52 protein-coding genes (2 of these 52 cut by a window edge) are annotated in these 57,109 nt (G+C 60.9%); 33 read left to right on the forward strand and 19 right to left on the reverse strand.

Annotated elements, in window-relative coordinates; genetic code table 11:
• The 5 genes from rlmF to AC3WRD_RS06490 all read right to left on the reverse strand — a co-directional run.
• A protein-coding gene (gene rlmF, locus AC3WRD_RS06470; protein ID WP_102619516.1) for a 23S rRNA (adenine(1618)-N(6))-methyltransferase RlmF crosses the window boundary here: on the reverse strand, nt 1-21 show its start. The gene continues 1,002 nt to the left of window position 1, outside the view; only the first 21 of its 1,023 coding nucleotides appear in the window; the start codon lies at nt 19-21; its stop codon lies beyond the left edge, outside the window.
• 131 nt (nt 22-152) lie between these two features.
• Nucleotides 153-2,999: a valine--tRNA ligase gene (locus AC3WRD_RS06475; protein ID WP_102619517.1), complete on the reverse strand. Its 2,847-nt coding sequence runs from the start codon at nt 2,997-2,999 to the stop codon at nt 153-155.
• A 134-nt stretch (nt 3,000-3,133) separates the two neighbouring features.
• Entirely contained in the window at nt 3,134-3,529 is a 396-nt protein-coding gene (locus AC3WRD_RS06480; protein ID WP_102619518.1) for a DNA polymerase III subunit chi, read from the reverse strand.
• Nucleotides 3,530-3,537: 8 nt separating this feature from the next.
• Nucleotides 3,538-3,966 (reverse strand): DNA polymerase III subunit chi, encoded by a 429-nt coding sequence (locus tag AC3WRD_RS06485; protein WP_096819206.1) that lies wholly within the window; start codon nt 3,964-3,966, stop codon nt 3,538-3,540.
• Between the two features lie 60 nt (nt 3,967-4,026).
• Nucleotides 4,027-5,517 carry a leucyl aminopeptidase gene (locus tag AC3WRD_RS06490; protein WP_096819207.1) on the reverse strand — a complete coding sequence of 497 codons (1,491 nt, stop codon included), beginning with the start codon at nt 5,515-5,517 and terminating at the stop codon, nt 4,027-4,029.
• 308 nt (nt 5,518-5,825) lie between these two features.
• Here AC3WRD_RS06490 and lptF point away from each other — a divergent pair, with 308 nt between their 5' ends.
• The 8 genes from lptF (at nt 5,826) to pdxJ (ending at nt 14,400) form a co-directional block, all read left to right on the forward strand.
• Nucleotides 5,826-6,947 (forward strand): LPS export ABC transporter permease LptF, encoded by a 1,122-nt coding sequence (lptF, locus tag AC3WRD_RS06495; protein WP_096819209.1) that lies wholly within the window; start codon nt 5,826-5,828, stop codon nt 6,945-6,947.
• Nucleotides 6,940-8,001, forward strand: a complete 1,062-nt coding sequence (lptG, locus tag AC3WRD_RS06500; RefSeq protein ID WP_096819211.1) for an LPS export ABC transporter permease LptG — start codon at nt 6,940-6,942, stop codon at nt 7,999-8,001. Before lptF ends, lptG begins: the two co-directional genes overlap by 8 nt.
• A gap of 172 nt (nt 8,002-8,173) precedes the next feature.
• Nucleotides 8,174-9,970 carry a translation elongation factor 4 gene (gene lepA, locus AC3WRD_RS06505; protein ID WP_085608162.1) on the forward strand — a complete coding sequence of 599 codons (1,797 nt, stop codon included), beginning with the start codon at nt 8,174-8,176 and terminating at the stop codon, nt 9,968-9,970.
• Nucleotides 9,971-9,979: 9 nt separating this feature from the next.
• On the forward strand, nt 9,980-10,834 hold the full coding sequence (gene lepB, locus AC3WRD_RS06510) for a signal peptidase I (RefSeq protein WP_096819213.1): 855 nt from the start codon (nt 9,980-9,982) through the stop codon (nt 10,832-10,834).
• 182 nt (nt 10,835-11,016) lie between these two features.
• Complete coding sequence (rnc, locus tag AC3WRD_RS06515) at nt 11,017-11,706, forward strand: ribonuclease III (RefSeq protein WP_096819215.1); 690 nt, start codon at nt 11,017-11,019, stop codon at nt 11,704-11,706.
• Nucleotides 11,699-12,601, forward strand: coding sequence for a GTPase Era (era, locus tag AC3WRD_RS06520; protein ID WP_003221935.1), 903 nt, complete (start codon nt 11,699-11,701; stop codon nt 12,599-12,601). The genes rnc and era overlap by 8 nt, the downstream gene beginning before the upstream one ends.
• Nucleotides 12,602-12,764: 163 nt before the next feature.
• Nucleotides 12,765-13,451: a DNA repair protein RecO gene (gene recO, locus AC3WRD_RS06525; RefSeq protein WP_085729730.1), complete on the forward strand. Its 687-nt coding sequence runs from the start codon at nt 12,765-12,767 to the stop codon at nt 13,449-13,451.
• 205 nt (nt 13,452-13,656) lie between these two features.
• Nucleotides 13,657-14,400, forward strand: a complete 744-nt coding sequence (gene pdxJ, locus AC3WRD_RS06530) for a pyridoxine 5'-phosphate synthase (protein WP_007957371.1) — start codon at nt 13,657-13,659, stop codon at nt 14,398-14,400.
• 43 nt (nt 14,401-14,443) lie between these two features.
• Here the strand turns inward: pdxJ and mltF are convergent, their stop codons facing one another.
• The gene (mltF, locus tag AC3WRD_RS06535) at nt 14,444-15,904 is read right to left on the reverse strand and encodes a membrane-bound lytic murein transglycosylase MltF (RefSeq protein WP_096819217.1); all 1,461 of its coding nucleotides are present in this window, start codon (nt 15,902-15,904) and stop codon (nt 14,444-14,446) included.
• A 285-nt stretch (nt 15,905-16,189) separates the two neighbouring features.
• Between mltF and purL the strand changes: the two genes are divergently transcribed.
• Both purL and AC3WRD_RS06545 read left to right on the forward strand, forming a co-directional pair.
• Nucleotides 16,190-20,086: a phosphoribosylformylglycinamidine synthase gene (gene purL, locus AC3WRD_RS06540; RefSeq protein WP_102619519.1), complete on the forward strand. Its 3,897-nt coding sequence runs from the start codon at nt 16,190-16,192 to the stop codon at nt 20,084-20,086.
• A gap of 5 nt (nt 20,087-20,091) precedes the next feature.
• Nucleotides 20,092-20,403: a YqfO family protein gene (locus AC3WRD_RS06545; RefSeq protein ID WP_102619520.1), complete on the forward strand. Its 312-nt coding sequence runs from the start codon at nt 20,092-20,094 to the stop codon at nt 20,401-20,403.
• A gap of 655 nt (nt 20,404-21,058) precedes the next feature.
• Here AC3WRD_RS06545 and nagE read toward each other — a convergent pair.
• From nagE to AC3WRD_RS06580, 7 genes are all read right to left on the reverse strand, one after another.
• The gene (gene nagE / locus AC3WRD_RS06550) at nt 21,059-22,774 is read right to left on the reverse strand and encodes an N-acetylglucosamine-specific PTS transporter subunit IIBC (protein WP_102619521.1); all 1,716 of its coding nucleotides are present in this window, start codon (nt 22,772-22,774) and stop codon (nt 21,059-21,061) included.
• Between the two features lie 23 nt (nt 22,775-22,797).
• Nucleotides 22,798-25,311, reverse strand: coding sequence for a phosphoenolpyruvate--protein phosphotransferase (gene ptsP / locus AC3WRD_RS06555; protein WP_102619522.1), 2,514 nt, complete (start codon nt 25,309-25,311; stop codon nt 22,798-22,800).
• Nucleotides 25,312-25,346: 35 nt separating this feature from the next.
• A complete protein-coding gene (locus tag AC3WRD_RS06560) occupies nt 25,347-26,357 on the reverse strand; it encodes an SIS domain-containing protein (RefSeq protein WP_102619523.1) in 1,011 nt (336 codons plus the stop codon).
• Nucleotides 26,350-27,456: an N-acetylglucosamine-6-phosphate deacetylase gene (gene nagA / locus AC3WRD_RS06565; RefSeq protein ID WP_102619524.1), complete on the reverse strand. Its 1,107-nt coding sequence runs from the start codon at nt 27,454-27,456 to the stop codon at nt 26,350-26,352. The genes AC3WRD_RS06560 and nagA overlap by 8 nt, the downstream gene beginning before the upstream one ends.
• A 30-nt stretch (nt 27,457-27,486) precedes the next feature.
• On the reverse strand, nt 27,487-28,218 hold the full coding sequence (locus tag AC3WRD_RS06570; protein WP_007954613.1) for a GntR family transcriptional regulator: 732 nt from the start codon (nt 28,216-28,218) through the stop codon (nt 27,487-27,489).
• A 329-nt stretch (nt 28,219-28,547) separates the two neighbouring features.
• Nucleotides 28,548-29,063 (reverse strand): L,D-transpeptidase family protein, encoded by a 516-nt coding sequence (locus AC3WRD_RS06575; protein ID WP_096819231.1) that lies wholly within the window; start codon nt 29,061-29,063, stop codon nt 28,548-28,550.
• Nucleotides 29,064-29,166: 103 nt separating this feature from the next.
• Complete coding sequence (locus AC3WRD_RS06580; protein WP_096819233.1) at nt 29,167-29,718, reverse strand: NUDIX hydrolase; 552 nt, start codon at nt 29,716-29,718, stop codon at nt 29,167-29,169.
• 147 nt (nt 29,719-29,865) lie between these two features.
• Between AC3WRD_RS06580 and AC3WRD_RS06585 the strand changes: the two genes are divergently transcribed.
• From AC3WRD_RS06585 to purT, 5 genes are all read left to right on the forward strand, one after another.
• The gene (locus tag AC3WRD_RS06585; RefSeq protein ID WP_085711654.1) at nt 29,866-30,465 is read left to right on the forward strand and encodes a CoA pyrophosphatase; all 600 of its coding nucleotides are present in this window, start codon (nt 29,866-29,868) and stop codon (nt 30,463-30,465) included.
• Nucleotides 30,466-30,512: 47 nt separating this feature from the next.
• Nucleotides 30,513-31,037: a gamma carbonic anhydrase family protein gene (locus AC3WRD_RS06590; protein ID WP_011332606.1), complete on the forward strand. Its 525-nt coding sequence runs from the start codon at nt 30,513-30,515 to the stop codon at nt 31,035-31,037.
• Complete coding sequence (locus tag AC3WRD_RS06595) at nt 31,034-31,249, forward strand: DUF1289 domain-containing protein (protein WP_096819234.1); 216 nt, start codon at nt 31,034-31,036, stop codon at nt 31,247-31,249. The genes AC3WRD_RS06590 and AC3WRD_RS06595 overlap by 4 nt, the downstream gene beginning before the upstream one ends.
• A gap of 64 nt (nt 31,250-31,313) precedes the next feature.
• Nucleotides 31,314-31,781 carry a preQ0 transporter gene (locus AC3WRD_RS06600; RefSeq protein ID WP_096819236.1) on the forward strand — a complete coding sequence of 156 codons (468 nt, stop codon included), beginning with the start codon at nt 31,314-31,316 and terminating at the stop codon, nt 31,779-31,781.
• Between the two features lie 100 nt (nt 31,782-31,881).
• Complete coding sequence (gene purT, locus AC3WRD_RS06605; RefSeq protein ID WP_102619525.1) at nt 31,882-33,063, forward strand: formate-dependent phosphoribosylglycinamide formyltransferase; 1,182 nt, start codon at nt 31,882-31,884, stop codon at nt 33,061-33,063.
• A gap of 46 nt (nt 33,064-33,109) precedes the next feature.
• Here the strand turns inward: purT and AC3WRD_RS06610 are convergent, their stop codons facing one another.
• The 3 genes from AC3WRD_RS06610 to AC3WRD_RS06620 form a co-directional block, all read right to left on the reverse strand.
• The gene (locus AC3WRD_RS06610; protein ID WP_102619526.1) at nt 33,110-34,426 is read right to left on the reverse strand and encodes an MFS transporter; all 1,317 of its coding nucleotides are present in this window, start codon (nt 34,424-34,426) and stop codon (nt 33,110-33,112) included.
• Nucleotides 34,427-34,661: 235 nt separating this feature from the next.
• A complete protein-coding gene (locus AC3WRD_RS06615) occupies nt 34,662-35,903 on the reverse strand; it encodes a transporter associated domain-containing protein (RefSeq protein ID WP_102619528.1) in 1,242 nt (413 codons plus the stop codon).
• Between the two features lie 12 nt (nt 35,904-35,915).
• Nucleotides 35,916-36,728: a cytochrome C assembly family protein gene (locus tag AC3WRD_RS06620; RefSeq protein ID WP_096819244.1), complete on the reverse strand. Its 813-nt coding sequence runs from the start codon at nt 36,726-36,728 to the stop codon at nt 35,916-35,918.
• A 209-nt stretch (nt 36,729-36,937) separates the two neighbouring features.
• Here AC3WRD_RS06620 and ffh point away from each other — a divergent pair, with 209 nt between their 5' ends.
• The 13 genes from ffh to AC3WRD_RS06685 all read left to right on the forward strand — a co-directional run bounded on the left by ffh (nt 36,938) and on the right by AC3WRD_RS06685 (nt 48,227).
• Nucleotides 36,938-38,314: a signal recognition particle protein gene (gene ffh, locus AC3WRD_RS06625; protein ID WP_102619529.1), complete on the forward strand. Its 1,377-nt coding sequence runs from the start codon at nt 36,938-36,940 to the stop codon at nt 38,312-38,314.
• Between the two features lie 251 nt (nt 38,315-38,565).
• Nucleotides 38,566-38,817 (forward strand): 30S ribosomal protein S16, encoded by a 252-nt coding sequence (rpsP, locus tag AC3WRD_RS06630; RefSeq protein ID WP_003185073.1) that lies wholly within the window; start codon nt 38,566-38,568, stop codon nt 38,815-38,817.
• Between the two features lie 5 nt (nt 38,818-38,822).
• Nucleotides 38,823-39,359 (forward strand): ribosome maturation factor RimM, encoded by a 537-nt coding sequence (gene rimM / locus AC3WRD_RS06635; RefSeq protein ID WP_102619530.1) that lies wholly within the window; start codon nt 38,823-38,825, stop codon nt 39,357-39,359.
• A gap of 2 nt (nt 39,360-39,361) precedes the next feature.
• A complete protein-coding gene (trmD, locus tag AC3WRD_RS06640) occupies nt 39,362-40,114 on the forward strand; it encodes a tRNA (guanosine(37)-N1)-methyltransferase TrmD (RefSeq protein WP_096819250.1) in 753 nt (250 codons plus the stop codon).
• A gap of 45 nt (nt 40,115-40,159) precedes the next feature.
• Entirely contained in the window at nt 40,160-40,510 is a 351-nt protein-coding gene (gene rplS, locus AC3WRD_RS06645) for a 50S ribosomal protein L19 (RefSeq protein WP_003175895.1), read from the forward strand.
• Nucleotides 40,511-40,601: 91 nt separating this feature from the next.
• On the forward strand, nt 40,602-41,015 hold the full coding sequence (locus tag AC3WRD_RS06650; protein ID WP_102619531.1) for an acyl-CoA thioesterase: 414 nt from the start codon (nt 40,602-40,604) through the stop codon (nt 41,013-41,015).
• Nucleotides 41,016-41,077: 62 nt separating this feature from the next.
• The gene (gene xerD, locus AC3WRD_RS06655; RefSeq protein ID WP_096819254.1) at nt 41,078-41,974 is read left to right on the forward strand and encodes a site-specific tyrosine recombinase XerD; all 897 of its coding nucleotides are present in this window, start codon (nt 41,078-41,080) and stop codon (nt 41,972-41,974) included.
• Between the two features lie 143 nt (nt 41,975-42,117).
• Nucleotides 42,118-42,849, forward strand: coding sequence for a bifunctional protein-disulfide isomerase/oxidoreductase DsbC (dsbC, locus tag AC3WRD_RS06660; protein ID WP_007954633.1), 732 nt, complete (start codon nt 42,118-42,120; stop codon nt 42,847-42,849).
• A 132-nt stretch (nt 42,850-42,981) separates the two neighbouring features.
• On the forward strand, nt 42,982-44,286 hold the full coding sequence (locus AC3WRD_RS06665; RefSeq protein WP_018926703.1) for a homoserine dehydrogenase: 1,305 nt from the start codon (nt 42,982-42,984) through the stop codon (nt 44,284-44,286).
• A gap of 66 nt (nt 44,287-44,352) precedes the next feature.
• Nucleotides 44,353-45,762 (forward strand): threonine synthase, encoded by a 1,410-nt coding sequence (gene thrC, locus AC3WRD_RS06670; protein ID WP_096819256.1) that lies wholly within the window; start codon nt 44,353-44,355, stop codon nt 45,760-45,762.
• 119 nt (nt 45,763-45,881) lie between these two features.
• The gene (locus AC3WRD_RS06675) at nt 45,882-47,255 is read left to right on the forward strand and encodes a transporter substrate-binding domain-containing protein (RefSeq protein ID WP_102619532.1); all 1,374 of its coding nucleotides are present in this window, start codon (nt 45,882-45,884) and stop codon (nt 47,253-47,255) included.
• Between the two features lie 118 nt (nt 47,256-47,373).
• On the forward strand, nt 47,374-47,781 hold the full coding sequence (locus AC3WRD_RS06680) for a response regulator (protein WP_102619533.1): 408 nt from the start codon (nt 47,374-47,376) through the stop codon (nt 47,779-47,781).
• 164 nt (nt 47,782-47,945) lie between these two features.
• The gene (locus AC3WRD_RS06685; RefSeq protein WP_085729753.1) at nt 47,946-48,227 is read left to right on the forward strand and encodes a DUF3509 domain-containing protein; all 282 of its coding nucleotides are present in this window, start codon (nt 47,946-47,948) and stop codon (nt 48,225-48,227) included.
• A gap of 173 nt (nt 48,228-48,400) precedes the next feature.
• Here the strand turns inward: AC3WRD_RS06685 and AC3WRD_RS06690 are convergent, their stop codons facing one another.
• Together AC3WRD_RS06690 and AC3WRD_RS06695 are read right to left on the reverse strand one after the other, a co-directional pair.
• Nucleotides 48,401-49,381 carry a TIGR02285 family protein gene (locus AC3WRD_RS06690; RefSeq protein WP_173861389.1) on the reverse strand — a complete coding sequence of 327 codons (981 nt, stop codon included), beginning with the start codon at nt 49,379-49,381 and terminating at the stop codon, nt 48,401-48,403.
• Complete coding sequence (locus tag AC3WRD_RS06695; protein WP_102619535.1) at nt 49,308-50,507, reverse strand: CaiB/BaiF CoA transferase family protein; 1,200 nt, start codon at nt 50,505-50,507, stop codon at nt 49,308-49,310. Before AC3WRD_RS06695 ends, AC3WRD_RS06690 begins: the two co-directional genes overlap by 74 nt.
• A gap of 146 nt (nt 50,508-50,653) precedes the next feature.
• Between AC3WRD_RS06695 and AC3WRD_RS06700 the strand changes: the two genes are divergently transcribed.
• From AC3WRD_RS06700 to AC3WRD_RS06715, 4 genes are all read left to right on the forward strand, one after another.
• A complete protein-coding gene (locus tag AC3WRD_RS06700) occupies nt 50,654-51,196 on the forward strand; it encodes a YaeQ family protein (RefSeq protein ID WP_096819266.1) in 543 nt (180 codons plus the stop codon).
• 54 nt (nt 51,197-51,250) lie between these two features.
• Nucleotides 51,251-52,960: a single-stranded-DNA-specific exonuclease RecJ gene (gene recJ / locus AC3WRD_RS06705; RefSeq protein WP_102619536.1), complete on the forward strand. Its 1,710-nt coding sequence runs from the start codon at nt 51,251-51,253 to the stop codon at nt 52,958-52,960.
• Between the two features lie 231 nt (nt 52,961-53,191).
• Entirely contained in the window at nt 53,192-54,298 is a 1,107-nt protein-coding gene (locus tag AC3WRD_RS06710; RefSeq protein ID WP_102619537.1) for an NADH:flavin oxidoreductase/NADH oxidase, read from the forward strand.
• Nucleotides 54,299-54,389: 91 nt separating this feature from the next.
• Entirely contained in the window at nt 54,390-54,923 is a 534-nt protein-coding gene (locus AC3WRD_RS06715) for a GNAT family N-acetyltransferase (protein ID WP_102619538.1), read from the forward strand.
• A gap of 12 nt (nt 54,924-54,935) precedes the next feature.
• On the opposite strand, the gene AC3WRD_RS06720 is transcribed toward AC3WRD_RS06715, so the two are convergent.
• Complete coding sequence (locus AC3WRD_RS06720; protein WP_102619539.1) at nt 54,936-56,564, reverse strand: glucan biosynthesis protein D; 1,629 nt, start codon at nt 56,562-56,564, stop codon at nt 54,936-54,938.
• Between the two features lie 403 nt (nt 56,565-56,967).
• Between AC3WRD_RS06720 and AC3WRD_RS06725 the strand changes: the two genes are divergently transcribed.
• On the forward strand, nt 56,968-57,109 hold the 5' portion of the coding sequence (locus AC3WRD_RS06725) for a hypothetical protein (RefSeq protein ID WP_096819275.1). It continues 41 nt past the right edge of the window; the window shows 142 of its 183 coding nt (coding positions 1-142); it begins with the start codon at nt 56,968-56,970; its stop codon lies beyond the right edge, outside the window.

Below are 57,109 nucleotides of genomic sequence, written 5' to 3' on the forward strand. Positions count from 1 at the left end.
AGGTGTGCGGGGGGCGTTCATGGGCGTGGTCGATTCGGGTATGGCTGAAAGTGGCGGCTATTGTCCCACAGGGAACCGGGTTGTAGGCCGGAAAAGTGCCAGGCACAAAAAAGGGAGGCCGCACGGCCTCCCTTTTTCAGTGCGATTTGCCGTTACAGGCTGGCAATCCGCGCGTGCTGCTCGGCCAGTTTGCCCAGGGCTTGTTCGGCCTCGGCCAGCTTGGCGCGTTCCTTCTCGATGACTTCGGCCGGAGCCTTGTCAACGAAACCGGCGTTGGACAGCTTGCCGCCGACACGCTGGACTTCGCCCTGCAGACGCAGGATTTCCTTGTCCAGACGCGCCAGTTCGGCGTTCTTGTCGATCAGACCGGCCATCGGCACCAGCACTTCCATCTCGCCAACCAGTGCGGTGGCGGACAGTGGCGCTTCTTCGCCGGCCGCCAGTACGGTGATCGATTCCAGACGCGCCAGCTTCTTCAGCAGCGCTTCATTCTCGGTCAGGCGGCGCTGGTCTTCATCGGTGACGTTTTTCAGGTAGATCGGCAGCGGTTTGCCCGGGCCGATGTTCATTTCGCCACGGATGTTCCGTGTGCCGAGCATCAGGCCCTTGAGCCATTCGATGTCGTCTTCGGCTGCCGGATCGATGCGCTCTTCGTTGGCCACCGGCCAGGCTTGCAGCATGATCGTCTTGCCCTGAATGCCGGCCAGCGGCGCGATGCGCTGCCAGATTTCTTCAGTGATGAACGGCATGAACGGATGCGCCAGGCGCAGCGCCACTTCCAGTACGCGAACCAGCGTGCGGCGAGTGCCGCGCTGACGCTCGACAGGCGCGTTTTCGTCCCACAGCACAGGCTTGGACAATTCCAGGTACCAGTCGCAGTACTGGTTCCAGATGAACTCGTACAGCGCTTGTGCCGCCAGGTCGAAACGGAACTGATCCAGTTGGCGGGTCACTTCGGCTTCGGTGCGTTGCAGTTGCGAGATGATCCAGCGATCCGCCAGCGACAGCTCGTAGGCTTCGCCGTTCTGGCCGCAGTCTTCGCCCTTGTCCAGAACATAACGTGCAGCGTTCCAGATCTTGTTGCAGAAGTTGCGATAGCCTTCGACGCGGCCCATGTCGAACTTGATGTCGCGACCGGTGGACGCCAGCGAGCAGAACGTGAAGCGCAGGGCGTCGGTGCCGTAGCTGGCGATGCCGTCGGCGAACTCGTCGCGGGTCTGCTTCTCGATCTTCTTCGCCAGTTTCGGCTGCATCAGACCGGAGGTGCGTTTCTGCACCAGGGTTTCGAGCTCGATACCGTCGATGATGTCCAGCGGGTCCAGGACGTTGCCCTTGGACTTGGACATCTTCTGGCCCTGACCATCACGCACCAGACCGTGCACGTAAACGGTCTTGAACGGAACCTGCGGCGTGCCGTCCTCGTTCTTGATCAGGTGCATGGTCAGCATGATCATCCGGGCGACCCAGAAGAAAATGATGTCGAAACCGGTGACCAGAACGTCGGTGGAGTGGAATTTCTTCAGGAACTCGGTCTTTTCCGGCCAGCCCAGGGTGGAGAAGGTCCACAGGCCCGAACTGAACCAGGTGTCGAGAACGTCGTTGTCCTGTTGCAGCGCAACGTCCGGGCCGAGGTTGTGCTTGGCACGTACTTCGGCTTCGTCACGGCCGACGTAGACCTTGCCCGACTCGTCGTACCAGGCCGGAATCCGGTGGCCCCACCACAGCTGACGGCTGATGCACCAGTCCTGGATGTCGCGCATCCACGAGAAGTACATGTTTTCGTACTGCTTCGGCACGAACTGGATACGGCCGTCTTCAACGGCAGCAATCGCAGGCTCGGCCAGCGGCTTGGTGGACACGTACCACTGGTCGGTCAGCCACGGCTCGATGACGGTGCCGGAGCGGTCTCCTTTCGGCACTTTCAGGTTGTGGTCGTCGACGCTGACCAGCAGGCCGGCGGCGTCGAACGCAGCCACGATCTGCTTGCGCGCTTCGAAACGCTCGAGACCGGTGTACTCGGCCGGAATCTTGCCGTCGATGCTGTCGTTCAGCGTGCCGTCGAGGTTGAACACCTGTGCTGCCGGCAGCACGTTGGCGTTCTTGTCGAAGATGTTCAGCAGCGGCAGGTTGTGGCGCTTGCCGACTTCGTAGTCGTTGAAATCGTGGGCCGGGGTGATTTTCACGCAGCCGGTGCCGAATTCAGGGTCGCAGTAATCGTCGGCGATGATCGGGATGCGGCGGCCGACCAGCGGCAGCTCGACAAATTTGCCGATCAGGGCTTTGTAGCGCTCGTCGTTCGGGTTTACCGCGACGGCGGAGTCGCCGAGCATGGTTTCCGGACGGGTGGTCGCGACGATCAGGAAAACGTTGCCTTCAGCGGTTTTCGCACCGTCGGCCAGCGGGTATTTCAGGTTCCACAGGAAACCTTTCTCGTCGTGGTTTTCCACTTCGAGGTCGGAAATCGCTGTGTGCAGCTTGGTGTCCCAGTTGACCAGGCGCTTGCCGCGATAGATCAGACCGTCTTCGTGCAGGCGCACGAACGCTTCTTTAACGGCTTCCGAGAGGCCGTCGTCCATGGTGAAGCGCTCGCGGCTCCAGTCCACGGACGAGCCGAGGCGGCGAATCTGACGGCTGATGTTGCCGCCGGACTGTTCCTTCCACTCCCAGACTTTCTCGAGGAATTTTTCGCGGCCCAGATCGTGGCGATTCTGGCCCTGGGCTTCGAGTTGACGCTCCACCAGCATCTGCGTGGCGATACCGGCGTGGTCGGTGCCCGGTTGCCACAGGGTGTTGCGACCCTGCATGCGGCGGAAACGGATCAGGGCGTCCATGATCGCGTTGTTGAAACCGTGACCCATGTGCAGGCTGCCGGTGACGTTCGGCGGCGGGATCATGATGGTGTAGGAGTCGCCCGCGCCTTGCGGGGCGAAGTAGTTCTCGGACTCCCAGGTGTTGTACCAGGAAGTTTCAATGGCGTGCGGCTGGTAGGTCTTATCCATGCGCGGCGGGACCCTATTGGCATTTATTCAGGAAAAGCCGGGAAGTATAGCGGGGCATGGGGCGCAGGGCGAGCGGGGCGGGCCGGGTGGGGATCTAAAAGTGGGAGCAACCGTGCGACGGCTCCCACCGTCGATTATTCGTACTGGCTCAGAAGCCGTTCCATCCGTGCCTCGAGGCGACGTTTGATTTCGGTTTCGATGTGCGGGGCGAAGTCATCGATCACGTCTTGCATGATCAGTTGCGCAGCGGCGCGCAGTTCGCTGTCCAGGTGCAGCAGCGCGTCGGGGCCTTTGTCCACAGGTGCGACGGGCGCGGTGGCGGGTTTCTCGACGGTAGCGGGTGGCGGTTCGACGGCGGGTGGCTCAGTGGCGACCGAGTCGAACAGCATCGGAATCTGTTCCTGTTCACCATCATCGACCGTATCGGTCAAAAGCGGCGGTTGCAGGTTGTCATCGCCCAGCAACTGGCGGATCGACTCGAGGTCATCCAGCAAGTGCGCGGGTTTTTGCAGCGGTTTTGGAGTGTCCATCGGCGTACTCAGAGTCGCTGTAAACGGTGGTCTTGCAGAGGATAGCCCTGTTCCCGGTAGAAACGGAAACTCTCCCGCGCAGCCGCACGGATCGCCGGATCTTCCACCACCACTTCCGCCACTCGGGCGAACTTGTTGGCGAAGGCCGGGACCTTCAGGTCGAGGTTGACGAGCAAGTCCTGATGCTGGCCGCAGTCATCGCCCAATCCAAGCACGATCAAACCTTCCGGTTCGCTCTCGGCCGGGCCATGGGGCACGAAGGTTTCGCCCTTGAACGCCCACAGTCGCGCATCGAGGTCTTCGCGTTGGGCGGCATCGCTGCAATGCAGGTAGATGCGGTGGCCCATGCGCCAGGCTTTCTCGGTGAGCTTGCAGGCAAAATCCAGACGCGCCGAAGGATCGGCACTGGGCAGGATGTAGAAGTCGACTTTGGTCATTGCGGTTCCTGAGCTGAAAGCGGCGTCCCTCTTAAGAGACGCCGCTCGCAGTCATCGGTTTCAGGCTTTGGCGCGATCCAGCAGGTACTGGGTCAGCAGTGGAACCGGACGGCCGGTGGCGCCCTTGTCCTTGCCGCCGCTGGTCCACGCGGTGCCTGCGATGTCCAGGTGCGCCCAGTTCAGGTTCTTGGTGAAGCGCGACAGGAAGCACGCGGCGGTGATGGTGCCGGCCTTCGGCCCGCCAATGTTGGCGATGTCGGCGAACGGGCTGTCCAGTTGCTCCTGGTACTCATCGAACAGCGGCAGTTGCCAGGCGCGGTCGTCGGCAGCCTTGCCGGCGCTCAGCAGTTGGCCGATCAGTTCGTCGTTATTGCCCAGCAGGCCGGAGGTGTGCGCACCCAGGGCAACCACGCAGGCACCGGTCAGGGTGGCGATGTCGATCACCGCTTGCGGCTTGAAGCGCTCGGAGTAGGTCAGTGCGTCGCACAGCACCAGACGGCCTTCGGCGTCGGTGTTGAGGATTTCCACGGTCTGGCCGCTCATGGTGGTCACGATGTCGCCCGGACGCGAAGCGGTGCCGCTCGGCATGTTCTCGGCGCAGGCCAGGATGCACACCAGGTTGATCGGCAACTTCAGTTCCAGCACGGCGCGCAGGGTACCGAACACGCTGGCGGCGCCGCCCATGTCGTACTTCATTTCGTCCATGCCGGCGCCCGGTTTCAGGCTGATGCCGCCGGTGTCGAAGGTGATGCCTTTACCGACCAGTGCGTACGGCTTCTCGGATTTCTTGCCGCCGTTGTATTGCATGACGATCAGACGCGGTGGCTGGGCGCTGCCCTGACCGACGGCGTAGAACGAACCCATGCCCAGGGATTTGATTTTCTTCTCGTCGAGCACTTCGACTTTCAGATCCTTGAACTCTTTGCCCAGGTCCTTGGCTTGCTCGCCGAGGAAGGTCGGGTGGCAGATGTTCGGCGGCAGGTTGCCCAGGTTGCGGGTGAACGCCATGCCGTTGGCGATCGCGGTGGCGTGATTCACGGCGCGTTGCACTTCGGCTTGAGCGGCCTTGATGGTCAGCAGGGTGATTTTCTTCAGAGCGCGCGGCTCGGCTTTCTGGCTCTTGAACTGGTCGAAGGTGTATTCGCCGTCGACCAGGGTTTCGGCCAACAGGCGAGTCTTGCCGTAGCTGTCACGGCCCTTGACGATGATTTCATCCAGCGCCAGCACGGCATCGCTGCCGCCCAGGCCCTTGAGGGTGTTGAGGATGCCGGCAACGATCTTGCGGAACGGGCGGTCGCCCAGTTCTTCATCCTTGCCCACGCCGACCAGCAGCACGCGCTCGGCTTTCAGGTTCGGCAGGCTGTGCAGCAACAGGCTCTGCCCGACTTTGCCGGCCAGGTCGCCACGCTTGAGGACAGCGCTGATGGCGCCGCCGCTCAGTTCGTCGACCTGCTTGGCGGCGACGCCGAGTTTGCGGCCTTCACCGACGGCAACCACCAGGGTGGCGGTTTTCAACGTTTCTGGGCTAACGCTTTTTACAACCAGTTCCATGTCCGGATCCCTGAATGAATGGTCAACACGCAGGCGTTCGGCGGTGTCCGCAGTCGCCTGCTTATAGAGAGAAAAGGCGCAGGCCAGCGCCTGCGACAAGGGCCGCAGTTTGAACCTCGCTCCCTGCGCCTGACAACCCTCCTCGGAACGATCTTCAACCGATTGCACGCTTGCGTGAGTGTGCGCAGTGACAGGCGCGCTCAATCACAGGATAATGCCGCATCTTTTTTCGACGGCTCTGCCTGGCGGGCCTGTCGATACGTTTGCTTGTTTGGCCGCCTTAGCCTGACAACCCTGGAGTGTCTGGTTTGATCGTCTTCCGTTATCTGTCCCGCGAAGTCCTGTTGACCCTGAGTGCGGTGAGTGCCGTGCTGCTGGTCATCATCATGAGCGGTCGCTTCATCAAATACCTTGCCCAGGCCGCTGCGGGCCAGCTCGATCCGGGATCGCTGTTCCTGATCATGGGCTACCGTCTGCCGGGCTTCATGCAGTTGATTCTGCCGCTGGGTCTGTTCCTCGGGATCCTGCTGGCGTACGGCCGGTTGTATCTGGAAAGCGAAATGACCGTGCTGTCGGCCACTGGCATGAGCCAGCAGCGCCTGTTCCGCATGACCCTGTTCCCGGCCACGCTGGTGGCACTGGTGGTGGCATGGCTGAGCCTGAGTCTGGCCCCGCAAGGTGCCAACCAGTTCCAGCTGCTGCTGAACAAGCAGGACGCCCTGACCGAATTCGACACCCTTGAGCCGGGCCGCTTCCAGGCGTTGCGCGATGGCACGCGGGTGACCTACACCGAAAACCTGAGCGACGACCGGGTCAACCTGGGCAGCGTGTTCATCTCGCAGAAAAACCTCGGTGCCAACCAGGCGGATCGCGGGATTTCCGTGCTGGTGGCCGAGAAAGGCCGGCAGGAAGTCCGTCCTGACGGCAACCGTTACCTGATCCTGCACAACGGCTACCGCTACGACGGCAGCCCGGGACTGGCCAACTACCGCGCCATCCACTACGAAACCTATGGTGTTCTGCTGCCCAAGCCCGATGTCAGCGAGGAAGTCACCGACCGTGACGCCATGCCGACGTCGACCCTGATGGCCAGTGATGACATCCGCGCCAAGACCGAACTGCAATGGCGCCTGTCGCTGCCGCTGCTGGTATTTATCGTGACTCTGATGGCGGTGCCGCTGTCGCGGGTCAATCCGCGCCAGGGGCGCTTCCTCAAGTTGCTGCCGGCGATTCTTCTTTATATGGCTTACCTGACCATCCTGATTGCCGCTCGCGGCGCCCTCGAAAAAGGCAAGATCCCGGCGAGCCTGGGTCTGTGGTGGGTACACGGGATCTTCCTGGTCATCGGTATCGGCCTGCTGTACTGGGAACCGCTGCGCCTGAAAATGGCCAGCCGTCGCAGCGCTGCGCTGGAGGTGGCTCGTGGTTAAACTCGACCGCTACATCGGCAGCAGCGTGTTCATGGCGATCATCGCCGTGCTGGCGATCATCCTTGGCCTGGCGACATTGTTTGCCTTCATCGACGAGATGAGCGACGTCAGCGATACCTACACCTTGGCTGATGTGTTGAGTTTTGTACTGCTGACCGCACCGCGCCGGCTCTATGACATGTTGCCGATGGCAGCACTGATCGGCTGTCTGATCGGCCTCGGCAGTCTGGCGAGCAGCAGTGAGCTGACGGTGATGCGTGCGGCGGGTGTGTCCATCGGGCGCATCGTCTGGGCGGTCATGAAGCCGATGCTGGTGCTGATGCTGGCCGGCGTGCTGATCGGCGAGTACGTTGCGCCGGCTACCGAGAGCATGGCTCAGGCCAATCGTTCGCTGGCTCAAGGCAGTGGCGACGCGCAAAGCGCCAAGCACGGTATGTGGCACCGTCAGGGCGAGGAATTCATCCATATCAACGCCGTGCAACCCGATGGCCTGTTGTATGGTGTGACCCGCTATCACTTCGACAAGGAACGCCACCTGCTGAGCTCGAGCTTCGCCAAGCGCGCCGAGTTCGATGGCACTCGCTGGCAGCTTACCGACGTGACCACCACGTTGTTCCATGAGCGCAGCACCGAAGTCGTCAACAAGCCGACCGAAGACTGGGATGTGTCCATCAGCCCGCAACTGCTGAACACCGTGGTCATGGCACCGGAAGCGCTGTCGATTACCGGGCTGTGGGGTTACATCCACTACCTGGCCGATCAAGGTCTGAGCAACGGCCGTTACTGGCTGGCCTTTTGGGTCAAGGTGTTGCAGCCGCTGGTGACTGCCGCGCTGGTGCTGATGGCGATCTCCTTCATTTTCGGCCCGCTGCGCTCGGTAACCCTCGGTCAGCGGGTGTTTACCGGTGTGCTGGTGGGGTTCACCTTCCGCATCGTCCAGGATCTGCTCGGTCCGTCCAGTCTGGTATTCGGCTTCTCGCCGCTGTTCGCAGTGCTGGTGCCGGCAGGCGTCTGTGCCCTGGCGGGTGTCTGGTTGCTGCGTCGAGCCGGTTGATGAACAAGGTTTCACCCTTGCTCCAGCCTTGAAAACGCCCCGGTCGCAAGACCGGGGCGTTTTTGCATGCAATCCGGGTGACAGGCGAACGTGACGCTTGCGCCGTGTATCAGGTACAATTCCCGGCTATTTTTCGGCGGGCCAAGCCTGCAGCCTTTTTGAGTGTTGATCCGTGAGTGATTTGAGTCATATCCGCAATTTCTCCATCATCGCCCACATTGACCATGGCAAGTCGACGCTGGCTGACCGTTTCATCCAGATGTGCGGTGGCCTGGCCGAGCGTGAAATGGAAGCCCAGGTACTGGATTCCATGGATCTGGAGCGCGAACGCGGGATCACCATCAAGGCCCACAGCGTTACCCTCTATTACAAAGCCAAAGACGGCGTCACCTACCAGCTGAACTTCATTGACACCCCGGGCCACGTCGACTTCACCTACGAAGTCAGCCGTTCCCTGGCCGCGTGTGAAGGTGCCTTGCTGGTGGTCGACGCGGGTCAGGGTGTTGAAGCCCAGTCCGTGGCCAACTGCTACACCGCCATCGAGCAGGGCCTCGAGGTCATGCCGGTACTGAACAAGATCGACCTGCCGCAGGCCGAGCCCGACCGTGTCAAGGACGAGATCGAGAAGATCATCGGCATCGACGCCACCGACGCCGTCACCTGCAGCGCCAAGACCGGCCTGGGTGTCGACGAAGTGCTCGAGCGTCTGGTCGCGACCATTCCTGCGCCGACCGGCAACATCGAAGATCCGCTGCAAGCGTTGATCATCGACTCCTGGTTCGACAACTACCTGGGCGTTGTCTCCCTGGTGCGCGTGCGTCATGGCCGCGTGAAGAAGGGCGACAAGATCCTGGTGAAGTCCACCGGCAAGGTCCACCTGGTCGACAGCGTCGGTGTTTTCAACCCGAAACACACCGCCACCGCTGACCTGAAGGCCGGCGAAGTGGGCTTCATCATCGCCAGCATCAAGGACATTCACGGTGCACCGGTCGGTGACACCCTGACCTTGAGCTCGACGCCGGATGTTCCGGTACTGCCGGGTTTCAAACGCATTCAGCCACAGGTTTACGCCGGTCTGTTCCCGGTCAGCTCCGACGACTTCGAGGACTTCCGCGAAGCGCTGCAGAAACTGACCCTGAACGACTCGTCGCTGCAGTACACCCCGGAAAGCTCCGACGCCCTGGGCTTCGGCTTCCGTTGCGGCTTCCTCGGCATGCTGCACATGGAGATCATCCAGGAGCGCCTGGAGCGCGAATACGACCTGGACCTGATCACCACGGCACCGACCGTAATCTTCGAACTGGTGCTGAAAACCGGTGAAACGATTTACGTCGACAACCCGTCGAAGCTGCCGGACGTGTCCGCGATCGAAGACATGCGCGAGCCAATCGTGCGTGCCAACATCCTGGTACCGCAGGAGCACCTGGGCAACGTCATCACCCTGTGCATCGAAAAACGCGGTGTTCAGGTCGACATGCTGTTCCTCGGCAACCAGGTCCAGGTGACCTACGACCTGCCGATGAACGAAGTGGTCCTGGACTTCTTCGACCGTCTGAAATCCACCAGCCGCGGCTATGCTTCGCTGGACTACCATTTCGATCGTTACCAATCGGCTAATCTGGTGAAACTGGACGTGCTGATCAACGGCGACAAGGTCGACGCCCTGGCGCTGATCGTGCACCGTGACAATTCGCACTTCAAAGGTCGCCAGTTGACCGAGAAGATGAAAGAACTGATTCCTCGTCAGATGTTCGACGTGGCCATCCAGGCTGCCATTGGCGGTCAGATCGTCGCCCGGACAACCGTCAAGGCACTCAGAAAGAACGTATTGGCCAAATGCTACGGCGGTGACGTCAGCCGTAAGAAGAAACTGCTCGAGAAGCAAAAGGCCGGTAAGAAACGCATGAAGCAGGTCGGCAACGTGGAAATTCCACAAGAAGCCTTCCTTGCCGTGCTCAGGTTGGAATAGTCAGGTCCTATGTCACTAAATTTCCCGCTGTTGCTGGTTATCGCCGTGTTCGTCTGCGGCCTGTTGGCGTTGCTCGATCTGTTGATCCTGGCACCGCGTCGGCGCGCCGCCATCACTTCCTATCAGGGCAGCGTCAGCCAGCCTGACGTAGTGGTGGTCGAGAAGCTGAACAAGGAACCGCTGCTGGTCGAATACGGCAAGTCGTTCTTCCCGGTGCTGTTCATCGTGCTGGTGCTGCGTTCGTTCCTGGTGGAGCCGTTCCAGATTCCGTCCGGTTCGATGAAGCCGACCCTGGACGTTGGCGACTTCATTCTGGTGAACAAGTTTTCTTACGGGATCCGCCTGCCGGTGATCGACAAGAAAGTCATCGAAGTCGGTGATCCGCAACGCGGTGATGTGATGGTGTTCCGCTACCCGAGCGACCCGAACGTCAACTACATCAAGCGTGTGGTGGGTCTGCCGGGTGACACGGTGCGTTACACCGCCGACAAGCGTCTGTTCGTCAATGGCGAGTCGATTGCCGAGCAACTGGTCGGTTCCGAACCGGGCACCCTTGGCAGCGCTGAGCTCTACAAGGAAAAACTCGGCGCCGCCGAGCACCTGATCCGCAAGGAAATGAGCCGCTACCGCGCCACGCCGGACCATACCTGGACCGTGCCGGCCGGGCACTACTTCATGATGGGCGACAACCGCGACAACTCGAACGACAGTCGCTACTGGGATGATCCGAACATTCCCAAGGATCTGCTGGGCATGGTTCCCGACCAGAACATCGTCGGCAAGGCCTTCGCGGTCTGGATGAGCTGGCCGGAACCGAAACTCAGCCACCTGCCGAATTTCTCGCGGGTCGGCCTGATCAAGTAAACAATCACGGCGCTGTTGACCACAGCGCCGAATGCATTTCTGGCGTCGGCACAACCGGCTCCGGGGCATGAAGCCACGATATTCAGGACGTCATTTTTGAACACAGCGTTAATTGTCCCAGGCCTGCGCCGTATCCCGGCGATGGCAGTGGAATCCAGCCACGAACTCAGCGTGGGTAAACCGTGAGCGTTTCTCTAAGCCGTCTCGAGCGTCAGCTCGGTTACACCTTCAAGGACCAGGAACTGATGGTCCTGGCCCTCACGCACCGCAGCTTTGCCGGACGCAACAACGAACGTCTGGAATTCCTCGGCGATGCAATCCTCAACTTCGTCGCCGGCGAGGCACTCTTCGACCGCTTCCCGCTGGCCCGCGAAGGCCAGTTGTCGCGTTTGCGTGCACGTCTGGTGAAAGGTGAGACCCTGGCGGTATTGGCCCGTGGTTTCGATCTGGGCGAATACCTGCGCCTGGGTTCCGGTGAGCTGAAAAGCGGCGGTTTCCGTCGCGAATCGATTCTGGCCGATGCCCTCGAAGCGCTGATCGGCGCGATCTACCTCGACGCCGGCATGGAAGTCGCCCGCGAGCGCGTTCTGGCCTGGCTGGCCGGCGAGTTCGAGGGGCTGACGCTGGTCGACACCAACAAGGATCCGAAGACCCGCCTGCAGGAATTCCTGCAATCGCGCGGTTGCGACCTGCCACGCTATGAAGTGGTGGATATCCAGGGTGAGCCGCACTGCCGTACGTTCTTCGTCGAGTGCGAAGTTGTCCTATTGAATGAAAAAAGCCGGGGTCAGGGCGTGAGCCGTCGCATTGCCGAACAGGTAGCGGCCGCTGCAGCACTGATTGCCCTGGGTGTGGAGAATGGCAATGACTGATACAAACGCAACTCGCTGTGGCTATGTTGCCATCGTCGGCCGTCCCAACGTGGGCAAGTCCACGCTGCTGAACCACATCCTCGGCCAGAAGCTCGCGATCACCTCGCGCAAGCCGCAGACCACTCGCCACAACATGCTCGGGATCAAGACCGAGGGCGACGTGCAGGCGATCTACGTCGATACCCCGGGCATGCACAAGGGTGGCGAAAAGGCCCTGAACCGTTACATGAACAAGACCGCTTCGGCGGCGTTGAAAGACGTCGACGTGGTGATCTTCGTGGTCGACCGCACCAAGTGGACCGAAGAAGACCAGATGGTCCTGGAGCGTGTGCAGTACGTGACCGGCCCGCTGATCGTCGCGCTGAACAAGACCGACCGCATCGAGGACAAGGCCGAGCTGATGCCGCACCTGTCCTGGTTGCAGGAGCAGCTGCCGAATGCGCAGATCATTCCGATTTCGGCGCAGCACGGGCACAACCTTGATGCGCTGGAAAAGGTCATCGCTGACCATCTGCCGGAGAACGATCACTTCTTCCCGGAAGACCAGATCACCGACCGCAGCAGCCGTTTCCTCGCCGCCGAACTGGTGCGCGAGAAAATCATGCGCCAGATGGGCGCCGAGCTGCCGTACCAGATCACCGTGGAAATCGAAGAGTTCAAGCAACAGGGCAAGACTCTGCACATCCACGCGCTGATCCTCGTCGAGCGTGACGGCCAGAAGAAAATCATCATTGGCGACAAGGGCGAGCGCATCAAGCGCATCGGCACCGAAGCGCGCAAGGACATGGAGCTGCTGTTCGACTCCAAGATCATGCTCAACCTGTGGGTGAAGGTGAAGGGCGGCTGGTCCGACGACGAGCGTGCGCTGCGTTCGCTGGGTTACGGCGACCTGTAAAGCGTCTGGCATTACATCGATCCATTGTGGGAGCGAGCGTGCTCGCGAAGACGATGTAACATTCAGCATTGATGTTGATTGTTGCACCGCTTTCGCGAGCAAGCTCGCTCCCACATTGGTTTTGGGTGATGAGTAAAACCGCGTTTCCCTCAACGAGAAATCCATGTCTCAAACGCCTCCCGCCCAACCCGCCTACGTCCTGCACTCCCGCGCCTATCGCGAAACCAGCGCGTTGGTGGACTTCCTCACGCCGCAAGGTCGGCTGCGGGCGGTGTTGCGCAGCGCGCGGGGCAAGGCCGGGACGCTGGCGCGTCCGTTCGTGCCGCTGGAAGTGGAATTCCGTGGCAAGGGTGAGTTGAAGAATGTCGGGCGAATGGAAAGCGCCGGCAATGCGACGTGGATGGTCGGCGAGGCACTGTTCAGCGGCCTCTATCTCAACGAGTTGCTGATCCGCCTGCTGCCAGCCGAAGACCCGCACCCCGCGGTGTTCGATCATTACGCGGCCACCTTGCTGGCCTTGGCTGAAGGCCGGCCACTGGAACCGTTGCTGCGTTCCTTCGAATGGCGCCTGCTTGACGACCTCGGTTACGGCTTTTCCCTGAACACCGACATCAATGACGAACCCATCGCTCCGGACGGCCTCTATCGCTTGCAGGTGGATGCCGGACTTGAGCGGGTCTACCTGCTGCAACCCGGTCTGTTCAACGGCACCGAGCTGCTGGCCATGGCCGAAGCGGACTGGTCTGCGCCCGGCGCATTGTCCGCTGCCAAACGCTTGATGCGTCAGGCACTTGCAGTTCATCTTGGCGGTCGTCCCTTGGTCAGTCGCGAGCTGTTTCGCAAGCCCTAAGGGTCTGTTGACGTCTGGGCACGGCACGACGGGCGCTCACTGCGCCCAGGGCTGCGTTGCTCGGAACTCATTTGGGGAAACCAAACTTCGTTCCTCGCGCCTTGCCCTGTGTTCAGTGAGCATCCCGTCGCCGCCGCGCCCAGACGTCAACAGACCCTTCACCGTGTATGCTGTGCGCCGAATCTTTCCATTCAGGAGCGCATCCGTGACCACCAGCAATCGCATTCTTCTTGGCGTGAACATTGACCACGTCGCCACCCTGCGTCAGGCTCGGGGCACGCGCTATCCGGATCCGGTCAAGGCCGCGCTGGACGCGGAAGAGGCGGGCGCCGACGGCATCACCGTGCACCTGCGCGAGGACCGTCGCCACATTCAGGAGCGCGACGTACTGTTGCTCAAGGATGTGCTGCAAACCCGCATGAACTTCGAAATGGGCGTCACCGAAGAAATGATGGCGTTCGCCGAGCGCATCCGTCCGGCCCACATCTGTCTGGTGCCGGAGACGCGTCAGGAACTGACCACCGAAGGCGGTCTGGACGTGGCGGGGCAGGAAGAGCGCATCAGGGCAGCGGTGGAGCGTCTGTCGAAGATCGGCAGCGAAGTGTCGCTGTTCATCGACGCTGACGAGCGGCAGATCGCTGCTTCGAAACGAGTCGGCGCACCGGCCATCGAGCTGCACACCGGGCGCTACGCCGATGCCGAAACACCGACCGAAGTGGCTGAAGAGCTCAAGCGTGTGGCGGACGGCGTGGCATTCGGTCTGGCCCAGGGCCTGATCGTCAATGCCGGTCACGGTCTGCACTACCACAACGTTGAAGCTGTGGCGGCGATCAAGGGCATCAACGAACTGAACATTGGTCATGCGCTGGTGGCGCATGCGTTGTTCGTCGGCTTCAAGTCGGCAGTGTCGGAGATGAAGGCGCTGATCCTGGCGGCTGCAAAGGCCTAAGCGTCAGCGCAGATCCTGTGGGGGCTCGCTCCCACAGTATTTATCAGAGCGGCGGGTTTTCCTGCGCCGGCTTGGATTTGTCGATCCCCGGCACATGCAGATTGCCTTCGGCGACCTGATCGCCCTCGAGTTGCGGCTGGGTCACCCAGGTCAGGATGTCGTAGTAGCGACGGATGTTGGCCACGAAATGCACCGGTTCGCCGCCACGGGCGTAGCCATAGCGGGTCTTGCTGTACCACTGCTTCTGCGACAGGCGCGGCAGCATCTTCTTCACATCCAGCCACTTGTCCGGGTTCAGGCCTTCCCGGGACGCCAGTTTGCGCGCGTCATCCAGGTGGCCGCTGCCAACGTTGTAGGCGGCCAGTGCAAACCACGTACGATCCGGCTCCTGGATCGAGTCGTCGAGTTGATCCTTCATGTAAGCCAGGTACTTCGCGCCGCCCATGATGCTCTGCTTCGGATCGAGGCGGTTGGACACGCCCATGGCCTGGGCGGTGTTCTGGGTCAGCATCATCAGGCCGCGCACGCCGGTCTTCGAGGTGACGGCCGGTTGCCACAGCGATTCCTGATAACCGATGGCCGCGAGCAGGCGCCAGTCGACTTTCTCTTTCTTGGCGTAAGTCTTGAAGTGCTGTTCGTATTTGGGCAACCGCTGCTGCAAATGCTGGGCGAAGGTGGTGGCGCCCATGTAGCCGAGGACGTCGACGTGGCCGTAGTAGCGGTCTTTCAGGCGTTGCAGGGTGCCGTTCTTCTGCACCTTGTCCAGATAACTGTTGATCTCGTTGAGCAGGCTGTTGTCTTCACCGGCGGCCACTGCCCAGCTCTGGCTGCGCGCATCGCCGAGGTCGAAGGCCACGCGGATATTGGTGAAGTACACCTGGTTCATCGCCACTTCGTTGGAGTCGACCAGGGTCAGGTCGATCTGGCCTTCATCGACCATGCGCAGCAGGTCGACTACTTCAACGGCGTCGGATTCTTCGTATTCGATCCCGGGATATTTCTGTTTCAGCTCGGCGAGTTGCTCGGCGTGGGTGCTGCCCTTGAGCACCATGATCTTCTTGCCGACCAGTTCACTGGCGTCGGTCGGGCGGGACTGACCGTTGCGATAGATGATCTGCGGGGTGACTTCGAGATAGGCGTGGGAGAACCGAACCTGCTTCTTGCGCTGATCGCTGCTGACCAGGCCGGCGGCGGCCAGTACCGGACCGTTGGGTTTGCCGACCTGGTCGAACAGGTCGTCGAGGTTGTCGGCGGTCTCGATCTTCAGCTCCACCCCCAAATCGTCGGCGAAGCGCTTCACCAGCTCGTATTCGAAGCCGGTTTCGCCGCTGCGATCCTGAAAGTAGGTGGCGGGGCTGTTACGGGTGATCACCCGCAGCACACCATCCTCCTTTACGCGCTCGAGGGTGTTGGGTTTATCAACACAGCCACTGAGCATCAGGAAGAGTCCGGTTGCGATCAGCCATTTGGCGTACCGCGGACGCAAAGCCGTTGGGGAAAACATGTGCGCAGTATACGCAAAGGACAACGGGCGCCATATCTCGACAGTCGAGGGCTTGTCTGCTAGGGATCACAAAACCGCTCGAAACCCCGCAGGAATGGGCCCGAAAGGCATTTTGTGACAGAAAAAATAACCCGCGTTCCAACACCCGATAAATTTGACCTTCGAGGCAAGAACACCACTCGACATCCGGGTGCAACCGTGCGTAGCGTTTCGGGTGATGTTGAGGGCGGTTTAGGCTAGAATGCACGGCCTCAAAGCACACCCCTTCCCGAGGCTGTCCCGAAGATGTTGATCCTGCGCGGCGCTCCTGCCCTTTCTGCCTTTCGCCACAGCAAACTCCTTGAGCAACTGAGCCAGAAGGTTTCGGCTGTCAGTGGCTTGTATGCTGAATTCGCTCACTTCGCCGAAGTCACCGGCGTCCTGACCGGCGACGAACAGCAGGTGCTTGCGCGCCTTCTGAAGTACGGTCCAAGCGTTCCGGTTCAAGAGCCGACCGGTCGTCTGTTCCTGGTGTTGCCGCGTTTCGGCACCATCTCGCCATGGTCGAGCAAGGCCAGCGACATCGCCCGCAACTGCGGCCTGAGCAAGATCCAGCGCCTGGAGCGCGGCATCGCGTTCTACGTGGCCGGTCAGTTCAGCGAAGCCGAAGCACAGCAGATTGCCGATGTACTGCATGACCGCATGACGCAGATCGTTCTGGCCAACCTCGAGCAGGCCGCCGGTCTGTTCAGTCACGCCGAACCGAAGCCGCTGACCGCCATCGACATCCTCGGCGGTGGTCGCGCCGCGCTGGAAAAGGCCAACGTCGAGCTGGGCCTGGCCCTGGCCGAAGACGAGATCGATTACCTGGTCAACGCCTTCAACGGTCTCAAGCGCAACCCGCACGACATCGAACTGATGATGTTCGCCCAAGCCAACTCCGAGCACTGCCGCCACAAGATCTTCAACGCCAGTTGGGATATTGACGGCGAGAGCCAGGAAAAAAGCCTGTTCGGCATGATCAAGAACACCTATCAGATGCACAGCGAAGGCGTGCTGTCCGCTTATAAGGACAACGCTTCGGTGATCGTCGGCAACGTCGCCGGCCGCTTCTTCCCGGATCCGGAAACCCGCCAGTACGGCGCGGTGCAGGAGCCGGTGCACATCCTGATGAAGGTTGAAACCCACAACCACCCGACCGCGATCGCACCGTTCCCGGGCGCATCTACCGGTTCCGGTGGCGAGATCCGCGACGAAGGCGCGACCGGCCGTGGCGCCAAGCCGAAGGCCGGCCTGACCGGTTTCACCGTGTCGAACCTGCAGATCCCGGGCTTCGAACAGCCGTGGGAAGTGCCGTACGGCAAGCCTGAGCGCATCGTCACCGCGCTGGACATCATGATCGAAGGCCCGCTGGGCGGCGCTGCGTTCAACAACGAATTCGGTCGTCCGGCCCTGACCGGTTACTTCCGTACCTTCGAACAGTCGATCACCACCCCGCACGGTGACGAAGTTCGCGGTTACCACAAGCCGATCATGCTCGCTGGCGGCATGGGCAACATCCGTGAAGAGCACGTCAAGAAAGGCGAGATTCTGGTCGGCTCGAAGCTGATCGTCCTCGGCGGCCCGGCGATGCTGATCGGTCTGGGCGGCGGTGCCGCTTCTTCGATGGCTACCGGCACCAGCTCGGCAGATCTGGACTTCGCTTCGGTTCAGCGTGAAAACCCTGAAATGGAGCGTCGCTGCCAGGAAGTCATCGACCGTTGCTGGCAACTGGGCGACAAGAACCCGATCAGCTTCATCCACGACGTGGGTGCGGGCGGTCTGTCCAACGCCTTCCCGGAACTGGTCAACGACGGCGACCGCGGTGGCCGTTTCGAACTGCGCAACATTCCAAACGACGAGCCGGGCATGGCCCCGCACGAAATCTGGTCCAACGAATCCCAGGAACGTTACGTTCTGGCAGTCGGCCCGGCCGACTTCGAGCGCTTCAAGGCCATCTGTGAACGTGAGCGTTGCCCGTTCGCCGTTGTCGGTGAAGCTACCGCCGAGCCGCAACTGACCGTGACCGACAGCCACTTCGGCAACAACCCGGTGGACATGCCACTGGAAGTGTTGCTGGGCAAGGCACCGCGCATGCACCGTTCGGTGGTGCGCGAAGCCGAGCTGGGCGATGACTTCGATCCGTCGAACCTCGACATCAGCGAAAGCATCGAACGCGTCCTGCACCACCCGGCCGTGGCGAGCAAAAGCTTCCTGATCACCATCGGCGACCGCACCATCACCGGCCTTGTGGCCCGTGACCAAATGGTCGGCCCATGGCAGGTTCCGGTGGCCGACGTGGCCGTCACCGCCACCAGTTTCGACGTCTACACCGGTGAAGCGATGGCGATGGGCGAGCGCACTCCGCTGGCGCTGCTGGACGCTCCGGCGTCGGGCCGCATGGCCATCGGCGAAACCCTGACCAACATTGCCGCTTCGCGCATCAACAAGCTCTCCGATATCAAACTGTCGGCGAACTGGATGTCCGCTGCCGGCCACCCGGGCGAAGACGCGCGTCTGTACGACACCGTGAAAGCGGTCGGTATGGAACTGTGCCCTGAGCTGGGCATCACCATCCCGGTGGGCAAGGACTCGATGTCCATGGCCACCCGCTGGAACGACAACGGTGAAGACAAAACTGTCACCTCGCCAATGTCGCTGATCGTGACCGGTTTCGCGCCAGTGTCTGACATCCGTCAGACCCTGACCCCGGAACTGCGCATGGACAAAGGCACCACCGATCTGATCCTGATCGACCTCGGTCGCGGCCAGAACCGCATGGGCGCCTCGATCCTGGCTCAGGTTCACGGCAAGCTCGGCAAGCAGGCTCCGGACGTCGATGACGCCGAAGACCTGAAAGCCTTCTTCGCGGTGATCCAGGGCCTCAACGCCGACGGTCACCTGCTGGCGTACCACGACCGTTCCGACGGTGGTCTGCTGACCTCCGTGGTGGAAATGGCCTTCGCCGGCCACTGCGGTCTGAGCCTGAATCTGGACAGCGTTGCCGAAAGCTCCGCTGAAATCGCCGCCATCCTGTTCAACGAAGAACTGGGTGCCGTGATCCAGGTTCGCCAGGACGCCACCCCGGACATCCTCGCGCAATTCAGCGCGGCCGGTCTGGGCGACTGCGTTTCCGTGATCGGTCAGCCGATCAACAACGGCCAGATCAACATCACCTTCAACGGTGACACTGTGTTCGAAGGCCAGCGTCGTCTGCTGCAACGTCAGTGGGCCGAGACCAGCTATCAGATCCAGCGTCTGCGCGACAACGCCGACTGCGCCCAGCAGGAATTCGACGTCCTGCTGGAAGAAGACAATCCGGGCCTGAGCGTCAAGCTGAGCTACGACGTCAACCAGGACATCGCCGCGCCTTACATCAAGAAAGGCATTCGCCCACAGGTTGCCGTGCTGCGTGAGCAGGGCGTCAACGGTCAGGTGGAAATGGCGGCGGCGTTCGACCGCGCCGGTTTCAACGCGATCGACGTGCACATGAGCGACATTCTGGCCGGCCGTGTCGACCTGAACGAGTTCAAAGGTCTGGTGGCCTGCGGTGGTTTCTCCTACGGCGACGTACTCGGCGCCGGTGAAGGCTGGGCCAAGTCCGCACTGTTCAACAGCCGTGCCCGCGATGCGTTCCAGGGTTTCTTCGAGCGTAACGACAGCTTCACCCTCGGCGTGTGCAACGGTTGCCAGATGATGTCCAACCTCCACGAACTGATCCCGGGCAGCGAGTTCTGGCCGCACTTCGTGCGCAACCGCTCCGAGCAGTTCGAAGCGCGCGTGGCGATGGTTCAGGTTCAGGAATCGAACTCGATCTTCCTGCAGGGCATGGCCGGTTCGCGCATGCCGATCGCCATCGCTCACGGTGAAGGTCATGCCGAATTCGAAAGCGAAGAGGCACTGCTCGAAGCCGATCTGTCCGGTTGCGTGGCGATGCGTTTCGTCGACAACCACGGCAAGGTCACCGAAGCCTACCCGGCCAACCCGAACGGTTCGCCGCGCGGGATCACCGGCCTCACCAGCCGCGACGGTCGCGTAACGATCATGATGCCGCACCCGGAGCGTGTGTTCCGCGCCGTGCAGAACTCGTGGCGTTCGGAAGAGTGGAACGAAGACGCTCCTTGGATGCGTATGTTCCGTAACGCTCGTGTGTGGGTGAACTAAGCGCTGTGTACAAGCTCGCTTTTTTTGTTCCCGACAGTCATGTCGAGGTGGTCAAGGACGCTGTATTCGCTGCCGGCGGTGGGCGGATCGGTGACTATGACCATTGTGCTTGGCAGGTGCTTGGTACTGGTCAGTTTCGGCCTTTGGACGGGAGTCAGCCGTTTATTGGTCAGGCGGGGCAGGTTGAGCGGGTCGAGGAGTGGAAGGTCGAGCTTGTCGTTGGCGATGAGTTGATTCGTGGGGTGGTGGGGGCTTTGAAGGCTAGCCATCCTTACGAGACGCCGGCTTATGAGGTTTGGCGGTTGGAGGATTTTTGATCTTCTGATCGCAGTTATGGAAAACCCGCTGAGAGTGATTTCAGCGGGTTTTTTGTTGTTCTCGGTTTGGGTTGGGTGAATATCCGTTTTTGCGGGTGTTGCCGCTGGCGGTTCCGCTCTTACAGCGGCTCACTTTTCCAAACGCCGAAAAGTAAGCAAAAGGCTGGGCCCCGGCGTACGGCACCTCGCTGTGGCTCGGTGTTCCTTCGTTACGGGATTCATCCGGGGGCATCGCCTACGGTTTGCTTCGCTGCACCTCCTCTCGATGCATGCGGCTGCGCCGCACGGTCGCTGCGCTCCCACCCCCGGATAAATCCCTCCACTCAGCCTGCCGATGGGGCCGGCACGTCAAAAGCGGTACTCGAGCTAACGCTCATCGTGTTGAGTGGTGGAAGCCAAAGCCAAAGCCAAAGCCAAAAGATCAAAAGATCAAAAGATCAAAAGATCAAAAGATCAAAAGATCAAAAGATCAAAGCCGGAGAGGAGTTGCATACGTTTTAGAACCCGAGTTCACCTCGGTATTTCACGTCGGCGTACCTCACCCAATCACCGCGGTCAGTCCCCTCTCCCTCCGGGAGAGGGTTAGGGTGAGGGGGGATTCGGAGCCCGCACAAAATGCGTCAAATCACCCCCACCCAGCGATCCAGTGGTCGCCCTAAACCTTCGCACTCACCTCACTCCGATTAACCAACCCCTCCAGCGCCACACTCAAACTCTGCGCCCGATCCCCCACCAGCAAGTGCCACACGCCATCTTCCAGCGCGCTAACACCCAAACATCCAAGCTCTTTCAATCGGCTTTCCGACAGCACCTTGCCATCGGCCAGTTGCAGGCGAATTCGGCTCATGGCGATGCAGTCGAGTTGCAGCACATTGTCGCTACCACCCAGAGCCGTCAGCCATTGCTGTGCGAGCGGTGTGGCGACTGCGACAGGTTCGCTGCTTTCAATGATCGCGACAGGAGCAGCCACTACGGCCCGTCCCAACGCCGGCATCGCCAGGCGAATCTCATCAGCAATGCTGTCGGCCATCGGCCCCACAACCACCTGCAAACTCCCACCCTTGCCCGGACGCACAACCGCCATCGCACCCAGTGCTTTCAAATCCGCATCCGAAGCTTTGTTGCGGTCGACCATTTCCAGTCGCAACCGCGTAGTGCACGCGCCAACCGTGACCAGATTTTCCGCACCACCGAGTGCCTTGATGTAAGCCCCGGCGCGTTCGTTTTCGGTCAGAACCGCTTTGTCGGCGGTGGCAACGTCTTCACGCCCCGGCGTCTTCAGGTTGAAGCGACGGATACAGAAATCAAACACCGCGTAATAGATGACCGCATAGGCCAGGCCCACCGGGATCACCAGCCAGCCATTGGTGGACTTGCCCCAGCCGAGCACCATGTCGATGAAGCCACCGGAGAAGGTGAAGCCCAGATGGATGTTCAGCGCGTTGGTGATTGCCATCGACAGCCCGGTCAGCAACGCATGCACCAGATACAGCAGCGGTGCGAGGAACATGAAGGCGAATTCGATCGGTTCGGTTACCCCGGTCAAGAACGAGGTCAGGGCCATCGACAGGAAGATCCCGCCCATCACTTTGCGTCGTTCCGGCAGGGCGTTGCGGTACATCGCCAGGCACGCCGCGGGCAGGCCGAAGATCATCATCGGGAACATGCCGGTCATGAACTGGCCGCCCTTCGGATCGCCAGCGAAGTAACGCGACAGGTCGCCGGTGACCAGGGCGCCGGTGGTCGGGTCGGTGAAGTTGCCGAACACGAACCACGCCATGTTGTTGAGGATGTGGTGCAGGCCGGTGACGATCAGCAGGCGGTTGAATACACCGAAGACGAAGGCGCCGAAGCTGCCGCTTTCCATCATCAGGCTGCCGAAGCTGTTGATGCCGTGCTGGATCGGCGGCCAGATGTAGCCGAATACCACGCCCAGACCCACCGCCGCAAAACCGGTGACGATCGGTACGAAGCGCCGTCCGCCGAAGAACGCGAGGTACTCCGGCAACTTGATGTCCTTGAAGCGGTTGTACAGCGCGCCGGCCATCAGGCCGCTGACGATCCCGGCGAGCATGCCCATGTTGATACTGGCGTCGAGCACTTTCAGCGTGGAGATCATCACCAGGTAACCGATCACCCCGGCGAGGCCGGCGGTGCCGTTGTTGTCCTTGGCGAAGCCGACCGCGATGCCGATGGCGAAGATCATTGCCAGGTTGGCGAAGATCACCTGCCCGGCGTCGTGGATGATCGCGATGTTCAAGAGGTCGGTGTCGCCCAGGCGCAGCAGCAGGCCGGCGATCGGCAGGATCGCGATCGGCAGCATCAGCGCTCGGCCGAGGCGTTGCAGGCCTTCGATGAAGAGTTGGTACATGGCGTTTGTCCTTGTTGTTTTTGTTAGCGCAGAGGCCAATGTTGATGACAGGCATGACGCACCGCGGCGGCGCTGCTCAGCTTGAGCAAGTCCCGGGCGAGGCGTTGGCATTCGACTTCGTGCACCTGGCGCACGCGATCCTTGATTTCACCAATCTGTACCGGGCTCACCGACAGTTCGGTCACGCCCAGGCCGATCAACACCGGCGTCGCCAGCGGATCGGAAGCCAGGGCGCCGCACACGCCGACCCAACGTTTATGCACCGCCGCGCCTTCGCAGGTCATGGCGATCAGGCGCAGCAGCGCCGGGTGCAAGGCATCGACCCGTGCGGCGAGGCCGGCATGGTCGCGGTCCATGGCCAGGGTGTATTGCGACAGGTCGTTGGTGCCGATGGACAGGAAGTCCGCGTGTTCGGCCAGTTGTTCGGCCTGCAATGCAGCGGCCGGGACTTCGATCATCACGCCGATTTCCGGACGTTGATCGATGCCCAGTTCCAGGCACAGCGCATCAACCCGTTGGCGGATGTGCAGCAGTTCGTCGACCTCGGTAACCATCGGCAGCAGGATCCGGCAGCGCTGCAACGGGCTGACTTGCAGCAGTGCGCGCAGTTGCTGATCGAGGATTTCCGGGCGGGCCTGGGCCAGGCGAATGCCGCGCAGGCCGAGCACCGGGTTGGCTTCCTCCGGCAGTGGCAGGTAATCGAGTTGTTTGTCGCCACCGACGTCGATGGTGCGGATGATCACCGACTTGTCGCCCATGGCATCGATCACCGCTTGGTAGGCGGTGCGCTGTTCTTCGACGTCCGGCGCGGTGTGGCGATCGACGAACAGGAACTCGGTGCGCAACAGGCCGACGCCATCGGCGCCATTGGCAAACGCGTCCGCCGCTTCATGGCTGGAGGCGACGTTGGCGACCACTTCGATGGCCACGCCGTTGCGGGTTTCCGCCGGCAGATGGGCTTGGGCTTGCTGGGCTTCGCGACGTTGTTGGCGGTCGATCTGGGCTTGCCGGACTTCGGCCAGTCTTTCGGCATTTGGCGTCAGTTCGAGGCGCCCGCCGTCGGCGTCGAGGACCACAGATTGACCTTGCGCTTGATCCAGTAGCGCCGAGCCCAGTGCGACCATGCACGGCAGGCCTTTGCCCCGGGCCAGAATGGCCACGTGGGAAGTTGCGCCCCCTTCGGCCATGCACAACCCGGCGACACCTTGCGCGCTCAGTTGCAGCAAGTCCGAAGGCGTCAGTTCGTGGGCGGCGACAATGGCGCCGGCCGGCACGTCGTAATGCCAGGCTTCGCCGAGCAGGGCACGCAGCACCCGTTGTTTCAAGTCGCGCAGATCGTTGGCACGCTCGGCCAGCAGTGCGCTGCCGGTGTTCTGCAGCACCTCGCATTGCACGTCGATGGAGTGGCTCCAGGCGTGAGTCGCCGCAGTACCGGTTTCAATCGATTGCTGCGCGGCGTCGAGCAGGGCCGGGTCTTCCAGCAGCGCCAGGTGCGCGGCGAAGATCGCTTCTTCGTCGGCATTACGCTGTTTTTTCGCCTGGGCGAGGGTGCCGTTGATTTCGCTGCGAACCTGATTCAGTGCCGCGTCGAGGATCTGCAATTGGTGTTCGGGCTGATGATTGCCAGCGTCCGCCGGCAGGCTGATCGCGTTCAAGCGAAACAGCGGCCCGCCGACCAGACCCGGTGCGGCGCACACACCGTGCAACACGCCGGCCTCGGCCGGGCGATTGCGTGGTGCAGAAACAACCGGCGCGGCAGCGTGGTGGTCGTCGGGCAGGGCGGTGGCCAGTGCGTTGAGCAAGGCTTGCAGTGCTGCTTGCGCATCGGAACCCTGGCAGCTGACTTGCACTTCGTCCTGCTCGCCAATCGCCAGGCCCATCAAGCCGATGAGGCTGTTGCACGGCGCCGACTTGCCGGCGAAATGCAGCTGTGACTGGCTCTTGAAACCCTGCGCCGTCTGGCGGATCAACGCGGCCGGGCGTGCATGCAGGCCACCGCGATGGGCGACCCGCACGTGACCGTGAACTTCAGGGCCGCCGGTTTCTTCTGCATTCGCCGCCGTGCTGTGACGAGCAACTATGTGCAGCAGCGGTTCGCCAACCTTCACCGTTTTCAGGGTGATGGGACGCGCCTGAAAGTCCTGGCTGTTGGTCAGGATCAGCAGGCTGACCAGGCTTTTGCACTGGCGGCCGACCTTGTCCAGGTCATAGCGCAGCAACGGCTGGCCACTGCTGACCCGAGTGCCTTCCTTGACCAGCATCGAGAAACCTTCGCCCTGCAACTCGACCGTGTCGAGTCCCAGGTGCAGGAGGATTTCCGCGCCGTTGTCGGCACGCACGGTCAGCGCGTGGCCGGTGCGGGCAACGTGGATCACCACCCCGGCGCAGGGCGAATACAAGGTGTCGTTCAGCGGATCGATGGCAATGCCGTCGCCCATCGCGCCGCTGGCGAACACCGCGTCCGGAACTTTGGCGAGCGTGAGCACCGGGCCGCTGAGCGGGGCGCTTAAAGTCAGCTCTTTATTGTTGTTGTGCATGGCTCGGTCTCATCAGGAAAACGTTCGGTTCGGACTCAGTGCGTACGAGTGACTTTGCTCAGGTGTCGCGGCTGATCCGGGTCCATGCCACGGGCCATGGCCAGACCGGCCGCCATCACGTAGAAACTCTGGATCGCCAGGACCGGGTCGAGCGCCGGATGCTCCGCGCGGCTCAAGGTCAGGTCGCGTTCGCTCACGTCATCCGGTGCGGCCAGCAGCACGCGGGCGCCGCGTTGGCGCATTTCGGCCGCCAGGCTCAGCAGACCGGCCTGTTCGGCACCGCGCGGGGCGAACACCAGCAGCGGATAGTGTTCGTCGATCAGGGCCATCGGGCCATGACGGACTTCGGCGCTGCTGAAGGCTTCGGCCTGGATCGCCGAGGTTTCCTTGAATTTCAGCGCGGCTTCCTGGGCGATGGCGAAACCGGCACCACGGCCGATTACCATCAGGCGTTCGCAATCGCGCAGGGCGTCGATGGCCAGGCTCCAGTCCTGTTGCGCGGCGTCGCACAAGCCTTCGGGCAAGGCGTTGTGTGCTTCCAGCAATTCGCTGTCTTCTTTCCAGTGCGCGATCAGACGGGCGCTGGCACTGAGGGTGGCAATGAAGCTCTTGGTCGCGGCGACGCTGCTTTCGGTGCCGGCCAGCAGCGGCAGGCTGAATTCGCACGCGGCCTCCAGCGGCGAGTCGGCGGCGTTGACCATCGACACGCTCAGGGCACCGCGCTTGCGCAGCAGACGCAGGCTGTTGACCAGGTCCGGGCTCTGGCCCGACTGGGAAAACGCGAACGCGACCTGACCGCTGACTTTCAACGGCGCCTGTTGCATGGTCACCACCGACATCGGCAGCGACGCCACTGGAATGCCCAGTTGCTGCATGGTCAGGTAGGCGAAGTAGCTCGCCGCATGATCGGAACTGCCACGGGCGACGGTCATCGCCACTTGCGGCGGCTGACGGCGCAGGCGCCCGGCGATCTCGATCATCGAGCCATCGAGCTGTTGCAGTTGGGCTTGCACGGCCTCGAACGAGGACAGCGCCTCCTCAAGCATTTTTGAAGTCAATGTCTTCTCCTTCGACCATGACGGCGGTCAGTGTGAGTGAGCGATCCAGCCGCACGCAGTCGGCCCAGGCGCCCGGTTGCAGGCGCCCGCGTTCGGTGATGCCGAGGTAGTCGGCGGGGAATTGCGAAAGACGTTGCGAGGCCTCGGCGATCGGCAGACCGATCTTCACCAGATTGCGCAAAGCCTGATCCATGGTCAGGGTACTGCCGGCCAGCGTGCCGTCCGGCAGGCGCACGCCGCCCAGGCATTTGGTGACGGTGTGGCTGCCGAGCTTGTACTCGCCGTCGGGCATGCCGGCGGCGGCGGTCGAATCGGTGACGCAATACAGGCAAGGAATCGAGCGCAGGGCCACGCGGATCGCACCGGGGTGCACGTGCAGCAAGTCCGGGATCAACTCGGCGAACTTGGCGTGGGCGAGTGCGGCGCCGACGATGCCCGGTTCGCGGTGATGCAGCGGGCTCATGGCGTTGTACAAGTGCGTGAAACTGGTGGCACCGGCATCCAGTGCGGCGACACCCTCCTCGTAACTGCCGAGGGTGTGGCCGATCTGCATGCGGATGCCACGGCGGCTCAGTTCACGAATCAAGCCGTCGTGGCCGGCGATTTCCGGGGCGATGGTGATCACCCGGATCGGCGCGAGTGCCAGATACTCTTCGACTTCGGCCATCAGCGCGGTGTGGGCAAAGTTCGGTTGCGCGCCGAGTTTGCCGGGATTGATGTACGGACCTTCGAGGTGAACACCGAGGACCCGGGCGGCACCTTTCGGACGCTGCTCGCAGAATTCGCCGACATCCTTGAGCACGCTGGAGATCTCGGCACTCGGCGCGGTCATCGTGGTGGCCAGCAGCGAGGTGGTGCCGAAACGCACGTGGGTCTTGGTGATGGTCTCGAAGGCGCTGGTGCCTTCCATGATGTCCTTGCCGCCACCGCCGTGGACGTGCAGATCGATGAAGCCCGGCAGCAGATAAGGCAGGTCGTTGTCCGCCGGATCGCAAGGCACGCCTTCGATGGACACGACTCTGCCGTGTTCGTGGATCAGCCGGCCGCGAATCCAGCCGTCAGCGGTAAGGATGTTGTCTTCGGACATTTCGCTTCTCTCGTTTGGCCTGGCTGCTGATCAGCGGCGAAGCTCTGCAACAAAGTCGTAGTAGTCGTTGCGGCAATAGGTGTCGGTGACTTCGATCGGCGTGTTGTCTTCCAGATAGCCGACCCGGGTCATCAGCAGCATCGCGGTGCCGGGGGCGATGCCGACCAGCGCGGCGAACTCGTCCGAGGCGTTGATCGCCTGGATGTGCTGCAAGGCGCGCACGATCGGTTTGCCGATGCTGTCGAGGTGTTCGTAGAGTGAATCGCCCACCACTTGTGGCTTGGGCATGATCGAGGCGGGCAGGGTGCTCATCTCGATGGCCATCACCGTGTCGTCGGCTTTGCGCAGGCGTTTCATGCGCGCGACCTTGTCGTTCGGCGACAGGCCGAGGCGGATCAGTTCTTCGTGGGTTGGCAGGGTGATTTCCCGCTCCAGCCATTGCGAGCTGGGCACGAAGCCCTTGAGACGGAGCATTTCGCTGAAACCCGACAGGCGCGACAGCGGTTGTTCAAGGCGTGGGGTGATGAAGGTGCCGGAACCTTGCAGGCGGCGGATCAAACCTTGATCGAGCAGGACTTCCAGCGCCTTGCGGGCGGTGACCCGGGAAATCCCCAGCATTTCGCTGAGATTGCGCTCCGACGGCATCGCCTGTTCGGCTTTCCACTGGCCGGCATGGATCGCTGCTTCCAGGTTGCGCGCCAGTTGCAGGTACAGCGGCGTCGGCTGGGAGTCGTCAGGGCGCAGGGCGTGTAGATCATTCATGCAGGCATTTCCGGAGCTGATATTGGATTGTTGTCGCTCGCTGTTTCGACGAAAACTAATACCACTTGCATACCATGTCAACGCAACGCAAAGGCCTGTAGTCCTTTGGGATCGGGTGTTTCAGGGTGGGTGGTTTCAAGTGGTATTAGAGGTGGGCTCTGGAATGCAAAAGATCGCAGTCTGCGGCAGTTCTGGCGGGTGAAAGTGGTATCACCGTTCAGACGTTGCCGCAGGCTGCGATCTTTTGAATTTATTTTTTGCGGGCGACCAATGGTCAGAGGGAAGGGCCGCTTCGCGGCCCGGAGAGAGCAGGCGCCCTGGTGACAGAATCAGGGGCGGATTTCGATCATCGTGCCGTCTGGCACCAGGTTCCAGACTTCGCGCATGTCGACGTTGCGCATGGCGATGCAGCCGTCGGTCCAGTCCAGGGTGTGGAACAGGTTTTCCGGGTTGTCTTCGGAATCCGGCGTGCCGTGGATCATGATCATGCCGCCAGGCTCGACGCCTTCGCGCCGGGCGCGGGCGGAGTCGCTGATGTTCGGGTAGGAGATGTGCATCGACAGGTTGAATTTGTCGCTGGTCTTGCGCCAGTCGATCCAATAGAAACCTTCAGGTGTGCGTTTGTCGCCTTCAATCAGTTTCGGGCCTTTTTTCGCGCCCTTGCCCAGGGAAATGCGATAGCTCTTGAGCGGCTTGCCATCGGCGATCAACTGCAGTTGATGAGCCGACTTGAGCACCAGTATTTTTTCGATGAGCGGGGTGTTCGAAGGCGTCACGGTGGTCACGAACGACGCTTGGGAGACGGTGACGAACGACAGGCAAAACAGGGCAAGCAACCAGCGCATTGAAACGATTCCCCAGAAGGTGATGCAGATAATTTATTTATAGATCTTATGCAGGCGCTGTCGCGGGCTGCGCACGCGGGTTATCGGCCGGCTGGCGCTGAAATCAAGTGATGGCCGGTTGAGCGAGCGGCGGGATCGATTCCGAGCGCACCGGGTAAGTCTCGGCGCGGCGGTCAGCGAAGAAGCATTCTAAGGTACGGCCCACCGTGCGGAAAGCCAGCTCGTCCCACGGAATCTGCGCTTCGTCGAACAGTTGCACTTCGAGGCTCTCGGGGCCGGCGGAAAAATCCAGGTCCGCCAGCTCTGCGCGAAAGAACACATGCACCTGGCTGATATGCGGCACGTCGATCAGGGTGTAGATGCTCAGGTTACGCACCCGGGCGCAGGCTTCCTCGGCGGTTTCGCGGATGGCGGCCTGCTCGATGGTCTCGCCGTTCTCCATGAAACCGGCGGGCAGCGTCCAGTAACCGAGACGCGGCTCGATGGCACGGCGGCAGAGCAGGACTTTGCTGCCCCAGGTCGCCACGCATCCGGCCACGATATTGGGGTTCTGGTAGTGAATGGTCTGACAGCTGTCGCAGACAAATCGCAGCCGCGAGTCGCCTTCGGGAATGCGCTGGGTCACCGGGTTGCCGCACTGGCTGCAAAATTTCATGCTGGGGTTCCTGAATGCTGCGCCTATCTTGGCGTGCAGCGGTGTCAGTCGGCAAGTTGTCGTTTCGCGACATGACCCTTGTCCGGGGCTTGGGCGGTCGCATTGATTGGTGCATGATGCAGGGCAAGGCACAGATCGAGAACACTTATGCTGGACGAGCTACTGCACCGGGTAAGCAATCACACGCCGCGCACGCTGGAGACCGACACGCGTTTCCCCGAGGCCGCCGTCCTGGTGCCGATTACTCGCAGTGACGAACCCGAGCTTGTCCTGACCTTGCGCGCCAGCGGGCTCTCGACCCACGGTGGCGAAGTCGCCTTTCCCGGCGGTCGACGGGATCCGGAGGATCCGGACCTGATCTTTACCGCGCTGCGTGAAGCCGAAGAAGAAATCGGCCTGCCGCCCGGCCTGGTCGAAGTGATCGGTCCGCTCAGCCCGTTGATCTCCCTGCATGGCATCAAGGTCACACCGTATGTCGGGGTGATTCCCGATTTCGTCGAATACCAGGCCAATGATGCCGAGATCGCTGCGGTGTTCAGTGTGCCGCTGGAATTCTTCCGCAAGGACCCGCGCGAACACACCCACCGCATCGACTATCAGGGTCGCAGTTGGTACGTGCCGAGCTATCGTTATGGCGAATACAAGATCTGGGGGCTGACGGCGATCATGATCGTCGAGTTGATCAACCTGCTCTATGACGCCAAAATCAGCCTGCATCGACCGCCTAAAAGCTTTATCAACACCTGAAGCCATCGTTCGAATGGCCAGCCAACGTGAGCCCTGAGGAAAACAAGATGAAATACCGCCTGGGCGACGCCCGTGTCGAGACCCATCCGCAGAGCTGGGTCGCCCCCAATGCCGTGCTGGTGGGCAAGGTCAGACTGGAAGAGGGTGCCAACGTCTGGTTCAACGCCGTGTTGCGCGGCGACAACGAACTGATCCTGATCGGCAAGAACAGCAACGTGCAGGACGGCACCGTGATGCACACCGACATGGGCTACCCGCTGACCATCGGCACCGGCGTGACCATCGGCCACAACGCCATGCTCCACGGCTGCACGGTCGGCGACTACAGCCTGATCGGCATCAACGCGGTCATCCTCAACGGCGCGAAGATCGGCAAGAACTGCATCATCGGCGCCAATTCGCTGATCGGCGAAGGCAAGGAAATCCCGGACGGCTCGCTGGTAATGGGCTCGCCGGGCAAGGTAGTGCGTGAGCTGACCGAACAACAGAAGAAGATGCTCGAAGCCAGCGCCGCCCACTATGTACATAACTCGCAGCGCTATGCGCGCGATCTGGTCGAGCAGGAAGAATGAATACGGTTGAGCGGCCGGTGGCCTCGCCCTGCGTGAATATTTGCGCGTTGGATGACGATGACATTTGCACCGGTTGCCAGCGCACGGTCGAGGAAATCACCCGCTGGAGCCGGATGACCAACGACGAGCGGCGGGCGGTGCTGGGGTTGTGTCATGAGCGGGCGAAGTCTAGTGGGCTGGTCTGGATGATCGGCAAAACGCCTGGGCAATAGCCGATTTGATTGGCGTCCTCGAAGGGCTGAAGTAACCTGTGCGCCAAATTGACAGGTCACGCCCATGATTTTCCTCATCGCTTACATCAGCAGTGTCGTGCTGATCAACTTCGCCTTCTCCACTGCGCCGCACCTGGACATCATCTGGTCGGCCTGGGGCGGGCTGGTGTTCGTGTTGCGCGACATGGTGCAGATCCGGTTCGGCCACGGTGCGATTGCGGCGATGCTGGCGGCGCTGGTGCTGTCCTATGTCACCTCCGATCCATCGATTGCGCTGGCCAGCGCCACGGCGTTCGCGGTGTCCGAGTGCATCGACTGGCTGGTGTTCACCGTCACCAAGCGGCCGTTGCGTGACCGCCTGTGGATCAGTTCGGCGCTGAGCATTCCCCTCGATACCTTCATCTTTTTCGGCATGATCGACCTGCTGACGCCACCGGTGATCATCACTGCTCTGGCCTCGAAGTTCGCCGGTGTCACCGCCGTCTGGCTGATCATGGCCTGGCGCGAGCGTAAACAGGCTGTCGCCGGCTGAAGCCAAACCCTCAGGTTCATGTAAAATGCCGCGCTTTCTCCCCATGGAAAGCGCGTCTGGCGTTGCTTTCCTCGATGATCCGCTTCTTTGAGGACCTGAGATGACCCGTATCGGAACTCCATTGTCGCCGACCGCGACCCGCGTATTGCTGTGTGGCTGTGGTGAGTTGGGCAAGGAAGTGGTGATCGAGCTGCAACGCCTGGGCGTTGAAGTGATCGCCGTTGACCGTTACGCCAATGCGCCGGCCATGCAGGTTGCTCATCGCAGCCACGTGATCAACATGCTTGATGGCGCAGCCCTGCGTGCGGTGATCGAAGCCGAGAAGCCGCACTTCATCGTGCCGGAAATCGAAGCCATCGCCACCGCTACCCTGGTCGAGCTGGAAGCCGAAGGCTTCACCGTGATCCCGACTGCTCGCGCCGCGCAACTGACCATGAACCGCGAAGGGATCCGTCGTCTGGCCGCCGAAGAACTGGATCTGCCGACTTCGCCGTACCACTTCGCCGATACCTTCGAGGACTACAGCAAAGCCGTTGAAGACCTGGGTTTCCCGTGCGTCGTCAAACCGGTGATGAGTTCGTCGGGCAAGGGCCAGAGCCTGCTGCGCAGCGTCGATGACGTGCAGAAAGCCTGGGATTACGCGCAAGAGGGCGGTCGCGCTGGCAAAGGTCGGGTGATCATCGAAGGTTTCATCGATTTCGACTACGAAATCACCCTGCTGACCGTTCGTCATATCGGCGGCACCACGTTCTGTGCGCCGGTCGGCCACCGTCAGGAGAAAGGCGACTACCAGGAATCCTGGCAGCCACAGGCCATGAGCCCGATTGCACTGGCTGAATCCGAGCGCGTTGCCAAAGCGGTAACTGAAGCCTTGGGTGGTCGTGGCCTGTTTGGCGTCGAATTGTTCATCAAGGGCGATCAGGTGTGGTTCAGCGAAGTGTCGCCGCGCCCGCACGACACCGGTCTGGTGACCCTGATTTCCCAGGACCTGTCGCAGTTCGCCCTGCACGCCCGCGCGATTCTCGGCCTGCCGGTGCCGCTGATCCGTCAGTTCGGCCCATCGGCTTCGGCGGTGATTCTGGTGGAAGGTCAGTCGACCCAGACCGCATTCGCCAACCTCGGCGCTGCACTGAGCGAGCCGGATACCGCGCTGCGTCTGTTCGGCAAGCCTGAGGTCAATGGCCAGCGTCGCATGGGCGTGGCCCTGGCGCGTGACGAGTCGATCGAGGCCGCTCGTGCCAAGGCGACCCGTGCTTCTCAGGCGGTCGTTGTAGAGCTGTAATCTCGCTATCTGATCGCTCCCGCCCGTGCGGGAGCGATCATTGCGCTTATGACACCTGATTCAGGTCGTTATGGCGCGTTTCCTTCAGGCACAGCACAGCGATCAAGCTGAGCACCGCGGCCGCAGATACATACCCGCCGACATAACTCAAACCACCCATCGCCACCAGTTTCTGCGCGAAGAACGGTGCCGCCGAGGCCCCGACAATCCCGCCGAGGTTGTAGGCCGCCGATGCTCCGGTATAGCGGACGTGCGTCGGGAACAGTTCCGGCAGCAGCGCGCCCATCGGGGCGAACGTCACACCCATCAGGAACAGCTCGATGCACAGGAACAGCGCCACGCCCCAGGTCGAGCCCTGAGTCAGCAACGGCTCCATTAGAAACCCGGAAAGAATCGCCAGCACACCACCGACGATCAGCACCGGTTTGCGCCCGTAACGATCGCTTGCCCAGGCTGACAACGGCGTGGCGGCCGCCATGAACAGCACAGCGAAGCACAGCAGCCCGAGGAATGTCTCGCGGCTGTAGCCCAGCGTCGACACGCCGTAGCTCAGGGAAAACACCGTCGAGATGTAGAACAGCGCGTAGCACACCACCATGGCGGCGGCACCCAGCAGCGTCGGTGCCCAGTATTGGCTGAACAGCTCGACCAGCGGCACTTTAACCCGCTCCTGACGGGCGATGGCGTTGGCGAACACTGGCGTTTCGTGAAGTTTGAGGCGCACATACAGCCCGACCATCACCAGCACTGCGCTGAGCAGGAACGGAATCCGCCAGCCCCAACTGCGGAACTGTTCGTCATTGAGCGTCATGGCCAAGGTCAGGAACAGGCCGTTGGCCGCCAGAAAACCGATCGAAGGGCCCAACTGCGGGAACATGCCGAACCACGCGCGTTTGCCTTTCGGTGCGTTTTCGGTCGCCAGCAGCGCCGCGCCACCCCATTCGCCACCCAATCCCAGGCCCTGGCCGAAGCGCAGCACACACAACAGGATCGGCGCCCACGCCCCGATGCTGTCGTAACCCGGCAGCACGCCGATCAGCGTGGTGCAGACACCCATCAGCAGCAGGGAAGCCACCAGTGTTGATTTGCGTCCGATACGGTCGCCGAAGTGGCCGAACAGTGCCGAACCCAGCGGGCGGGCGAGGAACGCGATACCGAAAGTGAGGAATGCCGAGAGCATCTGCGCTGTGCCGGATGTCTGCGGAAAGAATACCGGCCCGATCACCAGTGCAGCAGCAGTGGCGTAGACGTAAAAATCGTAGAACTCGATGGCCGTGCCGATGAAACTCGCGGTAGCCACGCGGGTGGCGGAGTTGGTCGGTTGGGCAGGCGCGGTGTCGCTGTAAGCGGTACTGGTCGTCATGCGGTGATCCCTGACAGTCATGAGCTCCATTGGAGCGAATTATTATGGTCGAACACCCAGGGATGTGGGATGAGGCACGAGCGCTGTTTCGAGTAGGAACAGTCGTCGGTGTGATGCGGAAAGCGGTGATGAACCGGCCGGAACCAGTCGGGTGCGGGGTAAGCACGCGGTTCGGCGGGGCTTGGGTAAGCGCCCCGATTATAGGAAGGTGGCTAACGATTGAACAAGGGGCGAGCTAGCGGACGGGTGTGAGTGCCGGTGCCGAGCTGGTGTGCCAGATGAGCACTTTGCTTACGCGGTTCTCCTCGGTTTCGAGGATCTCCAGGCGATAGCGCCCGATCTTCAGGCAGACCGCGCTTTCCGGAATGGTTTCCAGTGCTTCGGTCACCAGACCGTTGAGAGTCCGGGGGCCGTCGCTGGGCAGGTGCCAGCCCAGACATTTGTTCAGCTCGCGGATCGAGGCGGCGCCGTCGATCACCATGCGACCATCGGCCTGCGGATGAATATGCGGGTTGTCGAGGCTGTGCTCGCTTTCGAATTCGCCAACGATTTCTTCGAGAATGTCTTCCAGGGTGACGATCCCCAACACTTCGCCGTACTCGTCCACCACCATGCCCAGGCGCCGCTGCTGCTTGTGGAAGTTCAGCAGCTGCAGTTGCAGTGGCGTGCTTTCCGGGACGAAATACGGCTCGTAGCTGGCGGCGAGGAGCGCTTCGCGGGTCAGGGCGTGATTGTCCAGCAAGTGGCGGATCTGCCGGGTGTTGAGGACGGCCTCGACCTGGTTGATGTCGCTGTGGAAAACCGGCAGGCGCGTGCGCTTGTTGTGGCGCAATTGCTCGATGATTTCTTCGATCGGGTCATCAAGATTGATGCCGTCGACGTCACTGCGAGGCACCAGGATGTCGTTGACCGTGATGTTGTCCAGCGCATGGATGCCGGAAACCGGGTGCGGGCGAGACGAGTGATCCGGGTCGTCATGGCGATCGGCGGGGACGTCGTCATCGCTCTGCTGCACGACCTGAGGCTTGCGCACCAGCGGACGCAACAGCAAACCACTGATGCTGCTCAGCAGCCATGCGAGCGGATAGATCACTTTCAGCGGAACAGCCAGCAACGAATTGCCGAATGACAGCACGGCGTCCGGATAACGTTGGGCGAGGGTGCGCGGGAAATAGTCGGCAAATACCAGCAATACGGCGCTGGCGCCCAGGCAGGCTGCCCAAGGACCGTTCTCTTCACAGAGGAAAATCGCCAGTAGCGTGGCAAGCACCACGGCGAGGGCGCGACACAGGGTGTTGCACAGGATCAGGCTGTCGAGCGGGAAGCTGAGTTTTGCCAGTGGCTTGTCACTGGCGCGCGACGCGGTGCGTTGCGCCAGCAGATGCTGTTGCGCCACTTCGATGGCGGTAAACAACCCCGACCAGAGAATCAGCAGGACAAAAACCGCGAGCATCGGCCCTATGGGCAAACCGTCCATTTATGCCGCCCGTCAGATGTGCAGGATGTATTCACGGACCAGTTTGCTGCCGAAATACGCCAACATCAGCAGGCAGAAACCGGCGAGGGTCCAGCGGATCGCTTTGTGGCCGCGCCAGCCCAGGCGGTTGCGGCCCCACAACAGCACGCTGAACACGACCCAGGCCAGGCAGGCCAGCAGGGTCTTGTGCACCAGGTGCTGGGCAAACAGGTTTTCGACGAACAGCCAGCCGGAAATCAGCGACAGCGACAGCAGCGTCCAGCCGGCCCAGAGGAAGCCGAACAGCAGGCTTTCCATGGTTTGCAGCGGCGGGAAGTTCTTGATCAGCCCGGACGGGTGCTTGTTCTTGAGCTGGTGATCCTGCACCAGCAGCAACAACGCCTGGAACACGGCGATGGTGAACATGCCGTAGGCGAGGATCGACAGCAGGATATGCGCGAGGATGCCCGGCTCTTCGTCGATGATCTGCACGGTGCCGGTGGGTGCGAACTGCGCCAGCAACACGGTGATCGCACCCAGCGGGAACAACAGGACCAGCAGGTTTTCCACCGGGATCCGCGAACAGGCCAGCAGGGTCAGGGCAATGACTGCCGCGGCAATCAGGCTCGAAGCGCTGAAGAAGTCCAGGCCCAGACCGATCGGCGTCAGCAGGTGAGTCAGCAGGCTGGCACTGTGGGCCAGCACGGCGAGCACGCCGAGCGTGACCAGCAGGCGCTTGTTGGCCTTGGCGCCAGTGGCCAGGCGGGTGCCCTGATAGAGGGTCGCAGCGGCATATAGAAGGGCGGCGGCGAGGGTGGTCAGCAAACTCGGTGACAAGGGGAGCATAAATCCTGTTAGGCAAGCCCGAAAGGCGCTGAGTTTGGCATAGAACCGCCATGGCACGAAAGACCGGCAAGCTGACAGCGAGGTGTCCGCCAGACGCAGTCTTCGCTATAATCCGCGACCTGCCCACGCCGCAGGCTCGCCGAGCACATGTTGATTCCGGTCTGGGCCGCCATTATCCCGGTCTACACAGGGCCTGAAAGGATCGCGCAATGTTTGAAAACTTAACCGACCGTCTCTCGCAGACGCTGCGCCATGTCACTGGCAAGGCGAAGCTGACCGAAGACAACATCAAAGACACCCTGCGCGAAGTGCGCATGGCGTTGCTCGAAGCCGACGTCGCCCTGCCGGTGGTCAAGGACTTCGTCAATTCGGTCAAGGAGCGCGCTGTCGGCACCGAAGTGTCGCGCAGTCTGACGCCGGGCCAGGCGTTCGTGAAGATCGTCCAGGCCGAGCTCGAAAGCCTGATGGGCGCGGCCAACGAAGATTTGAACCTGAGTGCCGTGCCGCCAGCCGTCGTATTGATGGCCGGTCTGCAGGGTGCCGGTAAAACCACTACCGCCGGCAAGCTGGCGCGCTTCCTTAAAGAGCGCAAGAAGAAGTCGGTCATGGTCGTGTCGGCGGACGTCTATCGTCCTGCGGCTATTAAACAGCTGGAAACCCTGGCCAACGACATCGGCGTGACGTTCTTCCCGTCCGACCTGAGCCAGAAGCCGGTCGACATCGCCAACGCGGCTATTAAAGAAGCAAAACTGAAATTCATCGACGTGGTCATCGTCGATACCGCCGGTCGTCTGCACATCGACGAAGAGATGATGGGCGAGATCAAGGCGCTGCACGCCGCGATCAACCCGGTCGAAACCCTGTTCGTGGTCGACGCCATGACCGGTCAGGACGCCGCCAACACGGCCAAGGCCTTCGGCGACGCTCTGCCGCTGACCGGTGTGATCCTGACCAAGGTCGACGGTGATGCCCGTGGCGGTGCCGCGCTGTCCGTTCGTGCCATCACCGGCAAGCCGATCAAGTTCATCGGTATGGGCGAGAAGACCGAAGCCCTCGATCCGTTCCACCCGGAGCGTATCGCTTCGCGGATCCTCGGCATGGGCGACGTGCTCAGCCTGATCGAACAGGCTGAAGCGACCCTCGACAAGGACAAGGCCGACAAACTGGCCAAGAAACTGAAGAAGGGCAAGGGCTTCGACCTCGAAGACTTCCGCGATCAGTTGCAACAGATGAAGAACATGGGCGGTCTCGGCGGCCTCATGGACAAACTGCCGAGTATCGGTGGTGTGAACCTGTCGCAGATGGGCAATGCCCAGAGCGCCGCAGAGAAGCAATTCAAACAGATGGAAGCCATCATCAACTCCATGACCCCGGCCGAGCGCCGCGACCCTGAGCTGATCAGCGGTTCGCGCAAGCGCCGGATCGCCATGGGTTCCGGCACTCAGGTGCAGGACATCGGTCGCTTGATCAAGCAGCACAAGCAGATGCAGAAGATGATGAAGAAATTCTCCGCCAAGGGCGGAATGGCGAAAATGATGCGCGGCATGGGCGGTATGTTGCCCGGCGGCGGCATGCCGAAAATGTAAAGAATCCGCGCCGGTCGTCGCACCGGCGCAGACCCCGCAAGGATGCGGGATCAACAGCAAACCCGCACTCGGCGGGAGCTGACCGGCCGTTTTAAACGACGGCCCTATATGCAAATCTGCACGGCCTGCCATAGGCGCCGGAAAAAGTCATTTGCAAAAGTCCGGATATTCCTTAGAATATGCGGCCTTTCGGGCACCCATGCCCGCTGTGCATTTAGATTTGCAGCACCGACTACAGGAACGATGTTCACATGCTAACAATCCGTCTTGCCCTTGGCGGCTCCAAAAAGCGCCCGTTTTACCACCTGACCGTAACCGACTCCCGCAACCCGCGTGACGGTTCCCACAAAGAACAGGTTGGTTTCTTCAACCCTGTTGCCCGTGGTCAGGAAATCCGTCTGTCCGTGAACCAAGAGCGCGTTGCCTACTGGCTGAGCGTTGGTGCACAGCCTTCTGAGCGTGTTGCTCAGTTGCTGAAGGAATCGGCTAAGGCTGCGGCCTGAGCAATATGAACGCGACGCCTGCTATTGCCGATGATTTGATCGTTATTGGCAAAATTTACTCTGTTCACGGCGTTCGCGGCGAAGTGAAGGTTTATTCCTTTACTGATCCGACTGAAAACCTGTTGCAGTACAAAACCTGGACGCTCAAGCGCGAAGGCAATGTCAAACAGGTCGAGCTGGTCAGTGGACGCGGGAGCGACAAGTTCCTGGTCGCAAAGCTCAAGGGTCTTGATGATCGTGAAGAAGCTCGTCTTCTGGCCGGTTATGAGATCTGCGTGCCGCGCAACCTGTTCGCTGAATTGACCGAAGGCGAGTACTACTGGTACCAGCTGGAAGGTCTGAAGGTCATCGACACGCTTGGGCAATTGCTCGGGAAAATCGATCATCTTCTGGAAACCGGCGCCAATGATGTAATGGTAGTCAAGCCTTGCGCTGGCAGCCTGGATGATCGCGAACGCCTGTTGCCCTATACGGAGCAATGCGTGTTGGCCGTCGACCTCGCAGCGGGCGAGATGAAGGTGGATTGGGACGCGGACTTCTAAGCGTGGCTAACTTGCGCGTAGAAGTGATCAGTTTGTTTCCCGAGATGTTTTCCGCCATTGGCGACTACGGCATCACCAGTCGTGCGGTCAAACAGGGGCTCTTGCAGCTGACCTGTTGGAATCCGCGGGATTACACGACGGATCGGCATCACACTGTGGACGATCGCCCGTTTGGCGGTGGTCCGGGCATGGTGATGAAGATCAAGCCCCTGGAAGATGCTCTGGTTCAGGCCAAGGCAGCAGCCGGGGAGGCGGCGAAGGTGATTTACCTGTCCCCCCAAGGCCGTCAACTGACTCAGTCGGCGGTACGCGAACTGGCGAAATCGGATGCACTGATCCTGATTGCCGGTCGCTATGAAGGCATTGACGAGCGTTTTATTGAAGCTCATGTCGATGAAGAGTGGTCGATTGGCGACTATGTACTGTCTGGTGGCGAGCTGCCGGCCATGGTCCTGATCGATGCGGTTACACGACTGCTGCCTGGAGCTTTAGGGCATGCGGACTCCGCCGAGGAAGATTCCTTTACGGATGGTCTGCTGGATTGCCCGCACTACACCCGACCTGAGGTGTATGCGGATCAGCGTGTACCCGACGTGTTGCTGAGTGGCAACCACGCGCACATCCGGCGTTGGCGTTTACAGCAGTCCCTTGGTCGGACCTATGAACGACGCGCCGATCTTCTGGAAAGCCGCTCGCTTTCTGGAGAAGAGAAGAAGCTGCTCGAGGAATACATCCGCGAGCGGGACGATAGTTAACAACGTATCGATGGTAAATCCGACGATTTACCTTAGGAGCACAGCATGACCAACAAAATCATCCTTGCACTCGAAGCAGAGCAGATGACCAAAGAGATCCCTACCTTTGCCCCGGGCGACACCATTGTCGTTCAGGTGAAAGTGAAGGAAGGCGATCGTTCCCGTCTGCAAGCGTTCGAAGGCGTTGTAATCGCCAAGCGTAACCGCGGCGTGAACAGTGCGTTCACCGTTCGTAAAATCTCCAACGGTGTTGGCGTAGAACGTACTTTCCAGACCTACTCCCCGCAGATCGACAGCATGGCTGTTAAACGTCGCGGTGACGTACGTAAAGCCAAGCTGTACTACCTGCGCGACCTGTCGGGTAAAGCAGCTCGCATCAAGGAAAAACTGGCTTAAGTCCAGCTTCCGATGCAGAAAAAAGCAGCCTACGGGCTGCTTTTTTGTTGTCCGCAATTTATCCACAGCACTATTGCTTCAGGCCGTATCCATGACATCTCGTGAGCACGAAATCGAACGCCGCACCGAACTCTCGGTGACCCGCGTGACCAAGGCGGTTTTCCCGCCGACCACCAACCATCACAACACCCTGTTCGGCGGCACTGCGCTCGCCTGGATGGACGAAGTGTCGTTTATCACCGCTACGCGTTTCTGCCGCTTGCCACTGGTGACCGTGTCGACCGACCGAATCGATTTCAACCACGCGATCCCCGCAGGTTCCATCGTCGAACTGGTCGGGCGGGTGATCAAGGTCGGCAACACCAGCCTCAAGGTCGAGGTGGAAGTGTTCGTTGAAAGCATGAGCTGCGACGGGCGCGAAAAGGCGATTCACGGGCAGTTCAGCTTCGTCGCGATTGACGACGACAAGCGCCCGGTGCCAGTTCTGCCTGGTTTTGCCGCCTGAAGGTTCCGTGTACGGGCGGGCTATGAAAGACTGTCCGCCATCTCTGCCTTGCCTGAGCTTTTATGCCCGCCATCGACCACCCGCTGATTGACCAGTTTCTCGACGCCCTATGGTTGGAAAAAGGTCTTTCCGACAACACCCGCGACGCCTATCGCAGTGATCTCGCACTGTTCAACGGCTGGTTGCAGGAGAAAAATCTCGAGCTGATCAACGCCGGTCGTGAATTGATCCTCGATCACCTGGCCTGGCGCCTGGAACAGAACTACAAACCCCGTTCTACCGCGCGATTCCTCTCGGGTGTACGTGGCTTTTATCGCTACCTGTTGCGGGAAAAACTGATCTCGGTCGATCCGACCTTGCGCGTCGACATGCCGCAACTCGGTCGGCCGTTGCCCAAATCCCTGTCAGAAGCCGACGTTGAAGCGTTGCTGAGGGCGCCAGACTTGAGCGAAGCCATCGGCCAGCGTGACCGCGCCATGCTTGAAGTCCTTTACGCCTGCGGCTTGCGGGTAACCGAGCTGATCAGTCTGACCCTGGAGCAGGTCAACCTGCGTCAGGGCGTATTGAGGGTAATGGGCAAGGGCAGTAAAGAGCGCCTTGTACCGATGGGCGAGGAAGCGATTGTCTGGGTCGAGCGCTACCTGCGCGATGGTCGCGGCGAGCTGCTGGGCGGACGCCCCAGCGATGTGCTGTTTCCCAGTCAGCGCGGCGAGCAGATGACTCGCCAGACCTTCTGGCACCGTATCAAGCATCAGGCCAAGGTCGCCGGCATCGGCAAATCACTGTCGCCCCACACGCTGCGTCACGCCTTCGCCACGCACCTGCTCAACCATGGCGCCGATTTGCGGGTGGTGCAGATGTTGTTGGGCCACAGCGACCTGTCGACCACGCAGATCTACACTCACGTCGCCCGGGCACGGTTGCAGGATCTGCATGCCAAGCATCACCCTCGAGGCTGAGCGCAGTCTGTCTTGCGACAGGCGCATTCGGTCACGCGAACCTTATGTGGTAGGCTTTGCCGGTTTGCACGATGGACGGTTATGACCCGGTGTTCCGGCACGGGCGTTCTGAACGTTCCATTTGTCCGCCTTCAGGAGTTCTCATGCGTCTCACCCAGATTTTCGCCGCCGCAGCCATTGCGTTGGTCAGCACCTTTGCCGTCGCCGATGATGCGGCCGACAAAGCCATCCGCCAGAGCCTGGAAAACCTCCAGCTCGACGTGCCGGTGGACACCATCACCGCCAGCCCGCTGCCGGGCCTGTACGAAGTCAAGCTCAAGGGCAGCCGCGTGCTCTACGCCAGCGCCGACGGCCAGTACATCGTTCAGGGCTACATGTTCCAGCTCAAGGACGGCAAACCGGTCAACCTGACCGAGAAGACCGAGCGCCTGGGCATTTCCAAACTGATCAATGCGATCCCGGTGGCCGAGACCGTGGTTTACCCGGCCGTGGGCGAAACCAAGTCGCACATCACCGTTTTCACCGACACCACTTGCCCGTACTGCCACAAGCTGCACGCCGAAGTGCCGGAGCTGAACAAGCGCGGCATCGAAGTGCGTTACGTGGCGTTCCCGCGCCAGGGCCTGGGTTCGCCGGGTGACGAGCAACTGCAAGCTGTGTGGTGCTCGAAAGACAAGAAAGCGGCCATGGACAAGATGGTCGATGGCAAGGAAATCAAGGCTGCCAAGTGCGAGAACCCGGTTTCCAAGCAGTTCGCCCTCGGTCAGTCGATCGGCGTGAACGGCACACCGGCCATCGTATTGGCTGACGGACAAGTCATTCCGGGCTACCAGCCTGCGCCACAAGTCGCCAAACTGGCGCTGGGCGCGAAGTAATTCGCATCGTCACGCTCAGGCGCTGACGAGCGTGGTCCGGCGGCAACATGGCCGGGCCATCAATAGAGAGCCGCGATTGCGCGGTTGTTTTCACGGCCGGCCTCGCGTCGGCCGTTTTATGGGGAGTTCACAGTGAAACCGGTCAAAGTAGGCATCTGTGGGTTAGGGACCGTCGGTGGCGGTACCTTCAACGTACTTCAGCGCAACGCCGAGGAAATTGCTCGTCGTGCCGGGCGTGGAATCGAAGTGGCACAAATTGCCATGCGCACGCCAAAGCCTCAGTTCCAGACGACCGGTATTGCGATTACCAACGATGTCTTCGAAGTGGCCACGAACCCTGAGATCGACATCGTCATAGAGCTGATGGGCGGCTACACCGTTGCCCGCGAGCTGGTACTCAAGGCCATCGAGAATGGCAAGCATGTGGTCACCGCGAACAAGGCTCTGATTGCCGTTCACGGTAATGAAATTTTCGCCAAGGCACGCGAGAAAGGCGTGATCGTGGCATTTGAAGCGGCGGTAGCCGGTGGCATTCCGGTGATCAAGGCGATCCGTGAAGGCCTGTCCGCCAACCGTATCAACTGGGTCGCCGGGATCATCAACGGCACCGGCAACTTCATCCTCACCGAAATGCGCGAGAAGGGTCGCACCTTCGAAGACGTGCTGGCCGAGGCGCAAGCGCTGGGCTACGCCGAAGCCGATCCGACTTTCGACGTCGAAGGCATCGACGCGGCGCACAAGCTGACGATCCTGGCTTCGATCGCGTTCGGTATTCCGTTGCAGTTCGACAAGGCTTACACCGAAGGCATCACCAAGCTGACCACCGCCGACGTGAACTACGCCGAAGCGCTGGGCTACCGCATCAAGCACCTGGGCGTGGCACGCAGCACCGCCGCGGGTATCGAGTTGCGCGTACACCCGACGCTGATCCCGGCCGATCGCCTGATCGCCAACGTCAACGGCGTGATGAACGCGGTGATGGTCAACGGTGACGCTGCCGGTTCGACCCTGTTCTACGGCGCTGGCGCCGGCATGGAGCCGACCGCTTCGTCGGTGATCGCGGATCTGGTGGACGTGGTTCGCGCCATGACCTCCGACCCGGAAAACCGCGTGCCGCACCTGGCCTTCCAGCCGGACTCGCTGTCGGCCCATCCGATCCTGCCGATCGAAGCCTGCGAAAGCGCCTACTACCTGCGCATCCAGGCCAAGGACCATCCGGGCGTGCTCGCTCAGGTGGCGAGCATCCTGTCGGAGCGCGGCATCAACATCGAGTCGATCATGCAGAAGGAAGTCGAGGAACACGACGGCCTGGTGCCGATGATCCTGCTGACCCACCGCGTGCTGGAACAGCACATCAACGATGCGATCGCCGCCCTCGAAGCCCTGGCGGGCGTGGTCGGTCCGGTTGTGCGGATCCGCGTCGAGCACTTGAACTAAGTTGATCTCCTTCACAGGGCCCGCCTGCGGGCCCTGTGTTGCGAACACTGTCCATTGGAGTCAGTCATGCGTTACATCAGTACCCGCGGCCAGGCACCGGCCCTGAATTTCGAAGACGTCCTGCTGGCCGGTCTCGCCACCGACGGCGGTCTGTACGTCCCGGAAAACCTGCCACGTTTCACCCAGGAAGAAATCGCTTCCTGGGCCGGCCTGCCGTATCACGAGCTGGCCTTCCGGGTGATGCGCCCGTTCGTGACCGGCAGCATTCCGGACGCCGATTTCAAAAAGATCCTCGAAGAAACCTACGGTGTGTTCTCGCACAACGCCGTGGCGCCGCTGCGTCAGCTGAACGGCAACGAATGGGTGCTGGAGCTGTTCCACGGCCCGACCCTGGCGTTCAAGGACTTCGCCCTGCAACTGCTCGGTCGTTTGCTCGACTACGTGCTGGAAAAGCGCGGCGAGCGCGTGGTGATCGTCGGCGCAACTTCCGGTGATACCGGTTCGGCTGCCATCGAAGGCTGCAAGCATTGCGAAAACGTCGACATCTTCATCCTGCACCCGCACAACCGTGTGTCCGAAGTGCAGCGTCGGCAGATGACCACCATCCTCGGTGAGAACATCCACAACATCGCCATCGAAGGCAACTTCGACGACTGCCAGGAAATGGTCAAGGCAAGCTTCGCTGACCAGAGCTTCCTCAAGGGCACACGTCTGGTGGCGGTGAACTCGATCAACTGGGCGCGGATCATGGCCCAGATCGTTTACTACTTCCACGCAGCGCTGCAATTGGGCGGCCCGGCACGTTCGGTGTCGTTCTCGGTGCCGACTGGCAACTTCGGCGACATCTTCGCCGGTTACCTGGCGCGCAACATGGGTCTGCCGATCAACCAGTTGATCGTCGCCACCAACCGCAACGACATCCTGCACCGCTTCATGAGCGGCAACCAGTACGTCAAGGAAACCCTGCACGCCACCCTGTCGCCGTCGATGGACATCATGGTCTCGTCGAACTTCGAACGCCTGCTGTTCGACCTGCACGGTCGCAACGGCGCGGCGATTGCCGGTCTGATGGATTCGTTCAAGCAGGGCGGCGGTTTCAGCGTCGAACAGGAACGCTGGACCGAGGCGCGCAAACTGTTCGACTCGCTGGCCGTGGACGATGCGCAAACCTGCGAAACCATCGCCGAAGTCTTCGAACAGACCGGTGAGGTGCTCGATCCGCACACGGCCATCGGTGTGAAAGCCGCACGCGAATGCCGTCGCAGCCTGGATATCCCGATGGTGATCCTGGGCACGGCGCATCCGGTCAAGTTCCCGGATGCCGTGGAAAAAGCCGGTGTAGGAAAAGCTCTCGAACTACCTGCACATCTTTCTGATTTGTTTGAGAGAGAAGAGCGCTGCACAGTTTTGGCAAACGAGCTGAAAGCCGTGCAGGCCTTTGTCAGCCAGCATGGCAATCGCGGCAAGCCGCTTTAAGCCCTGAAAGCTGTCACATTTTGAAGCCCGTCTCCTGACGGGCTTTCTTGTTTTTGCATGCCACACTGCTCGGGTTTCGCCCACGAAGGACGGGCGAGTCGATGACGAAGGATGTGGCAATGCGGTTTTATTCAGGATTGAGGCCAGCGCTGAGCTGGTTGTTTTTGTTGGGGCTGTCGGGGTTTCTGCAATTGACCGAGGCAGCTCATCTGACGATGCATTCAGAAGGGATGGAGTTGAATATCCAGCCCATCGAGCTGGACGCGCAAGAGCGACAGTGGATTCGTGAAAACCCCAGGGTGACAGTCGCCTCGGTGCAATATCCGTTGTATCTGTTTCAGGACGAACACGGTCAGTGGAGTGGCTTGAACAACGATGTGCTCAAGCACATCAGCGCCATGACCGGTTTGCAGTTCGTGCATCAGGAATCGTTCTCCACCAACCACATGCTGGAACGACTGGAAAGCGGCGTCGCCGACATCAGTACGACACTGGCCATGAACGAGGAGCGCAGGCAGTTCCTCGATTTCAGCCATGCCTTCGGGGGAGCGGGGTGGGTGTTCGTCGGGCGGGCAGGTTTGCCGGCGGTGCAGTCGCTTGAAGAGCTGGAGAAACGGGTCCTGGTGTTGCCGGCCAGGCATGCGCTGGAGGACTGTATCCGACGCGATCACCCTTTGATCGAGATACGTTCGGTCAAGACCTACGCCGAGGCCCGGGCGCTGGTGGAGAGTGGCGAGGCTTACGCCACGATTGAAAACGAGATCGGTGCGCAGCTGTTTCCATCAGGCTTGCTCAAGGTCGGTGGTCTGGTCGAGGGCAAGTGGGAGGCGGATCATCTGGCGGTACGCAAAGGCCTGCCTGAGTTGCTTAGCATTCTCAACAAGGCCCTCGGTGCTTTTTCGGCCGCCGAGTTGCGGGCCATGCGCGTGAAGTGGCTGGACGGTATTTCACCTGCACCGGCACCGTCGTTCGGGGCGCAGCTGATCAAGTGGGGATGCTGGGCGATGGGGGCGCTCGGGGTATTGGGCCTGCTTTCGCTGTTTTGGAATCGTCGGCTTGCTACCGAGATAAAACAGCGCCGGGAAGCCGAAAAGGGCTTGGGCGATCAACTGGCCTTTCAGCATGCACTGATCGATGCGATGCCCGACCCCGTGTTCGTGCGTGATCTGCAGGGACGGTTGATCATGTGCAACCGCAGCTATGAAGAAGCACTGGGCGTCCGTTTCGAGCAAGTGCAAGGACGGACGCTGTATGAATTCGATGCGCTTCCGCCCGCCACCTCACTGATGCTGCATGACGAGTTCATGGTGCAACTGCGCACACGCAAGACGCGCTTCAGCAAACGACAGTTGTTGTTCAGGAGTGGCTCCCGGCACATCTATCAATGGACGGTGCCTTTTTACGGTGTCGATGGAAAACTGCGCGGTTTATTGGGTGGCTGGACGGATATCACCCAGCGGCGGATCGAGAGCGGGTGTCGTTGTCCGCAGTGAAGTTGGGAAATGTCCTATAAAGCGTGGCTACTTTTCTGATGGGAGGCTTAGGACGACTGCCCTAGAGTGACAAACCACTGCGGCGAGAAACCGCGATTGTCGTTCCAGAGGTCGTCCAATGCGCTCGCTCAAAATCCTGCTTCTCGAACCCAACCCGTTCCAGTTGATGGCGTTGCACCAGATGCTCAACGCCATCGGTATCTATGACGTGTTGACCGCGCCTTCGCTGGGCGCGGCAAAGCGTTCGCTGGTACGCCGTGGGACTGTCGATATCGCCATCTGCAATCCGCAACTCAAGGGTGGCGAGGGGGTGGCGCTGATCAGGCATCTGGTGACCCGGCAAGAGGCGCGGGCGCTGATTCTGTTGGGGGTGGTGGCGCCCAGCGTACAGGCCGACCTGGAACCTTTGCTCGGCGATGAAGGGATGAAGCTCCTGGGACGCCTGCACACACCGGTTTCGGCCGTGCTGATGCGCAATCTGCTCGACAGCTATCTGTCGTCGCCCCGACGTCCGGTCACAGTCTGAAGCCATTGGTTATTTTTCTGTCATCTTCACCCTGCATGCTCCGTCAGGCAGGTGACGCTCCGGGAGAGGCCGCCGACATGCAGAACTTTCTTCTCGGGCCGGTGGTCATTTACTGTGGACACGCCCCAGGCACTGTGTTTTCGGACTATTGAGTGGAGATCGAGATGGAAAGTATCAGTCTATTGCTCGGTGAGGCTCTGAGCCCGTATCAGGTGACGCTGACCCCTCGCGGTCTGCAGGGTGAATGCCTGGTGACACTGAAGAACGGCAGTGGTGCCATCATGGTGGAACGCGAATTCAATCGGGCGCAATTGAGCGACAAGCGCCAACTGACGGATGTGGTCGATGGCTTGCATCGCGACATCCTGATCGCCGAAGGTCGGCTGGAGCCGTGTGTGATTGCAGCGTTGCGCAACGCTGCCCGCGACAAGCACCCGGGTCTCTGAAACTGATTTGTGTTTTGTGGGAACCTTCCTGCACCCGGGTCAGTCAGACCCCATAGCAGCAGGATCAAGCATTGTGCTCCGGTGCTTGTCGCTTGCTGCTACGGGTCTTTGATAAAGACCACGTTTAACCCCGAGTCGTCTCCCCACTTCTCGGGGTTTCTTTTGTCCGGGATTTACTGCGTGGCCTGCTGCTGGAAGAAGATCCGCGCCTGCTCCAGATAGTCCTGACGCCTTTCAGGGTCCAGCCAGTCGGCGTAGAGCTGGTCGAGATGTTCGTGGGGCAGGGTACGCAACAGTTGATCGATTTCACTGATCGCCTGCCGGCCCTGAGTAGTGTCGGTGCAGCCGACGTGGCCCGAAATGTACTTGCCTGACCCGCGAATGGGGAAAAACTCCAGCTCGTCTTCAGCGATCTGTGCCTGACGCGCCTGATAACGGATTTCCGGCCAGTAACCCAGCACCACCTGCAATCGCCCGAGCCGTTGCATCGACAGCAGACTGCTTAACGCGTCATTCCCGTAATGCGGTGTCAGCGCGCCGCCCGGTGCCTGTCGGAGCAGGCCGTCGATGTATTCGCCATAACTGCGCTCGGCCACCACGCCGACTTTTCTGTCGCTGTTGGCCAGGAATGCGGACAGATCGACTTCACCGTCGGAAATGAACGGCGCCAGCACTTCGCGATCTTTCTGACGCACCACCAGGCCATTGCTGACCGCTCGAAATGCCGGGATGGAGAACGCGATCCATTGCGCGCGCTCCTTGTTCCAGATCAGCGAAGGATCACAGGCGAACGGGTGTTCATGGAGCATCTGGATGCCGCGGGCGCGGTTGACCCGCATCAAGGTGTGTTCGTATTGCGGCATGCCGGCAATCAGCATCGGCATCAGTTGATCGATGACGCCCTGGCCCTTTTTCGGGCCTTCGAAAATGGTCAGCGGCGGCAGGTCGCGCAGCAGCCAGATCAGCGTCGGCTTCGCCTGCGCCCAGGCCGGAAGCATCAGCAGAAAAAGCAGGCCGAACAGCCGCCACGTCCACCAGTGGTGGGCGCGGTTGGAGGCTGAGGCCGGTCGGCGCTTCAGCTCAGATGGCTCCGTCTTCGCGCAGCCGGGCGATCTGCTTCTCGTCGTAGCCAAGATCGTGGAGTACCTGCGCATTGTGTTCACCGAGCTGCGGTCCGACCCATTCGGACGTGCCGGGTGTATCAGAGAGTTTCGGCACGATGCCCGGCATCTTGAAGGGTTTGCCGTCCGGCAGTTTGGCTTGCAGGAACATTTTCCGGGCCAGGTACTGCGGATCGTTGAACATGTCTTCGGCGCTGAAGATCCGGCTGGCCGGGACTTCGGCCTGGTTCAGCAGGTCCAGCACGGTTTGCAGCGGCAGCGAATTGACCCAACGATCGATCACCCCGTACAACTCGTCACGGCGGGTGTCGCGCCCGTCATTGCTGGCCAGCGCCGGGTCATTGGCCAGATCTTCACGGCCGATGATCAGCATGAAACGCTTGAAGATCGCATCGCCGTTGGCGCCGATCTGCACATGTTTGCCGTCGGCGCTGGTGTGGATCGACGACGGTGTGATGCCCGGCATGATGTTACCGGTGCGTTCACGAATGAACCCGAACACATCGAACTCCGGCACCATGCTTTCCATCATGGCGAAGATCGCTTCGTAGAGCGCCACATCAACGACCTGGCCAAGCCCGCCGTTGACCTCGCGATGACGCAGGGCCATCAACGCGCCGATCACACCCCACAGGGCGGCAATCGAATCGCCGATGGAAATTCCGGTACGCACCGGCGGGCGGTCTTCGAAACCGGTGATGTAGCGCAGGCCGCCCATGGATTCGCCGACCGCACCGAAACCTGGCTGATCCTTCATCGGCCCTGTCTGGCCGAAGCCTGAAAGGCGCACCATCACCAGTTTCGGGTTCAGCGCGTGCAGGGTTTCCCAGCTCAGGCCGAGTTTTTCCAGGACGCCTGGGCGGAAGTTCTCGATCAGGATATCGGCTTCACCCAGCAGTTTTTTCAGGATCGCCAGACCGTCGGGGTGTTTCAGGTTCAGCGTCAGGGACTTTTTGTTGCGTGCCTGGACGAACCACCACAACGAAGTACCTTCATACAGCTTGCGCCACTTGCGCAGCGGATCACCGCCGTCCGGCGATTCGATCTTGATCACTTCGGCACCGAACTCGCCGCAAATGCGCGAGGCAAACGGCCCGGCAATCAATGTACCCAATTCGATGACTTTCAGACCGCTGAGCGGTTTGTTGGCGAACGGCATGCGAGATCCTGTAGGACAAGGCTGAACGGATACAGCGTTTTAACATAGCCGGCTGTCAGTCGCGCAAGGTTGATCGCCATCAATTCGTGGATTGCCTACAGCATCGGTTAGACTTGCCGACTTTCCTCGTATCAAGAAGCCCGTTCATGGCCCAGCCGTCCACCACCTACAAATTCGAACTGAACCTCACCGATCTCGACCGCAGCGTCTACGAGAACGTGAAGCAGACCATCGCCCGCCACCCTTCGGAAACCGAAGAACGCATGACCGTGCGCCTGCTGGCCTACGCGCTCTGGTACAACGAGCACCTGTCGTTCGGTCGTGGTCTGTCGGACGTGGATGAACCTGCGCTGTGGGAAAAGAGCCTGGATGATCGCGTCCTGCACTGGATCGAAGTCGGCCAGCCGGATGCGGATCGCCTGACCTGGTGCTCCCGTCGCACCGAGCGCACCAGCCTGCTGGCCTACGGCAGCCTGCGCGTCTGGGAAGGCAAGGTGATCCCGGCGATCAAGAACCTGAAGAACGTCAACATCGCTGCTGTCCCGCAGGAAGTGCTGGAAACCCTGGCCAAGGACATGCCCCGCGTCATCAAGTGGGACGTGATGATCAGCGAAGGCACGATCTTCGTCACCGACGACCGTGGTCAGCACGAAGTTCAGCTCAGCTGGCTGCAAGGCGAGCGCGGCTAAGTCCGCAGCGCTCCCGAAAAATCCCACGTACCCAAGAGAAGCTCCTGTCACCCCATGCGTATCGATCCTCGCCCGTTGCCCGCCACTCTGCCGTTTCTCGGTGATCTGCCACCGTTGCTGACCCGCCTGTACGCGGCGCGGGGCGTGCAGTCCGAGGCGGAGCTGGACAAGAGCCTGGCGCGGCTGATTCCGTTCCAGCAGCTCAAAGGGATTGATGCGGCGGTAGACCTGCTGGTGACGGCGCTGGAGCAGCGTCAGCGGATCCTGATCGTCGGCGACTTCGACGCCGACGGCGCGACGGCCAGCACCGTGGGCGTGCTCGGTTTGCGCCTGTTGGGCGCAGCGCATGTCGATTATCTGGTGCCGAACCGCTTTGAATACGGCTACGGCCTGACCCCGGAAATCGTCGAAGTCGCGATGACCCGCGAGCCGCAACTGTTGATCACCGTCGACAACGGTATTTCCAGCGTCGAAGGCGTTGCTGCAGCGAAACGTCACGGCCTGAAGGTGTTGATCACCGACCACCACTTGCCCGGCGACGAACTGCCGCAAGCCGATGCACTGGTCAATCCGAACCAGCCCGGCTGCGAGTTCCCGAGCAAGGCGCTGGCCGGGGTCGGGGTGATTTTCTACGTGTTGATGGCACTGCGTGCACGCCTGCGCAGCCTCGGCTGGTACGAGAGCAAGCCACAACCGAACATCGGCGAACTGCTGGATCTGGTGGCGCTGGGCAGCGTCGCCGACGTGGTGCCGCTGGATGCCAACAACCGGATTCTGGTGCACCAGGGGCTGGAGCGGATTCGCGCCGGACGTGCGCGGCCGGGGATCAAGGCGATCCTTGAAGTGGCCAAGCGCGAGGCTTCGCGCATTACCTCTACCGATCTTGGTTTCATCGTCGGCCCGCGCCTGAACGCGGCGGGGCGTCTGGATGACATGAGCCTCGGGATTGAGTGCCTGCTGACCCAGAATGGGGAACTGGCCCGGGAAATGGCCGCGCAACTGGACGGCATGAACCAGGATCGCAAATCCATCGAGCAAGGCATGCAGCGTGAAGCGCTGGCACAGCTCAAGGACTTGCCGGTCGAGTCTATGCCGTTCGGCCTTTGCCTGTTCGATCCGGAATGGCACCAGGGTGTCATCGGCATTCTGGCCTCGCGGATGAAAGAGCGTTATTTCCGCCCGACCATCGCCTTCGCCGATGCTGGCGACGGTTTGCTCAAGGGCTCGGGGCGCTCGGTCCAGGGCTTTCATATTCGCGATGCGTTGAGCGTGGTGGCAGCGCAGCATCCGGACCTGATCAGCAAGTACGGTGGCCACGCGATGGCAGCTGGCCTGACCTTACCGCAGGAGAATTTTCCGTTGTTCGCCGAGGCATTCGACGCCGAAGTGCGCAGGCAGCTTCGCGAAGAAGATCTGACCGGGCGCCTGCTGTCGGACGGCACCCTGGCTGTTGAAGAGTTTCATCTGGAACTGGCTCGTGCCCTGCGTCATGCCGGGCCTTGGGGCCAGCATTTCCCGGAGCCGCTGTTTCATGGCGTGTTCCAGTTGGTCGAGCAGCGGGTGGTCGGCGAGCGGCACCTGAAAGTGGTGCTGAAGAGCGAATGCGGTTCGGTGAAACTGGATGGCATCGCGTTTGGCATTGACCGCGATATCTGGCCGAACCCGACAATCAAATGGGTCGAGCTGGCCTACAAGCTCGATCTCAACGAGTTTCGCGGCAATGAAAACGTGCAACTGATGATTGCTCACATCGAACCGCGCTAAGGGCTTTGCGCCCCTTTCTGAAGGGGCGCAGGCGTTTTCAATTGTGCTGTTTCATTTCTGAACCCTCCCTCATCCCCGGATGTCGACTAGGCTCTAAGCACTGCTTGATTGGCCTTGTGACGTCTTGTCGAATTTTTTGCCCGCGGGGGCGGGTGCTGCACCTTTTTCCTGTCACTCGTCGACTTTTCAAACAGAACCCTGGAGCCTGCCCACTGATTTGAGAGGTGCCCCATGAGTCTGCTGCTTGAACCCTTTACCCTTCGCCAACTGACCCTGCCCAACCGCATCGCCGTATCGCCAATGTGCCAGTACTCAAGTGTCGATGGCCTGGCCAACGACTGGCATCTGGTGCATCTCGGCAGCCGTGCAGTGGGGGGCGCGGGCCTGGTATTTACCGAAGCCACGGCGATCACGGCCGACGGGCGGATCACCGCCGAAGACCTGGGCCTGTGGAACGACGAACAGATCGCACCGCTGCAACGCATCACCCGTTTCATCAACGCGCAGGGGGCAGTGGCCGGCATTCAACTGGCCCACGCCGGACGCAAGGCCAGCACCCATCGGCCGTGGATCGGCAAGCATGGCAGCGTCAAACCGGATGACGGCGGCTGGACCCCGGTCGGGCCCTCACCGATTGCCTTTGACCCGCAACATACCCAACCCAAACAGCTTGATGAAGGGCAGATCGCCCAGGTCATCCAGGATTTCGTGGCCGCAGCCAAGCGTGCGCTCGCAGCCGGTTTCAGCGTGGTCGAGGTGCATGCGGCGCATGGTTATCTGTTGCACCAGTTCCTCTCGCCGCTCAGCAACCAGCGTCGCGATCAGTATGGCGGTTCGTTCGATAACCGCATTCGTCTGGTGCTGCAAGTGACCGAGGCGGTACGTGCCGTCTGGCCGGAAGAACTGCCGGTGTTCGTCCGTCTGTCGGCCACCGATTGGGTCGAGGACGGCTGGAACCCCGATGAAACCGTGGAGCTGGCGCGACGCCTGAAAACCCTCGGTGCGGATCTTATCGACGTATCGTCGGGTGGCACCGCAGCGAACGCGGAGATTCCGGTGGGACCGGGTTATCAGACCCGCTTCGCGGAAAGGGTGCGCAAGGAATCAGGCATCGCTACCGGCACCGTGGGCATGATTACCGAGCCTGCGCAAGCCGAGCACATCCTGCGGACCTGTCAGGCCGACATCATCTTCCTCGCCCGTGAGTTGCTGCGTGATCCGTACTGGCCGCTGCATGCGGACGACGACCTGGGCGGGCGCAAAGCAGTGTGGCCGGCGCAATATCAGCGTGCGACCCATCGGGATCAGCCGATTCACGAGTCTGATCTGCGGGATTGATTCCGACCTGTCGCAAAGCCTATAAAACCCGCCATTGAACCGGCGGGTTTTTTCTTGCCTGCCGTTTGGAATTGCAAAGGAATGGACCGCAATGTTGATCGAACGAGAGCTGACCGAACTCGACTTGCCGCTGCTGGCGCTGATCGACCGCAGTGAGTTGGTCGAGGAGTGCTATCGCGTAGAGAACGGTGAGCTGATTCTGTATCCGGCGCGTTTCGACATGCGCGGCTGGCCCGAAGGGGAGGCGGAGGAGAATGCGCGGGTATTGGAGAAGTGCTGGCGCAGCGGCGGGTGGCTACACGGACTTTTCGATGGCGAGACACTGGTGGCGGCAGTGGTTGTGGATAACCGGGTTATTCACAATCAGGGCCTGAAGATGCGGCAGTTGAAGTTCCTGCACATCAGCCGCGCCTGGCGTGGGCAGGGGCTGGGCGGGCGATTGTTTGCCCTGGCCTGCGCCCATGGCCGGGAGATCGGCGCCGAGGCGTTGTACGTCTCGGCGACCGAGTCGCGCAATACCGTGGAGTTCTACCAGCGCCAGGGTTGCCGGTTGCTGGAACAACCGGATCCCGAACTGTTTGATCTGGAACCCCACGATATCCACTTGTACTGCCCGTTGGCCTGACGGCTCAAGCCATCAAGGGTACTTGCGCTTGTCCGGCGCCGGCGGGAAGTACTGGTACAACCAGGTCTCGCTCAGCGTGCGGTCGTTGGTGCGGATGAACAGACGCAGTTCCACCGGCTCAACGCTGTCATTGGTCGGGTACCAGTCGAACAGGATCCGGTAACCCTTGATGTCATCCAGCACCAGCACGCTGAAGTCCTGCACCTTGCCGTTGGAGCAGGTGACCACCGGTTCGATCCCGGTGCCCTGCGGCAGGCGATCCAGACCGCCACCGGTGAAGTCCACGGCGAAACGACGGGCCCAGACTGGCGGGTAATGCTCGCCTGGTGCCCAGCCTTCGACGAATCCACCCATGCCGGAACGGGTCGCATGCACCCGTGCCAGCGGCGTGCCGACCGGCGGCAGAGCGCTCCAGTAGAGCTTGTAGCCGTAGTTCAGCGAATCGCCGGCGGCCACCGGTTTTTTCGGCGTCCAGAACGCAACGATGTTGTCGAGGGTTTCACCTGTCGTAGGGATTTCCAGCAGATCGATAGAGCCTTCGCCCCATGCAGTTGTAGGCTCTACCCACAGGCTCGGGCGCTTGCTGTACCAGTCGACGGTGTCCTGGTAGTTGGCGAATTCGTGGTCGGTCTGTACCAGGCCGAAACCTTTCGGATCGGTGTCGGCGAAGGCGTTGAATTGCAGGGTCGCCGGGTTGTTCAACGGACGGCAGATCCACTCGCCGTTGCCACGCCACATGGCCAGACGATCCGAGTCATGGATTTGCGGATGGATGGTGTCGCACATCCGGCGCTCGTGGGTGCCACAACTGAACATGCTGGTCATCGGTGCGATGCCCAATTGTTCGATGGCGGTGCGGGCGTTGACGTGGGCATCGACTTCCATCACCACGCGCTCGGCCTGGCAATCGATGTCGAAGCGATAGGCACCGGTCGCGCTCGGCGAGTCGAGCAAGGCGTAGACCACGAAGCGGGTCGCGTTCTGATCCGGGGTCTCGAACCAGAACTTGGTGAAGTCGGGGAATTCTTCGCGTTTCTTGGCGTAGGTGTCGATGGCCAGGCCACGGGCAGAGAGGCCATATTGGCCAGTGGCATCCACCGCGCGGAAGTAGCTGGCGCCGAGGAACGACACCACGTCATGCCGATCCAGCTCCGGCGCCTTGAACAGCTTGAAGCCGGCAAAACCCAGATCGCCCTTGAGCTGCTGGGTGTCGACCGAGGTGTTTTCATAGTTGAACAGCTGAGGGCGGAAATGCACCTCGCGGGCCGTGCGGGTCTTGGGATCGACGCTGTACATGCGCACCGGCTGGCGGAAACCCATGCCGACGTGGAAAAACTGCACATCGAGCTGGCCCTTGTTCTCCTTCCACAGCGAATGCTCGCCGTCGTAGCGGATCGCGTTGAAGTTCTGCGGGGTCATGGTCGCCAGTGTCGGCGGCAGCACCTGTTTGGTGTCCTGATAGGCATTGCCGGCCAATTGCTTGGCCTGGCGCTTCAGCGTTTCAAAGTCGAAGGCCTGGGCTTCACCGTCGGCGGCACCGCCAGAGGCGGCCCAGGCGCGTGCGGCAAACAGGCCGGAGGCGGAAAGGCCGGTGTAAGCCGCAATGGCCATGGACGCTTTGAGCAAATTCCTGCGGTGCATAGATACAACCTGTCGTGGACAATCCCGCGCCGTTCCTGGCACGTACTGGATCAGAAATTACGGTTCGGACAAGCCTTCGGCCAAACGCTACGGACTAGTAACAGATGCCCGCTAGCTTAATCCGTTCGCTGATTTTGCAAAATTCATTGATAGCACGGCGACAGCCTCTCAATGAAACAAGACGTTACGGTTACTTATCCCACAGCCTTTTCTGATTTACAGGGCATAACTGCTTATTTCGACTAATTACTCTAAAAACAGCTTTTCAGCGCCGATTTAATTTCTATTCTATGGGTATGGCCGGTCTCGACCCACCCGACCGGCAGGGCTCAAATCGCTGCTTGCAGGAGCAGGGCGAGGCGGTTTCAAAAAAATTCTGAAGTAATGGAAAAGGACATCGTCCATGGCAAAGGTGCAATGCATTACCGAAATGTTGGGAATCTTTCCGTGCCTGGGAGGCAGACGCAGGAAGCGGCTCAACTCTGAAGAGCGCAAATTGGTCGAGCGCTACCGAGAACTGTCGGAAAGTGACCGGATTGCGATGC

The organism is Pseudomonas sp. FW215-R2, from assembly GCF_058789255.1.

Bases quoted from the DNA above. Each gene is read 5' to 3' on its own strand.
- AC3WRD_RS06475 (WP_102619517.1), bottom strand. From the start codon at position 2,999: ATGGATAAGACCTACCAGCCGCACGCCATTGAAACTTCCTGGTACAAC.
- AC3WRD_RS06480 (WP_102619518.1), bottom strand. From the start codon at position 3,529: ATGGACACTCCAAAACCGCTGCAAAAACCCGCGCACTTGCTGGATGAC.
- AC3WRD_RS06485 (WP_096819206.1), bottom strand. From the start codon at position 3,966: ATGACCAAAGTCGACTTCTACATCCTGCCCAGTGCCGATCCTTCGGCG.
- AC3WRD_RS06490 (WP_096819207.1), bottom strand. From the start codon at position 5,517: ATGGAACTGGTTGTAAAAAGCGTTAGCCCAGAAACGTTGAAAACCGCC.
- lepB (WP_096819213.1), top strand. From the start codon at position 9,980: ATGTCACTAAATTTCCCGCTGTTGCTGGTTATCGCCGTGTTCGTCTGC.
- era (WP_003221935.1), top strand. From the start codon at position 11,699: ATGACTGATACAAACGCAACTCGCTGTGGCTATGTTGCCATCGTCGGC.
- recO (WP_085729730.1), top strand. From the start codon at position 12,765: ATGTCTCAAACGCCTCCCGCCCAACCCGCCTACGTCCTGCACTCCCGC.
- mltF (WP_096819217.1), bottom strand. From the start codon at position 15,904: ATGTTTTCCCCAACGGCTTTGCGTCCGCGGTACGCCAAATGGCTGATC.
- purL (WP_102619519.1), top strand. From the start codon at position 16,190: ATGTTGATCCTGCGCGGCGCTCCTGCCCTTTCTGCCTTTCGCCACAGC.
- nagE (WP_102619521.1), bottom strand. From the start codon at position 22,774: ATGTACCAACTCTTCATCGAAGGCCTGCAACGCCTCGGCCGAGCGCTG.
- ptsP (WP_102619522.1), bottom strand. From the start codon at position 25,311: ATGCACAACAACAATAAAGAGCTGACTTTAAGCGCCCCGCTCAGCGGC.
- AC3WRD_RS06560 (WP_102619523.1), bottom strand. From the start codon at position 26,357: ATGCTTGAGGAGGCGCTGTCCTCGTTCGAGGCCGTGCAAGCCCAACTG.
- nagA (WP_102619524.1), bottom strand. From the start codon at position 27,456: ATGTCCGAAGACAACATCCTTACCGCTGACGGCTGGATTCGCGGCCGG.
- AC3WRD_RS06570 (WP_007954613.1), bottom strand. From the start codon at position 28,218: ATGAATGATCTACACGCCCTGCGCCCTGACGACTCCCAGCCGACGCCG.
- AC3WRD_RS06575 (WP_096819231.1), bottom strand. From the start codon at position 29,063: ATGCGCTGGTTGCTTGCCCTGTTTTGCCTGTCGTTCGTCACCGTCTCC.
- AC3WRD_RS06580 (WP_096819233.1), bottom strand. From the start codon at position 29,718: ATGAAATTTTGCAGCCAGTGCGGCAACCCGGTGACCCAGCGCATTCCC.
- AC3WRD_RS06585 (WP_085711654.1), top strand. From the start codon at position 29,866: ATGCTGGACGAGCTACTGCACCGGGTAAGCAATCACACGCCGCGCACG.
- AC3WRD_RS06590 (WP_011332606.1), top strand. From the start codon at position 30,513: ATGAAATACCGCCTGGGCGACGCCCGTGTCGAGACCCATCCGCAGAGC.
- AC3WRD_RS06595 (WP_096819234.1), top strand. From the start codon at position 31,034: ATGAATACGGTTGAGCGGCCGGTGGCCTCGCCCTGCGTGAATATTTGC.
- AC3WRD_RS06600 (WP_096819236.1), top strand. From the start codon at position 31,314: ATGATTTTCCTCATCGCTTACATCAGCAGTGTCGTGCTGATCAACTTC.
- purT (WP_102619525.1), top strand. From the start codon at position 31,882: ATGACCCGTATCGGAACTCCATTGTCGCCGACCGCGACCCGCGTATTG.
- AC3WRD_RS06610 (WP_102619526.1), bottom strand. From the start codon at position 34,426: ATGACGACCAGTACCGCTTACAGCGACACCGCGCCTGCCCAACCGACC.
- AC3WRD_RS06615 (WP_102619528.1), bottom strand. From the start codon at position 35,903: ATGGACGGTTTGCCCATAGGGCCGATGCTCGCGGTTTTTGTCCTGCTG.
- AC3WRD_RS06620 (WP_096819244.1), bottom strand. From the start codon at position 36,728: ATGCTCCCCTTGTCACCGAGTTTGCTGACCACCCTCGCCGCCGCCCTT.
- ffh (WP_102619529.1), top strand. From the start codon at position 36,938: ATGTTTGAAAACTTAACCGACCGTCTCTCGCAGACGCTGCGCCATGTC.
- rpsP (WP_003185073.1), top strand. From the start codon at position 38,566: ATGCTAACAATCCGTCTTGCCCTTGGCGGCTCCAAAAAGCGCCCGTTT.
- rimM (WP_102619530.1), top strand. From the start codon at position 38,823: ATGAACGCGACGCCTGCTATTGCCGATGATTTGATCGTTATTGGCAAA.
- rplS (WP_003175895.1), top strand. From the start codon at position 40,160: ATGACCAACAAAATCATCCTTGCACTCGAAGCAGAGCAGATGACCAAA.
- AC3WRD_RS06650 (WP_102619531.1), top strand. From the start codon at position 40,602: ATGACATCTCGTGAGCACGAAATCGAACGCCGCACCGAACTCTCGGTG.
- xerD (WP_096819254.1), top strand. From the start codon at position 41,078: ATGCCCGCCATCGACCACCCGCTGATTGACCAGTTTCTCGACGCCCTA.
- dsbC (WP_007954633.1), top strand. From the start codon at position 42,118: ATGCGTCTCACCCAGATTTTCGCCGCCGCAGCCATTGCGTTGGTCAGC.
- thrC (WP_096819256.1), top strand. From the start codon at position 44,353: ATGCGTTACATCAGTACCCGCGGCCAGGCACCGGCCCTGAATTTCGAA.
- AC3WRD_RS06675 (WP_102619532.1), top strand. From the start codon at position 45,882: ATGCGGTTTTATTCAGGATTGAGGCCAGCGCTGAGCTGGTTGTTTTTG.
- AC3WRD_RS06680 (WP_102619533.1), top strand. From the start codon at position 47,374: ATGCGCTCGCTCAAAATCCTGCTTCTCGAACCCAACCCGTTCCAGTTG.
- AC3WRD_RS06685 (WP_085729753.1), top strand. From the start codon at position 47,946: ATGGAAAGTATCAGTCTATTGCTCGGTGAGGCTCTGAGCCCGTATCAG.
- AC3WRD_RS06690 (WP_173861389.1), bottom strand. From the start codon at position 49,381: ATGCGCAGGTACTCCACGATCTTGGCTACGACGAGAAGCAGATCGCCC.
- AC3WRD_RS06695 (WP_102619535.1), bottom strand. From the start codon at position 50,507: ATGCCGTTCGCCAACAAACCGCTCAGCGGTCTGAAAGTCATCGAATTG.
- AC3WRD_RS06700 (WP_096819266.1), top strand. From the start codon at position 50,654: ATGGCCCAGCCGTCCACCACCTACAAATTCGAACTGAACCTCACCGAT.
- recJ (WP_102619536.1), top strand. From the start codon at position 51,251: ATGCGTATCGATCCTCGCCCGTTGCCCGCCACTCTGCCGTTTCTCGGT.
- AC3WRD_RS06710 (WP_102619537.1), top strand. From the start codon at position 53,192: ATGAGTCTGCTGCTTGAACCCTTTACCCTTCGCCAACTGACCCTGCCC.
- AC3WRD_RS06715 (WP_102619538.1), top strand. From the start codon at position 54,390: ATGTTGATCGAACGAGAGCTGACCGAACTCGACTTGCCGCTGCTGGCG.
- AC3WRD_RS06720 (WP_102619539.1), bottom strand. From the start codon at position 56,564: ATGCACCGCAGGAATTTGCTCAAAGCGTCCATGGCCATTGCGGCTTAC.